The organism is Mesorhizobium sp. Ca11 (assembly GCF_020165275.1).
GTDB lineage: Bacteria > Pseudomonadota > Alphaproteobacteria > Rhizobiales > Rhizobiaceae > Mesorhizobium.
Genome location: NZ_JAIUHU010000017.1, coordinates 57,672 through 115,342 on the forward strand (window position 1 = coordinate 57,672; position 57,671 = coordinate 115,342).

Below are 57,671 nucleotides of genomic sequence, written 5' to 3' on the forward strand. Positions count from 1 at the left end.
GCATCGGAATGGTGATGTGGACGATCTGTTGGCGTTTGTTGGCACCGTCGAGGCGTGCGGCCTCGTAGAGCTCGGCTGGGATTTCCTTTAGTCCGGCCAGGATGATGACCATATTGAAGCCCGCCGATACCCAAACATCCACGGCAATCAGGGCGTAAAGCATGGTGCTGGTGTCATTGAGGAAGTTGACTGATTGCCCGCCAAACCAGCCGACGATCATGTTGAGCAGCCCGAAGTTCGGCGCATAGATCCAGCGCCAGATAGTGGCGGCCAAGAACGCTGGCAGCACCACCGGCATGAAAAAGGCGTTGCGGAAGAAATTGGCCCAGCGTCCGACGAAACTGTCCACCAGAAGCGCAAGGCCCAGCGCCACCAAAACGCCCAGCGGGACGGTGATGGCGACATAGGTCAGGAGGTTGCGCATCGCCGTTGCGAAATCGCGTGAGAGTACGATCTTCTGGTAGTTGGCGAAGCCGAGATACTCCGGCTTCGCCACCCCGTTCCAGGCGTGAAAACTGTAGTAGAGGCCGCTGAGGATCGGATAAAGGAAGAACACCGCAAACAGGATCATGAATGGCGCGATCATGAGGTAGTGCGGCAGGAGGCGGCGAAGGGACATGGGCGCTCCGTTTGAGCCTGCAGCCGGACCGATCCAGCCGCAGGCGCTTTACGCGTGAGGCGCTTTTACTGGGCCAGACAGTCGTTCAACTGCGAGACCAGCTCTTTCGCGCCCTCCTCCGGAGTGTACTGGCCGTCCGCCGTGGCGGAGGCCATGTCGATCACCTCCGAGTTGTAGCAGCTCGGGACCGAGCCGACGAAATAGGGCGCCGCCACATCCATCGCGCCGTGGGCGGCATCGACCGAAACTTTGATCAGCGGGAGTGCCGCGACCTCTGGATCGGCCATTGCGGCCGCGTTGGCGTTATAGCGTGACAGAAGCTTCGCCCAGCGGGCCATCTGCGCCTTCTCCGTGAGATAGGCGGCGAATTCAAAAGCTAGGTCCGCGTGAGGGCCTGGTGCGACGCCGACCATCTCGTAGCTGCGGATGCCGCCGGTCTTGCCAGGTTCGTCACCAGGAATCAGCGTGAAGTCGTATTTAAGCCCGCTGGCCTTGGCTGCCTGCTCATAAGTCGGGTTTACCCACGGCCCGACGGTATGAAACGCGATTTGGTTCGAGATGAACAGGTCCTTCGTAGCCTGGTCGTTGCGGCTGGTTCCGCTGCTGAGCGGCTTCATGTCGACAAATTTCTTCAAGACCTTGGCCATGATCGCCGGATCTATCTTGGTCTTCTTGTTCGCCCAGTCAAATCCCCAGCTCTCTGTTGAACCTGAAGTCGCATAGATTTCGGCGATCGAATTGAAGACCAGCGTTTCGTCCGGAATGGCATACATTCCAGCATCCTTGACCTTTTTCATCTGGGCGAACCATTCGTCCCAGGTAGCCGGAGGCTTGCTCGTGTCGACGCCAGCTTTTTCCAAGACCGTCAGGTTGCGAAACAACAGAGAACCGAAGCCCGTATAAGGAAGGCAGTAAAGCTCGTCCGGCTTTGGCATGCAGCCCTTCAACGCATCCCGATCGAATTGAGCCCGGAAGCTCTCGGGCATAGCCATCCATTTCGAATAGATGTTCTCCAGGGCATGCACTTCTACCAGCTGCGCGCCCACCGACTGAGCGTTCATGAACACATCCGGCAAGTTTCCGCTCGCGGCACCGGCGACCTGGCCCGCCGTCAGATCGTCGTCGCCCTTGGCGACAATATTGATTGTCACACCGGGATGCCTGGCAGTGAATTCCTTGATGAACTCCTGCTGGAGCGCCAGTGCCTCGCCTTCCCCAAAGTCGGAATAGACCCAGTACTGAAGCGTAACGTCCTCCGCCGCCGCTCCACCGGCGGTTCCGATCGCGGCCAGCGCCGCCAGTCCGGCAAGGCCGAACCGAAATTTGCTCAGCGTGCTCAATGTTTCCTCCCGTTGATGCCTCACAACTGCAAAACGGACAGTGCTTTGTTAGGCACCTTAACTAACAAAAAAGGAAGAGCCGCCGTCAAGCCTTTTATTGCGACAGCGCGAATGAAATAAGCGGCCGTGTTGGCTATTCGCCCAGGACCAGAGGCAGGGCGGTCTCGATGGCTAGGCGTTCGATGCCCAGAACCGTCGCGTCTGCGGCCAGATGCGTGCTGCGGATTTCGACCGGGTAGGAAAGGCGGTTCGCCGTTTCGCGCACCTCCGGCAAGAGAAGGGGCGACGCTCCAAGGCCGCCACCCAGGACCACCAGACCGGGATCGACCACGCTGACGCAGGCGGCGACCACCGCCCCTATATCCGAGGCGTGGCGGGCAACGTGACGCTGTGCGTCCGGGTGGCCCGCTTCGGCAAGCTTGAGCAATTCCTCGGTGTCTCGCGGAGACGGTCCAGCCGCTGTGGTCCAGTCCGACTGTACGCGCGAGATGAAGGCCTGGGTACCGAGATAGTGCTCGACCTCGCCCGGCAGCGGCTCCGCGCCCGGTGCAAAAGGGAAACTCAGATGGCCGATCTCCCCTGCGGCGCCATTGCGCCCCCGTATCAGTTGATCGTTCAGGATGAGGCCCATGCCGATCTTCAACCCGATCTGCACATAGGCAAAGTTGGTAATGCCGCGCGCAGCCCCATAATGCTGCTCGGCCACTGCGGCACAGTTGACGTTGTTTTCTAAGACGAGCGCTACACCGGCGGGAGGGTTGAATGCACGAAACACGACGTCTTGCCGGCTGGCCTCGACGTCGCCGTCCGGGCCCACGACACGCGTAGGCACCGCGAGCCCGAGCGCGCGCAGCGGTCCCCAATTTCGTTTGGTCGAAGCCCGAATGGCAGTGAATTCGGATGCGACGGCGCGGCTGACCTCTTCGTTGATCGTCAGCTGGCTCTCAGGATAGCGCAGAATGCGGTTCGCCAGTTGCCTGCGGTCGAGCGTGGAGACACGAAGCCGCACATGTGTCGCACCTGCATCAACCGCGATGACATGCCCGGCACCAGGCCCGACTTTGTATTGGGCCGCGCTGCGCCCCAGTGGCCCCTTGATCGCGCCGACCATTTCGACGTAGCCGAGTCGCTCGAGTTCAGCAATCGCAGCCGACATTGTCGGCCGCGAGAGGCCAAGCGCCATTCCGATCTGCGGCCTGGTCGAAGGGCCGTCCTCCACCAGGCGTCGGAACACCGCTCGAGCGCTTCCTGTCAAGAACGGTTCGTTTTTGTCGGACACTGTTTGCTCCGAGGGATGGATCCTCGTCGTTTGATACGAGTTTGCACGATTCAAATCGAGTGGGGTGCTCATTTGGCACATTCGTACTTGATGCAATCGATCATCTCGGAGCCATCTTCTGAGATTAATTTTCTTAGAACCTCACAGACAGGCTCGGCAATCCTCTCTGCCAACGCGGGTACAGGGGCTAGATGCCGAACTGCGGAATGGTATTGGACTGACGCCCTGTGCCTGCTTGGCCCTTCAGTTTCAATACAGAACTTCAAATGCGAGAACGGTTGGATCGGGACGAGAGTGGCCTGACCGCTATCGGCCCCATTGTGGAGATTTGGAGAGCAAGCGGCGGCGGTGCCATTTGGGTCGTGCTGACATCCACAACCCTTGAGCGATCGCAGTCCGCGAGTTAAATCGACATGCCTCGCAACGTGCAAATTCCCAAGCAAGCCAAATTACTTGGTGTAAAACCACACATTGCATAAAGCACTCACAATGTGCGGAAACCGAGTAAAATCGTAGGAAAAACAACCAACCGACCGCAGCACAATGTGCACCCTTTTATCTTGCCGTCTTAATCGGCCGTATTTTGCGATACTTCCATTCTACCGCCGTTTCCTCTCAGATATACGATAATACACTATTCTATGCTCTATGCCAAGATCCCGTACTCTTGCGTTGAGTTCCGATGCGCCGTGCAGTTTTGCGCGCTCTGCGACGGCGTAGCAGCACTGCTTATTTGCAGCACGGGAACCGTCGTGGCGCACTTTTCCATCGGAGTGACGGAGCATCGTCACAGGCAATCCGGCGCCGTCCGGCCGTCTCGCGATCGGCGCGGCCGCAGGCAAGATAACGTGCCTTCCGTCGTTCCTGGTCTGCATCAGTCCTCATCCGCCGGAACGGATTCCTTGCGTCAGATGGCGCCCGTCAGCGTGCCGACGCCATGCGTTTCAACTGTCGATTTTCTGCTCATCGATGCGCTCCCAGCAGCTTGCGGGCCCTGTCATTGGCACGCCGGCCGGTATCCGCTTGGCTTGCCGCGGAATCGCCGACATAGAGCGTGCCGTCGCTCCACATGGCGTGCATGATCACCGCCAGCTTGCGCGCCACCGCGACACAGGCCTTGCGGTGGCAGGAGCGTTTGGCGACCGCCTGGCCCCAGCTCTTGACCTTGTCGGTGCCCTTGAAGCGCGTCATCAGCCCCGACGCCGCCTCCTAGAGCGAGCGTCGAACATCGGCGTCGCCGGCTTTCGATATGCGACCCTGAACGTCGATCGAGGTGCCAACGCCACAAAGTCAGCCCGAAGTAGGCAGCGACGTCGCGTGAGCGGCGGAAGCGCGACGGGTCGTCGATCGCCGTCATGAACGAAAGCGCCATCACCGGGCAGACGCCGGGGATTGCCATGAAGCGTCGGCACAGTTCGCTGCGGGCCACCATTTTGACGATGAGATCGTGCAGCCGGCAGTACCGCCTCCACAGCGCTACACGTGCCGACAGCATGGCGTCCATCAGCTCGCTCGATAGCGGATCCTCCGCCACCGCCGTGCGCACCGCCTGCTCGAAAGCCCCTCGCCCGACCTTACAAAACCGGATGCCGAACGACTTCAGCGAGTGCGGGAGGTGTTCTCCAAATCGAGGAAGCAGGCTTTCAGGTCGGATCGATGAGTCAAGAGATACTCCGTCCGATAGCAGCTCTGCGATTTTCATGTAGGCTTTGCGAAACCCATCGCGCGCACCAAATGGGTGGTGCGGAGAGCATCGGCTTTGTCAGTCCTGTAGCGCTGCGCCGACGTCAGGGCGCGCACATGCACCCTCGCCTAGCAGTTCGCCGGCAGGTCGAAACGCTTCAGTTCCAGATGCGGCCAAGGCGACAACGACTTCGCCAAGAGGCCAACAAGGCGGAGCGGCCCCAGGATCGCCAGCGGACCCTTCTACCGCGGTCTGGCCTGGGTGTTACGCGGCCACGTTAGCTTATTCCAACCTATGCTGAGGGGTTGTCCGAGAGCTCGGTAATCGAATCCGTGATCGCGTTCGCATCGAGAGCATAGCTGCGAAACGAGAGTACCGAATCTCCAACTGAAAAGGTCTCCTCATGTTCGACCATCGCGTCGAAGAGCATCGCAGAGAGGCTATCTTCCTTGAGGTATTGATAGAGGAATTTGTGATCGAGCTGAGCAGCATTCCAAAGGTTACGCTCAACGATATTCTCCGTGCGGACATCTAGTCCAGAGCCGTCATCGAACACCGACACCTCTACGGTTCTGACAACCCCCTTTTCAATCATGTTCAGCAACTCAGCCCATCGTCTCACAGGGTGTCCGTCGACCCGAAGGCCCGAGAACATGCCATTGCAGGAGACGATACAAGTCACAATCTCGTCCGCAGGAGCGACGCTCCATCCCAACCGACGATAGAATTCGGCCTCGACTTTCGGGTCGGAGAGCAACCGGATTAAGCGACCGAGTTGGCCAGCGCCTGTACGAACGTGTTTGAACGAAGTCCTCAATTCGTGGACGTTGCAGGGCAGCAGCGAATGTTTGCATTCGAACAGAAATAGGTATTCCCCAAACCGACAGACTGCATCGATCTCGATGCGCTGACCTTTGAGTACGGTCTCATATTCCGCTCGCACGTATTCGCAATGGCGCTGCAGGGCATGCGTCAACGCACGAGAAGCGGCTTCCTGTTCAACCGAGTCAGTCAGGCGATTTTTTCCGGTATGGACGAGATTTCGGTACCAGTTGGCCATCCCAGCGATATGCAGGGGCACGAGGAGATGGCCATCCTCTCCGCGGATGATCGGCCGGTACTGGAGGTCAAACACTCCTACACTACCTGGCTTCCAGGATAAAAGGCCAAGCACATCGTCAATTTGTTCGGGTTTTAGGCACCAACCCAAAAGCCCTCTCAACACCCCTTCTTTAAACACCGGGATAAGTGAGCGATACGCAATGGCGGGGTCATGGCTCAATAGAGGCTCTAGTTGCCTCGTAGCAAGGCGGGCGATAAACAGGAAAAGTCGGTAGACTTTTGCAACGTCAAGAAGCGACAAGCCAGGGCGAAGTTCGAAGCGCTCCAGCTCTTCCCACGTCGCCAGTTCGGTGTTTACGACATCACGCAGATAGACTATTTCCTCCGCCGTAAAAGCATCACTCGAAAATAGAGAGCGCAAAGGCGGAACGTCCGGCAAATTAAACGTATAACGGATAAAAGGACGCTCGACAAGTTTGACGACGGTTTCATGCATTCTATCATAGAATGCATCAGAGATACCAAATACAGAAATCACACCTCCTTTTATGGTCTTTATTCTTTCAAATTGCATCCGGCTACGCGCCTGATTTTCTTGTATATATCCTAATCGTATACTCTTTTCCAATTCAGGCGTTGGCGCTGAAACGATAGATTTACCCTTACTCGTGTGAACCTGATAATTGAACGCATCGACAAGGATTTCTGCCTCGCAATACCGACGGATCTTGCAAGCCTTTACGATTAGCTTGTCGAAAATTCCGCGCGAAATCTTCGATTCGGCCATCTTGTTAAAGTGCTTAGTTTCGATGCCGATCTCGGTGTCAATGCAATGAACGATGTAGGATGCGCCTTCAGCCAAATCTTCCTTCGAATAGAAGCCGACATCCTCCGTGTTTGCTCCATGGTCGGCCTGGTGGCCAGTCATGAATATGGCATCGACCCTGGCTATGACTGATTTTAACGCGGTGTCGGCATTGCGCCTTAGAAACTGCCGAAGAGTCTGGTCCAAATGGTGAACCTGAATGGCGAGATTGGCTAGCGCCTTCACCGATGAGAGATATGTGCGAACCTCCTCCGATAAAGGCAACTCCGCGCCCGTCTGCTCAAGAGCGGTCAAAACGTCCAAGAGGCTCTTGGCCTTGTAGCCATACTTCGAACTGCGAAAGGCCCCCGAGGTTCCCAAAGCCTCTCTCGCAATCGACGGATCGCAATAGAATCCGAGCGCAAGCCAGTTCACGGCTTGTTGAGTCTTGCCGACCGCAATGGCCCTCAAAGCGAGGTCGCCGACCTGGGAAAGTTCCCGCCGCAGCGCCTGACACAATTCGACCTTGTCTAGGCATGCCAAGGTCGGTAGCCAGACCTCGGCCGCCAGTAACTTGGGGGAAACCAAAGCAAGGCGGTCTTCAAGGCTTTGTTCTTGTGCCATCGAGAAGGGTATCCCAAACCACAGGCTTCAAGTCCCGCCGATGTCTCTTAGATGGCGACACGCCGTCAGGCAAATTCCGGTTTCTTAGCAGAAAAGGGCGGGTGCTCAACTTACGCGAGGCTGGCGTCAGCATTAGCAAAGTCTAAAAAGACCATTCCAGTCCAGATGCTTTAATTTCACTGATCTGGTTAATCCTGGCGCCACCAGACCGTATCGCCTCCTACTTCGCTGAAACGGCCAACTCTTCAACCTCATAATCGCTAGACGGCCTCGGCCTCGACCTTGACTTCGACCCCATTTAAGGACGAATTCTAGCGGGGGGATTTGGCATGAAGCGACCTTTTATTTCGTTGAGGATCGACCAGCTTGAGACGATGCTGGAGAAGGCCACGGCGAACGGAGACAGTAAGGCTATTAAGGCCATCGTGGGTGAGGCAGCAGTCAGGAGTACCGCTCGGGCAGGAAAGCTATTGGCCCGTGCCAAATCTGCACTCAATGTCAAGCAAGCGGATCTTTTCGAACAAGCCCCCAAAGCCTCCAAGAAACAGGCCGGCGTTGTGCACACGAAGGCACCGGCTAAGCGAGGGGATCGCAAGCCCACCGCGGAGCAAGAACAGGCAATCGACGCCTTCCTCTCTGGCGGATCGCTCCGCATCAATGCCTATGCCGGTACGGGGAAGACCTCAACGCTGCAGTTCCTTGCTTACGGAACCCGCAGTCGTGGGCAATACATTGCTTTCAACAAGGCGATTGTGGGAGATGCCCGCGAGAAATTTCCTTCCACGGTGGATTGCTCGACAACTCATAGCCTGGCGCTGAAGTCGCTTCACTCTGACTACAAGAAAACCAAGGACAAGTTTGCCGGAAAGGTCAGCGCAAAGCAGCTCGCAGAGATACTTGAACTCAAGAAGGCATGGCGTGTCGACCGTGACCACTCTCTGCAGCCGGTGTCGCAAGCCTATTTGATCCAGCAGACTGTAAGACGTTTTGCGCAAAGCGGCGACGAGGAAATCTCTGACGCGCATGTACCGCGTCACGGATCGCTGCTTGCGGCGAGCGATGAAACGTTAAATGCAGTGAAGGAGTTTGCGCGCAACAACGCCAAGCATCTGTGGGGGCGCATGTGCGATGCGAAGGACCCGATCCCGCTGGGTTTTGACGGATTTCTAAAGCTTTGGGGGCTAGCCAAGCCGCAGATTGCGGCTGACTACATTCTTCTCGATGAGGCACAGGACACCAATCCCGTGGTCCTGGACGTTCTGAAGAGGCAAAACGCTCAACTTGTCTACGTTGGGGATCGCTATCAGCAGATCTACGAATGGCGTGGCGCGATTAATGCGATGGAAGCGATCGAGACCGATGCCGTCGTGAGCTTGACGCAGTCGTTTCGGTTTGGTCATGAGATTGCCCACGAGGCATCCCGCATCCTGCAGCGACTCGGCGAAAGCGTAGCACTGACCGGCAACCCGGCTTTGTCGAGCAGGGTCGGGACTTGCAAGCCTAACGCCATTCTGGCGAGAACCAATGCGAACGTCATGACTGCGCTGATCGAGTGCATTGACGAAGGTCGCAAACCCCATCTCGTTGGCGACAACAACGACCTCAAGGAGTTGTTATGGGGGGTGCGAGACTTGAAGGAAGGGCGCCCAACAGACGTCGCCGACTTTTTCGGGTTCAATAGTTGGGAGTCGGTGGTCGACTTCGCCAAAACCGCGGAGGGCGAGCACCTGACCATGTTCGTCAACCTGGTGCAAAGCAAGGGCGAAAAGCGCCTTTTGTGGGCTATCAATCAATCCGTGGGTGAGGATCAGGCGGATATCGTAATCTCGACGGCCCATAAAGCTAAGGGACGAGAATGGAAGAACGTTCGACTTATGGACGACTTCCTGAAGACCCGCGCAGCAAAGGGGCATAGAGAGGGGGCCGATCGAGAGCGGGAGGACGCGGCGGAACTCAGACTTTTCTACGTCGCGGTCACGCGCGCGAAGGAGGCTATTGAAATCCCTGTAATGGGAGACAATGCCGAGCCGCGGTGGGCCTCGGCTATATCATCGCAGCTGGCTGCTCGTGTGCTGACCAACTCCGTTTTCGCACGGCCCGTCGACTGGAAGGAACCGGTTGAGCCAAACAGCCAGCAAGCGCAATTGCAGCGTAGCACTCAAAGGCAAGCCAAGCGTGGCTTCTTCTCGCGTCTCTTTGGCCGCTAGCGAGGGCCAGATTTCGAGGCAAGGCGACTTCAGGAACCAGCCCCTTAAGAAATTTCTTCCTAGGACAGATCCAGCGGAACTCTACTGCTTCGACGCCCTTGGCGGTTCATATCTTTACCAGCGTCGGCTCACATCCCATGGCTTCGACGAACGCAGCATCGGCCAAACAGTCGTGCGCCTCTTTTGCGTTCGATCAACTAAACTAAGGTTCGTCGCTTTAGCGCGAATTGGAAGTCGGCCAACATGTCTTCAATTTGGGATGAAGACTCAATTTCCACCCTATGGAATCTATTGAAATCAGATCTCGTCCCAGCTGCGACAAAAATATGACCTACCAGATCAAAGGCATCGATGGTGTTACGGTCTTTGAGCCAAGCGAGCGCGACGTCTAGAAGATCGGAAGGACGATCGCCGCGAGCCTCGAATTGTTCCACGAGAAGTCCCGCGTAAAAAGAACGATGGTCCACTTCTTTGTCGAATTGCGTAAACAATTTCTTCTGATTGAGGCCTTCGATTCGACGATCGTCTGACGCGACCAATTCGTCTAGATATCGTCGACGCCATTCAAACAAGCGGTGTCGATTGCAAAGATCCCATAGCCGTCCAATTGTATCCTCGTCTAGTGAATTCAGATAGGGAATGAGGCTTTCCAAGGCCTTCAGACACTTTTCGCTTCGTTCGAATCCCCCAGATTCAAACTGAAAGTCCACGTGCCTTAGAAAGCTCGAAGGATCTTCGGTGGAGGTCACGGTACTTTCGGCAAGCGCACGCGACCGGTCCGTAGCCACGAACAGAGCCACGCACACGAAATTGTCGGTATGGCCAAGATGAACCCAATGCTTCGATAAAAGTCCTTCAGCCTGATCTGTCGGCAACTTTTGTATCAGTTCAGACACTATCCAATCCGTTTCGAAGTCCCGCTTATCCGGGTTCGCGGTCATGAAATCCCTTCTTCGCTCTAGTTCAGCTTCCAAGAGCTTAAGAAATGAGGGCAGCCAAAAATTCCGGGTGAATTGCCACCAGTAACTGCGATATTCCTCACCCTCCAACGCGTGCTTGAACGCATCGTAAGACTCCATGTCCCGCATCAGGAGTCGCACCCGTAATGCATCCGCGAAAAAAGGGGAGTTTGTGTCGATCGTTCGAAGCAAGGGCAAGAGGTCAACTTCGACGCTACCACTCCACATACGAAAGGCACGGCGCCTTAGCTCATCGTCATTTTCGCCATCCGACCAAATCTGGTGCAATCGTTCCAAAGAGAGCTTTCGAAGCGCCTTCCCATGGCGGCCAGGCCAACGAACGTCCCACTGCTCGCAGAAGTGTGAGAAATTGAAGCCCGAGTTATGGCCTGCAGTCCTAACGAGGAACTCGACCACGTCCGGGTGGTCGTACCCGTGGAGCATGAACGTAATGGGCCAAGACAGGTCGGTCGATTGCGCACGCCATAAAAAGAATGAAAGTGCCGCTTCAGGAAGGCCATTTCTGGCGATCCCCCACCTGACGCTGTGAGCTGCGATCCCTGAACGCCTCTCCATGTGCCGTATCTGTTCATCGTCAGGGAGCTGAGCCCAAACTGCACAGATTGGCCTCAAAAGAACTTCGGCTTTACCGGCACACGCGCATTGGCTCGCTGCCCACAAGAAGGCACTCAATTCCTCCGCGCTGTAGCTCCCCCATGCTTCGGAAATTGGTCCCGCTAGATCGGAAGACCCAACGAATCCTGATAGGTTCAGGACACCAATCCGTTCTGCTCCAGGAGCACAAGTTCGCAGCTGGCGACTTATGTCGTCGATCAGTGCCTGGCCAAACTTGATTTTGACGTGGTCGATTAGACGGTCTCGCCATGATGAATTGACACCGGGGTCGACTTGATAGCAAAGGCGCGCTCCGGCCGCGAAGTCTCCGTTACGGAACTTTGCCATGGTCGCATTCAATGAGGAGCGCTCGATTTTGTCGACTAAGGACAGTACGATCGAAGAATCCGTGCCAGCGAGGGCTGCAACAGCGGCCGCCTTCAAATGTCGATAGCGATTTGCCTTTGCTCCCACCCGAACGAGGCAACGTTCAATCGCAACGACGATTTCACCACCCGCCGCAACTTGCCGTTGGCCGACTAGCTTGAGGGCGTAGAACAAGGCAAGCGGACTTTTGTCCTCGACCTTTTCTACCCAGGAACGTTCAACACCGCGATCCGACACCAAAGCTGAAGCGATCAACTCAGAAAAGTATGGTTCCGACAGTATTTCTTCCGGAAGCGAGCTGTACTGCATCATGCGAGCAATGGAATCTGCTAGCAGGTAATCTCTGACGCGATCATGACGAAACGTGACCAAATCATCGTCGCCGCGGGGAATCAGCCAAATGAGTTCCCGCCGGTGTGATAGGCTACTTAACGCTTGGACCACCCTATCGTCGTTCGTGAACCAGTCCCGAACCTCTCGCCAACGGGGTTCGAAGATCCGTTTGGCCAACATATTTGTGGCTAAGCCGAATAGTGCGTCGAAGTAGTCCGAGGAGGCAAACTGACCATCGAACGACGAGGCTCTTCTGATACAACCTATGACAAAGTCGCGCATCACCGTTTCAACGCTGGTGGTGACCTTAGCGTCGTAGAGAGCTATTAGAAGCGGATCATGACCAAGCGCCCTAGCTGTCTCGCTGCATTGCGCCAATGTCAGAACCTGATTGAGTTGTTTCGTGCGTGAAAGGACCGCAGCGGCACCCTCGCTCGGTTTGAATGGTCCTCCGAAGAGCGAGCGCTGAAGGACGATTTTGCGGGAACGCTCGGACAGTTGGTCAACCACCTTTGGCCAAAGGGGACAGATCAAGTTCCATGCAGTTGTTTGCTGTGGATGATCATGTCGCTCGTCCATGCTTGAATTCCGACTTGTAAGGCACCACCCTGCCAGGCGCTCAACAAGAGCAGCCGGATTGCTCGCTTGATTGACGTCCTCCACCGTCGTCAAAAGCGTGCGCTCGGGTGATGCCAATTGAAGCGCCTCTGCACCGCAACCGGTTGCAAGGCTTGGGATATGCCTTTTTAGAACAATCTCCAGGGCGTCTTCCAGCGTCTGCGAGCGCTCAAGATCCTCATGCCGGATTACTAGTGCAAATCCGTCACCTTCCATATGTCGGCGCATGAGAGCTTGGACGCTGGAGCTTTTACCCTGCCCGGATTCTGCGATGAAAAAGAGAACTCCCGAACGGCCGGCAACAGCATCGGCGAGTTCGGCGTCCACCTGCCGGCCGACATAGTTTTGCTGGCCATCGCGTAGATCCGAAGACGCCAGGCTTTTATGCGACGCCGAACGGAGCGCTGAAGCAGATAGGTGATTTGGAGCAAAACCGAGTTCACGTCTAAGCCATTGTCCTTCGGGGTGCCGATCCAGGTGATCAGCGAGTCGGCTTTGATCCCAGATATCTATATGGATTCCAGCCACCACGCCGGCAGCTTGAACATCGCTGAAAAGATCGACTGGCACTCGGCGATTGGTGGTGAGCACAAGAGTGAATATTCCAGAGGGAACGGTCGCCCAAATCAATTTTGTAACTCTGACTGTCTTCGCAACATCCCCTTCTCCCGCGTCTGATAGCCACTTTGTACGAAGCCGAGACTGGCCGGTCGTCGTATGGTGAAAGCATACAAAGTGCGGCGGATCCGATCGAGGAACTAGCAACATGCCATCGACGGGCGATGCTATTGGCCTCCGAGCTGCATTTGTGCCCATTTCAATCAGATTGCGATACCGATGATCGGCCTGACGCAACACTGCAGCCGCAAAGGCCTCAAATTGGCCCTCGTCGGTGATTGCCTCTAAACGCGCTCTAGTTGTTGAGTCGGAATCTATGTCCATAGGCAATAGTTTAGATCAAAAGGATTCGAGACCTCTAGAGACATTTCTAGACAGGTTCGCCCGGCTGTTGCCTATCAGGTAAGCTAAACCGATCCGTAACAAGGATTCCCTTACGCTTCAGCCAGCCGCATGGATTTGGTGTTCTGGCGATCCTGCGATACCTGCCGAGCATGTCCGAGAGCTGCAGTGCAGAACGACCAGGACTCGAGACCGTCGCCAAGAAGGTCACCAGGTTGAGCACCACGCCAAGCCTCGCCAAATCCACAACGCTGACGCCAGGTATGATGGCTGGGCCTGAGGCCAACCAGCCGAGCTAGAGGTTGCGCGGGTTGAAGGAACGTCCAGACGATGATCGTCGGCGATTCTTGGCGGCGCAGCCAGGCAATACTGCCACTTGGCAAGGTCTATTGCGATAGGTCATGATAGAACACAAGCGCATGTACTAACCGGGTCGCTGATCTGCAAAGGGAGTTGGGAATGCCCTTGGTGTTCGTCCATGGTGTCGCCACGCGCCCGACCGCCGAATATCGAGCCGCCATTGTCCAACGCGATGCCCTTTTTCGATCGCTCGTGTTTGGGTCGCAAGACATCGCCATCTTCAATCCCGACTGGGGAAGCGCCGGCGTCAGTTTCGACGCTGCGATGCCGTGGCTGCCCAGCGCCGACGGCAACCAAGCCTTTGGCGGCGACGGTGTCGTTGCCGGCGCAACCGGCGATGCCGTTATCCGCCTCGGCGCCTTGGCCGGCCGAGACGCCGGGCAGGCCATCGACCTGATCGCCATGGCGGCGCTCGACAACGCTGTTCGCGAGGCTGCCGGTTTGCACTTGCCGGAGGCCGCGGCCAAGGGCGAGGCGATGGCGCTGGCGCTGGCTGCAGGCACTTATCTCGAACAAAAAGGTCTGGTCGCGACGTCGACGCCACTGCCGATCGATGCCCTCACCGCCCCGGATAATCTGGCCTTCGCGGACGCTCTTGAAGCTGAGTTGGCTGCATCCAAGGGTGACAGGCAAGCGTTTGCAGTCGGCAATGCCGTCCGCAACGCGCTGGGACACCTTGCCGGGCTTGTCGGCAACAGCGTGAGCGACCTCGCGCTCAAGGCCAAACGTCGCGATCTCAGCCGCAGTGTCGCGCTGTTCCTCGGCGACATCTTTGTCTATCTGCGCGGCCGCGACGACGTCGGCCCGAACGGAACACGCCAGCGTATTTTCAAGCCGATCGTCGATGCCTTGATCGCGGCATGCAAGGCAAAATCGGCTTCGCATGAACCTTTGGTGGTGGTCGGGCACAGTCTGGGCGGCGTGCTGCTCTACGATATTTTGACGGATCAAGAGGCCCGTGCATCGATCGAGTCGCAGGCGGGTCCGATCGCTATCGATGCCCTCTTCACCGTCGGCTCCCAGGCGGGCTTCTTCGCCGATCTCGGCCTCTATCCGCACCGCCCGCAGGGCGGCGTCAAATTGCCGATGCCTGACGGCCTCGCGAGCTGGATGAATGTCTATGATTTTACCGACGTGTTTTCGTTCCGCTGCGGCCCGATGTTCGAGGGCGTGCGCGATTTTGGCTACGATACGGTAACCGACCTGATGCACGCGCATTCGGCGTATTTCCAGCGGCCGAGCTTCTACAAACGCATGCGCAGCCGGTTGCAGGAAGGTGGCCTTCTCTGATGCGGATTTTCACCAATCCGCAGGCCGGCGGAAGCGTCAGGGTCCTGGTGCTGGGCGCCGGCCATTATCCTCTGGCTCAGCTTTCCAAACCCAAGGTCCCGAAGCTCGCCGATATTGCCAGCGCTGCCCGCAGCGCGGTCGAGTTCGCCGCCCATATCCTGACCGATTGGCGGCCGATGTTGGGCAAGCCTCTTGCCTCGGTCGATCTGCTGGTCAACACCGCGCAAGATCCAGACGGGGTGACTTTTGGCGTCGAAGGGGTCGGTCCGGTCAAGGTCGAAGCGCCAACGCTCGACAACATCATTGCGGCGCGCACAAGCTGGCTGGATGGCGCCATGGCGAGCGACACGCTGATCTTTTACTGTTGCGGCCACGGTATCTGGCTGCCGTCGGTCGCCAAAACCTTCTTGGCCAGCGATTTCGGTTCCGACGAAGATGCGCCTTGGCCGAAGGCCATTTCGCTCGATGCCTTCGCTCAAGGATTGGGTGACAAGGCCCCGCGTGAGCAATGGCTGATCTTTGATTGCTGCGCAAACATTCCGCCCGAGGCGTTGCGGGACGCCAACCCAACCCCCAACCCGTTGGTCTCGACGACGTCCGGGCTCAGAACGGCCATGATTGATGTTCATGGCCCCTTGATCCAGGCAACGATCGCGTCCGCCTCGCTGGGTTTGGAGGCTTACGGCCGGCAGGACGGTCGCTCTCGTCTCATGGATGTGTTTGTCGAGGCCTGCCAGGACGCAGGCTTCCGCGACCAGGCCAATGACGGTCGCTGGTGGATCACCCTGCAGAGCCTCGAAAACGCGATGTCGACCTACCGCTACCGCGTCGCGCCGCCGCAGGATCGCGATTACTATACATTCTCACGGCTGACCTCGAGTGACGCGCCTGACATTCCACGCCTGATGGTGCGCGATAAGCCCGCGGCCTGCACGCTGCTTGTAACCAGCGACCCTGCGCTGCGGCTCAAGCAGTGCAATCTCGACATCTATCAGCATGAAACACGGGTGGCCGGCCAGGCCGCGGGCGCGACTGCGCAGGAGCGTTTTCGCCACATCGTCGAACCATTCGAAAAATATCGTGTGGATGCGCAGTGGCCCCAGCAAGCCGTTGAATCACGCGAACGCATGGCCCTACCCCCTCTCACGGAAGTCAACTTTTGAGGATCCTGTGGCGCACTTAACCCTTCGCCTGGCAGCTCCAATCGGACCGCTCTCGGTCGAGATCATCGGCGAGAGGGGCCGCAGGGTTGGTCAGAGGCTGAGCATGTCGTCGTCGCGGCTCTGGGCAAGCGTCGATGACATTGCGCCCGGCGAGTATACAGTCGTTGCCACCCGCCCATCGGGTGACCAGCTGGTGGTCGCCGCCGACGTCGGTCCTCTCGGCGGCGAAGCCCTCATTGCGCTGCCAGCTACCAGGCCGGGTTCGCGGCGACGTCCGGCCAGCCGCGGCCTCGACGACAGCACAGCCGGCTCGGAGGCAGGCTTCGGCCTGGAGTCGACCGCATCATGGTCACAGGGCCTGACGGCAAGATCGATGCGCTCGCTCGAGGCCCACCGGCGCCAGCCTGAAGGTCCCGATTCGATTTTCGGTGATTTCTCATCGATCGCGTTCAGCAGACGCTGCCTGAAACTGGTCGGCTGGGCCTTTCGCGCAGGCTATTGGCACGGCTATGACCATTTTGGTGATCCTCAAATCGTCGGCGACGGCGACGTGCTGAAGATCGCATTGACTGCCGAATTTCCCGTAGCGATTGGTTTGCTAAACGAAGGCGGCTTCGGCTCAATCGTGGTCGTCCCGCCATTGGCCGGCGGCGTCGATATCACTTTTGTCGCGGCCGGCGTCGACCTGGCCGGCGGCGCCGACCGAATCAACAACCCCTCATCCATTCGGGTGCCGGTGGCCATCCCGATGCCACGCGATCCCGCGCTGGCAGACCTGCTGGCCGGCCTGTCGGCACCCGCGCTGCCTGATGCCTTGTCGCTCTTGCCGGAGAGTGGAGCCGCCAACATATCTGCGGCGATCCGCGCGTTCCGTCAGAAATACGACAATTCGACCTCGGCAGTCCTTGGTGCTCTTTTTCTTGACCGTTTTGCGCCGACCAAGCTGTCGATAAAATGGCTGCGCAACCTTTACCGACTGCTTCCCGATATTGGCGACACGGCGCTGCTTTTGGCGACCGCTCACGCTGCGCAGGAACAACCCAGCGAAAAAGTGGACACGCTCATCAGAGAGCTTCTGCATAGGGCCGTCTCGAGCCATTGCTTTCTGTTCGCACGCAGCCGTTCGCAACTGTCACAGATGTTGCACCGCTACGGTTTCAGTTCGCGGGCGCCCAAAAGGAAGAAGGAGGAGATCCAACGACGATATATTGGGCAATTTCTCGACTTCGGCGCTGATGCCGGCGGGCTGGAAGCCTTTTGGGGCATTTCGCCCTACTTTCCCGGTTACAAGTTTCCGACTGATGCTTGGAACCCGTATCGCATTCAGATTGTCATGATAAACGGCAAGTTCACGGTAGTTCAGCAACCCGGTGCACCGGCGCTCGGGCAACCAACTCCGCCAATCCTGACTGATGATTCGTTACGCGCATTTGAAAGACTGGAGCGTAGACTGGGGCTTCGAGAGCAAATCACGCATTCGTATGAACATTCCTACACATACCGAAACCACAGCGGCACAGAGCATGAGTATGCCCGTGTCACCATCCTCTTCGAGCCTCAGCGAGACAGCGATCAGCTTATCTTTCGCTCAGAGATTACCGGTGGTGCGGTGCCGCGGGCATTCATCCCAGCGGTCGAGAGAGGCCTCAAAAGCGCTATACAAGCTGGGCCGATCCGCGGCTTACCCGTGGTCGGCCTCAAAGCGACCTTGATCGACGGGGCCTACCACGACGTCGATTCCTCCGACCAGGCGTTTGAACAGGCGGCTCGAAATTGCTACTTCGAAGCGCTCGGCTACATGGGGGCGAGGCTGACCCAGCCCCTCATGGAAATTGAGGTCCTTGCACCGGACGTGCATCTCTCAAAAATACTGAAAATAAAACTCAGCCTCAAATCAGACGTACGAGAGCAGATTAAGCGTGTAAACGTAATTATGGCGACTGTTCCTTTGTCGGACGTGCAGGAGTATCTGCTCCAAATTTCAACTATATTGAGAGATCAGACGAATTATTCGGTGCGATTCTTGCGATATGGCGGGGAGATTCCCATAAAACCTCGGGACGACCGCAGCGATTCCATCAGCGCATAGCCATGACGACGAGTTGGTAGCAATGCCCGTTCACCGGATAGAAAAAATCGTCGGTGGCGTCGTAGTCGCCGCAGCCGAGGTGGCAAAACGCGGACCTTTTGCAGGACAGTTCGTCTGCCTGTCGATTGGATCGAACATGGCGAAGGTTCCCTTTGCCACACTGACCGATGCTGCGGATTTCCTGCGAACTCATCCGGGATCGGGCATTCGCATGAACCCGAACTGGTCGAAGATCGTCGACGGGATCCATATCGACGGCCTGCCTCGTTGAGCCGGCGCCCGGAGGCGATCTGGGCGTGCGCTCGACCAAAGGGGGTTGCGGCATTGTAGCCGTTGCCGCGGCCGGTCTGCGAATTCTTGAGGACGATTTTCGGCCTTAGGCGGCATAGGGCTCCAGCGACACGGCTGGGCGCGCCGCGGACTCCCGCCGCTCAAGAGCGATCTCGGCGGCCGTGCGTGTCACCGCCAGGCGGCCCCGATCGCCATCAAGGCATGCCAGCAACTCCTCGTCGGAGGCCGCAGCGATGGCTTCGGGATCGCAAAGCTTGCCTCTCAGCAGCCGGCGATAATCGCCACGGCTCAACGTTGCGCCGGCCTGGCGGGCGAGATCCACTGCGGCGCCGGGAATGCCGAGCGTCAAGCGGATGTTGAGGCGTTCCACCCGGTCGGCAAGATCGAGGTCCGGATGCAGCAGTTCGGCAACCCTTGCCGCCGTGCCGACCAAATCGCTGATACGGGCGGCAGCGTTGCGCACCGGCCCCGCGGCCCCATCGAACGGACCGCCATGTCTGGCCATCAGCTGTTCGATTTCGCTGATTTCCTGACCGGACACATAGGCCAGCGCCGCAACCGCACGTTTGGCGCGTGTTGCCGCGTCGTGGGCTTCGTTCAGGTCCATCTCAAGGCAATGCAGGATATGAGGATGCACGCCCTGGGCACGCAGCTCTCCCATCCAGGAATGCGCCTCTCTCGGCGTTTTCTTGTTGACGTAGACATAGACCTGCTCGAGCTCGCGCGTGGCCTGCGTCGCGGCGATGAGGGCCGGGTCGCTGATGTCCTGCGGGCGCAGCGGCCGCAGGCATTCGACCAGTCGAATGATCGACAACACCTCAACAGCGCTTTCTCCGGCCAGCCGGCCCAGCGGGGTGAGCTCGAGGCGGCCATCCTCGCGTGCTTCGACCAGCTGGTGCCTCTCCAGATTGGCGACCGCACGCAGCAGCGCGTCGTGGTCCCAGTTCCAGGGCCCGCCGGCCGACATCTGTTGGAAAGCGCCAAAACTCGATTCAAGGAAGGTCGCTATCTGCTCGGCCGTCATCCCAGCCCGCTCGCCTGCGGCGGCGCGGCCGCCGGCGACCATCACCCGCACGATCAGGGATCTCGGGTCAGTGCTCGCATCGAGGAAGCGCGACACCAGATCTTCCGGCTTTTTGAGGACGTAGTTGCGCCAGTAATCCTCGGCGTCGCGGTAGTTCATGGCGACCAGATAGGATTTGCCGCGTTCGGTATATCCCAGACGACCGGCACGGCCGACCAGGTTCTTATACTCGGCGACCGAATAGGGGACATCGCCCGGATGCTGTAGACCGGCGATGATCACGGAGGACGCCGGCGTATTGACGCCCATGGCAAGCGTTGTCGTGGCCACGATGACACGCAATGCGGAATCCGGACGGCGGAACTCCTCCTCGATGATCCGTCGTTCTTCTGCACTCAGATGCGAGTTGTGAAAGGCCACGCCGCCGGCCAGCACGGTGCGGAGCGCCTCGCTGGCTTGCGAGGTGTCCCCGCCAGGCAGGCGCGCGATCGCATCGCGGGCCGGCGGCAGACCAAGACTGTTCGCCAGGTAATTAGCGCATCCGCGGGTCGCGCCCCGGTTTTCACGGAAGACGATCAGCTGCTCGCCCTCGCCGATCAGCTTGCGCGCTAGCGGAATGATCAGGTCCTGGCTAGAATTCTTGCCGGACAAGATCGGCCGCACAATCGAAGCTTCTTCGACCATTTCGCCGGTCTCGGCATGGAGATACTTGCGATCCCCACCACCCATGATGAGGCCCTCTTCGAGCGGAACCGGACGCTCATCCCGCCGCAACAGTCGCGCCCCGAGCCACCTGTCAAAGCCATTGACGTCGCCAATGACGCCTGAGAGCGCGATGACCTGCGGCTCGATGCCGTCTTTCCGGCGCATCTTGATCAACGTCAACAGGAACTCGAGATTGGCGCCCCGGGACAGGTCGGCAATCATCTGCGTCTCGTCGACGACGATCAGGCCTGCCTGCTCGAGCACATGCGGCGTCGTCAACGCGATCGCGGCAAACTTCTCATAGGTGATCAGGGCAATGTCATACTGGCCACGCAACACCGGCGAAATGTCATCCGTTTCTCCTGTGGCGTCGACGATATGCAGGCCGAAATCGCCGTAGACCGTCTTGAAATGCCTTTTCTTGTCGGCGACCAGCGCTTTCAGCGGCAGCAGGAAAATCGCCCGCTTGCGCTGGGTGACGCCCTTCAATGCGGCGAGCTCACCGACCATGGTCTTGCCGGAAGATGTCGGCGCGACCACAACCAGATGCTCGCCGTCCAGGACCTGGTAGTCGTTGATCGCATCAAGCTGCAGCTGGTTGAGCGACGGGATCGATTGCGACCATGCGCTGAGAACCGGCGCCGGAAAGCCCCAGGCCGCCAGGCTGGCGATGTCGGCGGTGGCCTTGGCGGCGACCCGCTCCGGAAAGGCCTTGGCATAACGCGGCCCGGCCACAAAGACCGGCCAGACCAGTTCGCTGTCGATGGTGCCGCGCAGCGCGGGCTGTTGCGAATGACCGTATTGACGAGCGGCGTCGACCACCCGCCGCGTGACGAATTCGAGCAGCCGCAGCACCGGAATCCGCCCGGCGTCGACGACTTCCTCGACGCCCTGCAACGCCTGCAGCAGAAAATGCGTGAAATTGCCATGGCCGATCCTCGGATTTTCCCAGGCGGGCTCGTTGGCGCCGGAGGCGGTGAGGATCAACCGCCCTTCGCCAGACATATGCTGCAATTTTGCATCGACCGACTCAAGCTGCCGCGCCACTGCTTCGACTTGCAGCACCTTGGCGCCGATGCCGCCCGAGAAGCAGCAGTCCAAGAGGAGAACGACCCGTTTGGCGGGGATCTTGGCAAAGCAGGCCGCAAGATCGTCCAGGGGCAGCGCCGTGGCGGCGAGGGCCCGGATGTCTGCATCGTAAGTGACCAGTTCATGAGTTGGCGAGCCGTGACCTGAAAAGGTGATGACAACGGTGTCGTCCGGCGCGCAGGCGGCAAGCTCATCCAAAGCAGCTTCAATTCCTGCCCGGGTTGCATCCTGGTCGATAAGCAGGCGGCTCGCGCCACCAAGCGTATCGCTGAAAAGGGCTTCCAGCGCCATGGCGTCGCGGCGGGCGCAGCTCAGCCAGCCGATACCGTCAGACGCGTAACGGTCGATCCCAATGAAGACGCCACGAAAGCTCATAATGCGGGAATCCTACTAACTGTAGGATCCAATGCCTATCATCAGACTAGATATTGTGCAATGCCGTCGTGGAATGTGCTATTCGGCACCGGGCTCAAGCAATCCGATGGTTTCAAAGCGCACTTCGGAATTGACTGGAGCAAATAGTATCGAGGCCAAACGCAGCGAACTCTCGGGTGGCGCCCACATGGGATAGTGTGCTTTCCGGGCCGGCACGTCGGTGAACCCGAGGGATCGGAGCGGTGAAATACTGGCTGGCGCACCGCGACGATTGCGTACCCGTACAACGCAAAACCGCCCCGGTTAGACCGGGACGGTTATTGATTTATGATAAAATTGGTTGCGGGGACACGCAACCACCGATACCGACAATCACTGATCGTTTCGATTTGACGATGCCAAGCCACACCAAGTTGGTGTTTTGGTGGGCCCGGAGGGACTCGAACCCCCAACCAAGCGGTTATGAGCCGCCGGCTCTAACCATTGAGCTACAGGCCCCACGCGGGCTGGCTTAGTGTTTTTCTTGTCGTCGCACAAGGCTTTCGAAAGCTCTGGCGCAAAACGCCAAAATCAGCCCATATTCGCGCCGTAGAGCGGCCTGCGCCCATATGGCGCGAGAAAGGTCCAGCCCTTGCACCGCACTGCAGGAATCGGCGCCCTTTGCGGGTCGAGGCAGATGCAGCACGGGGGGCGGACCGCAGACTTCGAGGAGTTTCATGACCAGACAACTTTTGCCCATCGCGCTCGCTGCCGCGGTCGCGTTCCCGGCGCTGGCGAGCGCCGCCGACATCCAGCCTCCGCCACGCATCATCGTGTCCGGCGAAGGCGAAGCGACCGTGGCGCCGGACATGGCGATCCTTTCGCTCAGCGTGATGCGCGAGGCCAAAAGCGCGCGCGAAGCGCTCGACGCCAACAACGACGCCATGGCGGCGGTGATCGCGGCGATGAAATCCGCCGGCATTGCAGAACGCGACCTGCAGACCGCCGGCATCCAGATCAACCCGCGCTACAACTACACCAGCAAGGCCGACGGCAGCCAGGAAGCCGAGCTCGTCGCCTATCAGGTGACCAACACGCTGTCGGTGCGCGTGCGCGACGTCGACAAGACCGGCGAGATTCTGGACAAGGCGGTGTCGCTCGGCGTCAACCAGGGCGGCGGCATTGCTTTTACCAACGATAATCCGAAGGCCACGATCACCGAGGCGCGCAAGAAGGCCGTCGCCGACGCGATGGCCAAGGCAAAGACCCTCGCCGAAGCGGCGGGCGTCAGTCTGGGCAAGGTGCTCGAGATCGCCGACCAGAATGTCGCGCCGGTGCCGATGCCGATGGCGGCCAAGTCGTTGGATGCGGCCCGTTCGGCCGTCCCCGTGCAGGCCGGCGAGAATTCCTACAACGTCCAGGTCACGGTCACCTTCGAGCTGAGGTGACATCCGGCCCAGCCGCGGACATGCCGTTAGCAAAACGCCCCGCAGGATCATCCTGCGGGGCGTTTTCGAGCCGCGCCTCATCTTGAGGGGCTCAGCTACTCATAGGCGATCCTCGCAGAGGATCGTCCGCATAAGCGATCCTCGAACGGGATCGCCCTTTCAGCCTCAGCGATAGATGATCGGGCAGCCGCGCTCGTTGGCGAACACCACCACGACACGGTCGCCATACTGGCGACCTGCCACCTTCACGGTACGGCGGCTGATGTCGACGATGCGGGCGCGGTGCAGACCCATGCGCTCGGCCTTGTCGAGGGCGCGGTCCGGCGAACAGCCGCGCCAGTCGCGGTCGCGGCGCCAGTCGCGGCGATAACCGTCATCGTCGCCGGTGTAGATGCCGAAACGCGGGTCGTGCCTGTCCCCGAAACCGAGATAGAGGCTGTCCGCATGTGCCGGAATGGCCGTCAAAGTGCCAAGCCCGACAAGGGCCGAAAGGGCTGCCGTCCTGATCGTGTTGAACATCGTCTTCTCTCCTTATTGTGGGCTGTCGCCCGTAGAACCGATGATTGGAAAATGCCTTTTTGCATCTGAACCTTCCGCGAACCGGCCATTCATGTCCGGTTCATATAAGCGCGAACCCGCCAGGGTTCGTCGCTCGTGCCAAAACCGCGAACCCCTTAGGCGCGAACCCGCCAGGGTTCGTCGCTCGTAAGTGCGTAAAAGCGAGGCCCCTCAGGTTTCTAAACGCGAACCCGCAGGTTTCGTCGTTCCTCGTCAAAAGCGCCTCGTCAGCGTTCGTCATCTAGAGGCGAACCCGTCAGGGTTCGTCGTCCAGACGCGAACTGCTAAGGTTCGTCGTCCAATATATAATCAAAATAATCGTCCGGGTCGGCCAGATCGGTTTCCTTGGCCTTCACCCGACCCCGGATCGAGATGCCGGCCTCGTGCACGGTCTCAGCGCTTCCCGAAACAAGTCTGTGCCACCAGTAGAGATCATGGCCCTCGGCAATAAGCCGGTAGGCACAGGTTTTTGGCAGCCAGGTGATGGTGCGCACATTCTGTGGCGTCAGGCCGACGCAATCGGGCACCCGCGCCAGGCGGTTTGCATAGTCGGAGCAGCGGCAGTTCTCGGCGTCGAACAGCCTGCAGCCCACGCTTGTCCAGAAGATCTCGCCCGTATCCTCATCCTCGAGCTTGGACAGGCAGCATTTGCCGCAGCCGTCGCAAAGCGATTCCCATTCGGCCGGGGTCATCGCCTCAAGCGTCTTGGTTTTCCAGAATGGCGCGGTCATTTGGCTGGATTTGGCCCTCCGCGGTCTTCCGGTCAAGCGCTGTGTGGCGGCGACCCAGTATCAACATTAGAAAAACACGAAATTGCCTTCAAAAGGCCGGCCAGGCATCCTTGGTTGGCGCCAATGCCTGACGGAACCAATTATGGTTGATGAAAGTTTGGGCAGGGATGGGACCCCATTAGGAGAAATCGATATGAAACGCCAACCACGGATTCTGGCGGGCACGGCAATCGGCCTGCTTATGGCATCCGCGCCGTTGGGCGCGTACCCGCTTCAGGGGGGTGTCGCTTCCGGCGGCCTGCACGGAGCGCCGCTCGTGCTGGCTCAGGCCGCCTGCGCCGAAGGCCAGTCGGCCGAAGAATGCGCGCGAGGCGGAGCCGAACAGCCGCGTAGAAAGAAGCGCGAGCAGCAGCAGCAAAGCGAATCGGCGCCGGCCGAACAGGCCGCGCCCGCCGAATCCGAGCAACAGCCGCGCAAGAAGCGGCACGAGCAGCAGCAGACGGAGGGCGCCCAGTCCGGGGAAGCTGCACCGGCCGAGCAGCAGTTCAAGCCACGCAAGAAGCGCGACCAACAGCAGCAGATCGAGGCGGCACCCGCCGACCAGGGCGGCCAGCCTGCGGCCGACGAGCAGCAATTCAAGCCGCGCAAGAAGCGTGACCAGCAGCAGCAGATCGAGGCTGCACCCGCCGACCAGGGCGGCCAGCCCGCGGCCGAGGAGCAGCAGCCGCGCAAGAAGAAGCGCAACCAGCAGCAGATCGAAGCGGCGCCAGCCGACCAGCAGCCCGCGGAACAGGTCGCGCCTGCCGCCGGCGACCAGCAGCAAGGCAACCAGGGCCGCAAGAAGCGCAAGCACGATCAGCAGCAGACTGAGGGTGCGCCCGCCGGCCAAGCCGGCGAGCAGGTTGCCCCGACCGAACAGACTGCTCCCGCCAACGACAACCAGCAAGGCGGCAATCAGCTCAGGAAGAAGCTTAAGCAGAACCAGCAGGGTGAGACCGCCCCGACCGAGCAGACGCAGACCAACGAGCCGGCCAAGAAGCGGGCGCCGGCCGGTGAGCCCGTGCCGCAGGCCAAGCCGCTGCAGAATGGCGAGCAGCCAGCCCAGGGCGAACAGGCCCAGGACAACAAGAAGCGTGGCAAGAAGCCGAACGCGGAACAGCCCGCGACAGGTGAACAACCCGCGACCGGCGAACAGCCACAGACCGGAGAGCAGACAAAGACCGGCCGCAAGCCCCTCACCGGCGAGCAGCAACCCGCAACCGGCGAGCAGCCGGCCAATGGCAATCAGCCGGCGAACAACAACCAGCCTGCCAATGGCAACGCCGCGCAGGGCGAAACCGCCAATCCGAACGAGGCGCCCGTCCTGGACAGCCAGAAAGATGCCATACGCAAGCACCGGGGCCGCAACGACAACGGCCAGAACGGCGGGGCCCAGACCGGTGGCGCTCAAATCGAAAATGGCCAGGCCGGCAACGGCCAGAACGCCAATCAGGCCGGACAGCAGCAAGGTGGCGAGCAGGCGCAGAGGCCGGCTCCGGTCGATCAGGGGCCGCCGCCCACCGACGACAAGTCGGCGCAGCAGGCGATCAAGCCCGAAAAGATCGTCCCAGTGGACCAGGAGAAAGGCAAGCGGATCGAGCTTACGCCCGAGCAGGTTGTCCGAGAGCGCCGCCGGCCGCAGGGTGCCGACGTGGTGAAGCAGTTCGGCGACCGGGTGATCCTTCAGTTCAACAACCAAACATTCGTGGAAAGCAACGAAGCTCCTCGCATCACCCGCGGCGCCAGGGATGTTTACTACGAGGATCTTTCGGGCGGCCGCACCCGCGAAATCGTGGAGCGCGACAACGGCGTCAGGATCATCACCATCCGCAACCGTAATGGCGACGTCATCCGGCGATCGCGCGTTACATCGGATGGCCGCGAATACGTGCTGAGCTATGTCGACGAGCGCTACTATAACGATGTCGACGAGTGGCGCGATCCCGGCGACGACCTGCCACCGATGCGGCTCGACATCCCGCGCCGGGACTACATCCTGGATTCGGAGGAAGTCGAGGATCCGGACGAATATTATACCTTCCTCGAGCAGCCACCTGTGGAAAGGGTGCAGCGTCTCTACTCGATTGACGAGGTCAAGCGCTCGGCCCGCGTGCGCGACATCGCCCGGCGTATCGACCTCGACACGCTGAACTTCGATTTCGGCTCGGCGACGCTCTCCGACACCGAAGTGCAAAAGCTCGAAGGCGTCGCCACCGCCATGGAAAAGCTTCTGAAGAAGAACCCGGCCGAGACCTTCCTGATCGAAGGCCACACCGACGCCGTCGGCACGCCGGACGCGAACCTCGCTCTGTCGGACCGCCGCGCCGAGGCGGTGGCCGAGGCGCTCACCAACGCCTTTGGCATCCCGGCCGAGAACCTCACCACGCAGGGCTATGGCGAGGAGTATCTCAAGGTGAACACGCCCGGTCCGAACCGCGAGAACCGGCGTGTCGCCATCCGCCGCATCACCTCGCTGGTGGCGCCGGTGGCGAGCAACAGCGAGCAACAATGAGCGTTTGATTTCAAGATCCTGCCCGGATCTGCAGAATCAGCGCGCAAGACGGGCCCGTCCGCTTCGGACGGGCCTTTTTTCCTTACCGGCTCAAAAAGAATTGTCCTGCCTGGCCCGGCCTGCTCATTGAATCGCCGCATTGCGGCACCCAGATTCCAGATAGGGCGTTCCCTGCCCTGTCCCGACTCCAGCGGGACACGTTGAGCCCCGCCGGGCCCCCTCCCCGGCGGGGTTTTTTGCCTTGAAAACCTGTGTCACCTGGCCGAAATACGTCCAGAGCAATTCCAGGAACAGTGTGAGCGGTTAGGCTCGGCGCCTTCGCCGTAGCCTTCCGTCCGGACTTGCGTCAAAACAAAAGATAGAGCGGTTCGCCGTTTCCGTGAACGGTGAAACGCTCTATCGCAATTGACCGGAGCCTTCATGAAGCGTCTCGAACTCGCCATCGAATCCGTTATCCTGGCCTCGCGCTGGCTGCTGGTCGCCTTCTATCTCGGGCTCGGCGTGGCGCTGGCGATCTACGCGCTGTCCTTCGGCAAGAAGCTCTATGAGTTCGTCATGAGCGCCTTCACGCTCGGCGACACCGACACGATCCTGAAGATGCTCGGTCTGATCGACGCGGCGCTTGTCGCCTCGCTGGTGGTGATGGTGATCATCTCGGGCTACGAGAATTTCGTCAGCCGCTTCGACGAGCAGGACGGCGAGGTCCATTGGCTGGGCACAATCGATGTCGGCTCGCTGAAGGTCAAGGTCGCCTCGACCATCGTTGCCATCTCCTCCATCCACCTTTTGCAGGTGTTCCTGAATTCGGTGTCCTACACGACCGACCAGCTGATGTGGCTGACCATCATCCACCTCGCCTTCGTCGTCTCGGCGCTGATGCTGGCCTATATCGACCGCGTCATGGCGCTCGCCAAGGGCAAGAAGGCCGAGATGGATTGAGGCGGACCCGGTCCGTCAGTAGATCCTTTTTACCTCCGTCTGCGAGTTCGCGAACACCTCGTCGGGAACGAAGAAGTCGCCCGCCAGCTGATCGGCCGCGCCCGGCGCATAGATCGAGAAGTCCGTCACGCCTTCGGCGCGCAGCACCTCTTCGTCGATGTAGAAATTGCCAGTCGCCTCGCGCGACGGGCGCATGAAGATCGCATGCGCGGCGTCGGCCATGATGTCGGGTGAGCGGCTCATCGCGGCCACTGTTGCACCGCCCAGAAGATTGCGCACGGCCGCGGTATCGATGGTGGAGATCGGCCATAGCGAATTGACCGCGATACCGTCCTTGGCGAATTCGGCGCTCATGCCCAGCGTGCACATCGACATGCCGAACTTGGCCATTGTGTAGGCGACATGGTTCTTGAACCACTTGGCCTTCATGTCGAGCGGGGGCGCCAGATTCAGGATGTGAGGATTGTTTGCCAACTTAAGGTGGGGAATGCACATTTTGGAGACGAGGAAGGTGCCGCGCGTGTTGATCTGGTGCATCAGATCGTAGCGCTTCATGTCCGTCTCCAGCGTGCCGGTGAGCTGGATGGCGCTGGCATTGTTGACGCAGATGTCGATGCCGCCGAACCGCTCGACGGTTCTTGCCACCGCATCGGCGACCTGGACCTCGTCGCGAATGTCGCAAAGCACCGGCAGCGCCTTGCCGCCGGCCTGCTCGATCTCTTCCGCCGCGCTGTAGATGGTGCCCGGCAACTTCGGATGCGGCTCGGCGGTCTTGGCCGCGATCGTCACATTGGCGCCGTCGCGCGCCGCGCGCAACGCGATCGCCAACCCGATGCCGCGCGATCCGCCCGAGATGAACAGCGTCTTTCCGTGGAGCGACATTTTTTGCATCCCTCTTCAATTGGGAAGGCAACTTGCGCGGGCGACACACTTGGCGCAAGAGCCGAAGGGGACGGGCCGAGATTACGCAACGTCGTGCGGACAGGGTCAGACCAATACCAGCCCCTGCCGCATCGCGATCGCAATCGCGTCGGTGCGGTTGGCGGCGCCGAGCTTGATCAGGATGGCGGCCACATGGAACTTCGCCGTGTGCACGGAAATGTTGAGCCGCCGGGCGATGACCTTGTTCGGCGCGCCTTCGGCCAGCAGAGCCAGCACCTCAGCCTCGCGGGGCGACAAAGCCGGGCGAGGCTGGTTGTCGTCAGGCGTCTCTTCCTCGGCAGGCTCGTCATCGTGGAAATCGCCATGCGCCTCCGACGGCGCCGCCCTGCCGACGCGGTAGCCTGAGGCCGCCAACCGCGCTGCGGCGGCGATCAGCAGGCCATCTGCGGAGGCAGGCAGCACGGCCAGCACATTGTCTGCCACCTGCTCGCTGCCCGCACGCCGCGAAAGCAGGACGATTGGGGTGGCCGAACTGACGACCCAGCCTTCCAGGCCGGCCTCATCGGCGATGGCGACATCCGCCATTTGGCCGACGCCGCTTCCAGCCAAGGCCGGCGCCAGATCGTCGCTCGCGGCCAGCGCATCGGCAAGTTGCTCGGCGCGCTGGGCATCGGCGAGCGCGACCAGCACCGTCAGCCGGTGAATTGCCGGCTCCGGTCTCGCGACTGCTTGTGCTGCGCTGTTTGCCATAGACCCTCTCAGCTCAGCGGCTTCTCGCCGATGGTGATCGAGACATCGCGCTCAGCGCCGCCGCTTGAAACACCGAGCGTAACGGTGGTGCCGGCGCTGTCCGGCCCGAGCTTGCGGATAAGCTCGCGCGGACCATGCACCGCCTCGCCGTTCCAGGCGACGATGATGTCGCCGACATGCAGGCCGGCGGCCTTGGCCGGGCCGTTATCGTCGAGGCTCATCACCATGGCGCCTTTCGTGTCGCCATTGCGGATCGGATGCAATCCGGCGCCGAGATAGCCGCGCGCGACATGACCCTTCTCGCGCAACGTCGCGACCGCGCGCTCGATCGTCTCGTAGGGCATCACCAGCGCCCGCCGGCGCGGCCCGAACAAGAGCATGCCGATCACGCCGCCCTTGGCGTCGAGCACCGGCCCGCCCTCGAAGCGCCCGCCGGTGTTGATGGCAAGGTTGATACGCCGGTCGATCGTGCCGCCGCGCATCGAGCGCCACGCCGGCCCGACCTCGCCGACTGTGCCGAGCACCGCAAGCGCGGCGCCGTCGCTGTTGCCGACCGCAATCGCGATATGGCCGGGCCGCACGGCGCCGGCCTGAGCCAGTTGCGGCAACCCGGCAGCGCCGGAAGCAGGCTTCAACAGGGCAACGCCCGTCGAAGGATCGCGTCCGACGAGCTCGGCCTTGACGGTTTCGCCGGAAGCCAGCGTCAATTCGATCTCCTCGCCGGCTTCGACCGCTTCCTCGGCGGTGACAAAATAGCCGTCGCGCCAATGGAAGGCGCTCGCGGTGCGGTGATGGTGCGTGACGAAACTCGCCAGCGCGGGGGCGGCGGTGGCCGCGACATCGGCGATCGCGTCGGAAAAGGCACTGAGGTTGAAGTCGCTCATAAGACTGTCTCCTGGGTTCGGTGACCCAGATATCGCTCGGTAACACCGCCGCGGGTACTCGCCTGACGGCTAGTCGCCGGCCGGACTGGCCATCTGGTCAGGTCGCGGCAATTGCGGCTGCTCCGCACATATAGTCATCATTCTACGAGGGAACACGCCGATGGCTTTCGCAGCCGAAATACTTCCATCCGACGACAGTCTGCTCGATGCTTATTCGGCATCCGTTGCCGACGCCGTCGACCGGATCGGCCCAGCCGTCTGCCGCATCGAACGCATCGGCGCCGGCGGCCACGGCTCCGGCTTCGTCATCGCGCAGGACGGGCTGGTCGTCACCAATTTCCATGTCGTCGGCGACGCGCGCGCCGTGCGCGTCACCATGCCGGACGGTGCCTCGCGCGAAGGCCATGTGCTTGGCCGCGACCCCGACACCGACATAGCGCTCGTGCGCGCCGACGGCAGTTTCGCCGACGTCGCGCCGCTCGGCGATTCCAAGCGCCTGCGCCGCGGCCAGATCGCGATCGCGATCGGCAATCCGCTCGGTTTCGAATGGACCGTCACCGCCGGCGTCGTCTCGGCGCTCGGCCGCTCGATGCGCGCCTCGACCGGCCGGCTGATCGACGACGTCATCCAGACCGATGCCGCGCTCAATCCCGGCAATTCGGGCGGACCGCTGGTATCGTCGGCGGGCGAGGTGATCGGCGTCAACACCGCCATGATCCACGGCGCGCAGGGCATCGCCTTCGCGGTCGCCTCCAATACCGCCAATTTCGTCATCTCGGAAATCATCCGCTTCGGCCGCGTGCGTCGCGCCTTCATCGGCATTTCCGCCGACACGACCAACCTGCCGCGCCGTGCGGCACTTCTGTCGCAGGTGACCACGAACACGGCGGTGCGCCTGCGCAGCGTCGAGAAGAACGGTCCCGCCGCCAAGGCCGGCCTGAAGGAAGGCGACATCATCGCCGCTATCGACGGACGGCCGGTCACCGGCGTCGACGACCTCGTGCGCATGCTCGACGCCGAGCGCATCGGCCGCGAGACGCTCTGCACGGTCGTGCGTCGCACCGGCGTCAGCCAGGTGACGGTGACGCCGGTGGCGCGGACGAGCTGAGATTGCCGCGCCGGTCTAACTCCCGGCTGCGCCCTCCGCATATTGCGCCAGGAACTCCTCGCTTGGCGGGATCGGCTTGATGACGTCGATCAGCACGCCGTTGGGATCCCTGGTGATGAAATGGCGCTGGCCGAAGGGCTCGTCGCGCAAGCTGCGCAGGATCGGCAGGCCAGCGGCGACAATCCGCGCATAGACCGCGTCGGGATCGCGGACCTCGAAATTGATCAGCAGGCCCGACGTTCGCCCCCGCCCCTCTTGCGGGATCGTCTCATGGTCGCCCTGGACGATGCCAAGGTTGACGCGCCTGTCCTCACTGGAGCGCAGATGCACATACCAGTCGCTCGCAAACAGCGGCTCGAAGCGGAAATGCTCGACATAAAAATCCGCAGTGCCTGCGACATCATCCGTCATCAGCACCGGATAATAGCTTGTCGTCCTCATCTTTCCTTCTCCTCTCATCCAACATACAGTCTGTATGTAAATGCAAATAACATACAGGCTGCATGTATGCAACAAGAGTCCGGACGCCGCTCCAATCGCAACCGCACCGAGGCGACGCGCGCCGATCTGATCCGCGCGGCGCGAAAGCTGTTTACGGAAAAGTCCTATGCCGAGACCGGCACGCCGGAGATCGTCGCCGAGGCCGGCGTGACGCGCGGCGCGCTCTACCATCACTTCGCCGACAAGCAGGCGCTGTTCGCGGCGGTGGTCGAGCAGGAAGCAGCAGCCGTTGCGGCCGAGATCGACCAAGCCTCCCCGCCGTCGCTATCCGCGCGCGACGCGCTGATCGCAGGCTCGGACGCCTATCTCGAGGCAATGCAGGCGCCCGGCCGCACGCGGCTTCTGCTGCTCGACGGGCCGGCCGTGCTCGGGCGCGCGGCCATGGACGAGATCGACAACCGCCACGGCAACCGCTCGCTGCGCGAAGGCCTGGTCGCGGCGATGCGCGCGCAAGCAATGACCAGATTGCCGGTCGAGGCGGTGACCGTCCTGCTGGCGGCCGCCTTCGATCGAGCCGCATTAGCCATCGAGGCCGGCGCGTCCAGCGAGGATTACCGCGCGGTGCTGATCGCGCTCATGGACGGCTTGTCTCCGGCTCCTCCTCCGTCCAAACGCCCGGCTCCGTCTCGGTGAAGCAGCCGAGTTGCCGCTTGAACTCGTCGATCAGCCAGGATGCCGCCGGCTTGGGGCTGCGGTCGTTGCGGTGCATGGCGTACATCGGCGAACGGACTTCGCGGTAAGGCTCGAGATCGAGTTCGACCAGCCGTCCGCTGGCTAGGTCGTCGGCGATCAGCCAGCGCGGCAGGCCGCCCCAGCCAAGTCCCTCGCGCATCAGCGCGTGCTTGGTGCGCAGGTCCGTAAGCCGCCAAGTGCGATAGGCAAACACGCCATAGTCGCGGCCGCGCGTCCGCTCCGACTGGTCGGTGACGACAAGCTGGATGTGCTCGCGCAGATCCTCGATCCCGACCGGCTTCGGCAGTTTCGCCAGCGGATGATCGGGTGCGGCAGCCGGCACCAGCGAGATGAAGCCGACGCGCAGCAGATTGACATCGGCATCGCCTTGCAGGCCGCCGAAGCCGAGATCCGCCTGGCCGTTGACGACCTGGTCGACAATGAGGCCGAGCGAGCCGATATAAAGCCGCAGCATGACCGCCGGGAATTGCGCCTCGAAGGCTTTGAGCACGCGCACCAGCGCCGGTGAGGGCAGCGCCACGTCGACCGATATCACCACTTCCGCTTCCAGCCCTTGCCGGTAGCCGTCGGCACGCGAACGGATGCGCTGCAGCACGCCGATCATGCGCCGCGCATCTTCCAGCATCGCCTTGCCGACGTCGGTCAGTTGCGGCTCGCGCACGCCTTCGCGTTCGAACAATTTCAGTCCGAGCTGCGCTTCGAGATTGGCGATGCCGTAGCTTACCACCGACTGCGCCCGGTTGAGCTTGCGGCCCGCGGCAGAGAAGCTGCCGGTGTCGGCCACCGCCACTAGAATTTGGAGCTGATCCAATGTCGGGTTCGGCTGCATGCTTCCCATCCATTTTGTTGATGGATTGTATGCATATTATACCCATTATCCTGATGGGACAGCAATCCCATATTTGGGCGGAAAGTTCAATCCAACCCCAAGGGGACACCGCCATGTCTATTCTTCTCGTCACCTCCAGCCCGCGCGGCGACGCTTCGCACTCGACCCGCGTCGCCACCGATCTTGCCCGGAAGCTTGCTGCCGCCGATCCGGCCAACACGCTTGTCGTGCGCGATCTGGTCGCCAATCCGCTGCCGCATATCGATCCCGACTACGCCACCGGCATCTACACGCCGGCCGAAGCACGCACGCCGCGCCAGGCCGAGGTCGTCGGCGTCTCCGACGCCGTGCTCGACGAGCTTTTCGCTGCCGACACCGTGATCCTCGCGACAGGCTTCATCAACTTCAACATCTCCTCGACGTTGAAGTCCTGGGTCGACCACGTCGCCCGCTCCGGCAAGACCTTTGCCTATGTCGAAGGCAGCCCGAAGGGCCTCGTCAACGGCAAGAAGGTCTATATCGTGCTCGCTTCCGGCGGCATCTACTCCGAAGGCGCCGCAGTGCAGATGGACCATGCGGTTCCCTATCTGCGCAGCGTGCTCGGCTTCCTCGGCATGACTGATGTCGAAATCATCCGCGTCGAGGGTGTCGGTATGGGCGCCGACGCAGTCACCGCCGCGCTCGCCAAGGCCACCGCCAAGGTCGACGCGATCGCCGCCGCCACGGCTGACCAGGTCGCCGCCGCGGCCTGACCGCCGATGCCGGAAATGAAAAGAGGCAGGCGCCCGCCAGCGCCCGCCTCTTTTTTGCATTTTCGCCCCCTACGGCGGCGGCAGCACCACGGCTGGATGGCGGTCCTCGCGCAGGACCAGCCTCACGGCGCCGAGCGCGATCCGATATCCTGCTCTGCCGACAGCGATCCGCCCGCCGCCAGCGCAAACAACTGGAACGACTTTTTCTTCCCCCTGGTCCTGACCACCTCCGACAATTTGAAGACACTGCCGCAGGGGTTGACCGTGTTCGTCGGCGAATTCACCACCGACTGGGGGTGCTGTTCACCGGGCTGACACTGGCGGCACCGCCGATTAGCTTGCTCGACATCGTGCTGTCGAAGCAGTTCATTTCCGGCATCAAAGCAAGGCGCGGTTAAATAGGCGCAGTCCAACAACGAAGTCAGGGCACCAAAAGTGGCGAACCAGAACAAGATCATCATCACCTGCGCGGTCACAGGCTCGATCCATACGCCGTCAATGTCGCCGCATCTGCCGGTGACGGCGCAAGAGATCGCGACCGCGGCCATCGAGGCGGCCGAGGCAGGCGCGGCGATCGTCCACCTCCACGCCCGTAACCCGGTCGACGGCCGCCCAGACCAGTCGACCGAGGCCTTCGCCCCGTTCCTGCAGGTCATCAAGCAGCGCTCCAACTGCGTGGTCAACATCACCACCGGGGGTGCGGCGACGATGAGCGTGGAGGAGCGCGTCAGGCCGGCCAAGATGTTCGCACCCGAAGTCGCGTCGCTCAACATGGGCTCGATGAATTTCGCGCTGTTCCCGATGCTGGAGCGCTTCAAGACCTTCGAGCATGACTGGGAGCGGCCCTATCTGGAATCCTCGCGCGACCGCATCTTCCGCAACACCTTTGGCGACATCGAGCACATCTTGCGCACCTGCGCCGACAACGGCACGCGCTTCGAGATCGAATGCTACGACATCGGCCATCTCTACACGCTGGCGCATTTCGTCGAGCGCGGCCTGGTCAAGGCGCCGTTCTTCGTCCAGAGCGTGTTCGGCATCCTGGGCGGCATCGGCACCCACCCGGAAGACGTCGCCCATATGAAGCGCACCGCCGACCGCCTGTTCGGCAACGACTATCACTGGTCGGTGCTGGGCGCCGGCCGCCACCAACTGCCGATCGCCACGCAGGCGATTGCGCTCGGCGGCAATGTACGTGTCGGTCTGGAAGACTCGCTATGGATCGGCAAGGGCAAGCTCGCCCGCTCCAGCGCCGAGCAGGTCACCAAGGTGCGCCAGATCATCGAAGGCCTCGGCGCCTCGATCGCCACACCCGACGAAGCGCGGCAGATCCTCCAGCTCAAGGGCGGCGACAAGGTCGCGTTCTGAGCGCTAATCCAAATTCCATAGTTTCGCCGCCTAGCTTTGTTTGGAAATACTGCCGCTCACAGGTACCAACCGGTTTCTTTGCACTTCCCGGAAGAAAGTGGAAATAACTTGGTGGCACCATTGGTTATTCCATAGGGCTGCGTTATCGCTCGCCAATGTTCCTTTCAATCGCCACCACCCATCATCCGGCTACCGATCTCGGCTTCCTGCTGCACAAGCACCCCGAGCGTCTGCATGAGACCGACCTCTCTTTCGGCAAGGCATGGCTGTTTTATTCCGAGGCCAGCGAGGCGCGCTGCGAGGCCGCACTTCTGCTCGACGTCGACCCCGTTGGATTGGTGAGGGGCAAGGGTCGGGCGGGCGGATTGCTGGATCAATATGTGAACGACAGGCCTTACGCGGCGTCTTCCTTTCTGTCCGTGGCGCTCAACAAGATGTTCCGGACGGCAATGAGCGGCATCTCCAAGGAACGCCCGCAACTCGCCGAAAGCGACCTGCCGCTGGAAGCTGTCGTAGCGCCCTTGCCGATGCGCGGCGGCGAGGCGATAGTGCGGCAGCTGTTCGAACCGCTGGGCTGGACCGTCGAGCTGACCCCAATCGAAGCCATCGGTGCCAGTTCGGGAGGGCTCCGTTACGGCAACCTGAAATTGTCCGGCCTCGGCCGGCTGAGCAATCTGCTCAACCACCTCTACGTCCTAATCCCAGTGATGGACGACGCCAAACATTACTGGGTTGGCGACGACGAGGTCGACAAGCTGCTGTCCAAGGGCGCGGGATGGCTGGAGCACCACCCCGCCAAGGAGCTGATTGCGCGCCGCTATTTGCGCAACCGATCGGTTTTGGCCCGCGCGGCCCTGGCGCGACTGGTGCCTGAAACCGCGGCTCCGGAGACGCCAGTCGAAACCTGCAGCTCGCCCGAGGAAACGCTCGAGGCGCCCGTCCGGCTGCACGACCGGCGCCTGGATGCGGTCGTCGAAGCCATCCGCGCGAGTGGCGGGAAAGTTGTCGCGGATCTGGGCTGCGGTGAAGGTAAGCTGCTCGACCGACTGATGCGCGAGCGATGGGTCCAAAAACTGTTCGGCTTGGACCCCGCGGTCCGCGAGCTCGAATGGGCGGCAAGGCGGCTGAGACTGAATGAAGCGGGCGGCCCGCCGGAAGGGCGCGTCACGCTGCTGCATGGTTCGTTGACTTACCGGGACAGTCGTTGGGCCGAAGCAGACGTCGCTGTCTTGGTCGAGGTCGTCGAACATCTCGACCAAGACAGGCTGCCTTTAGTCGAGCGGATTGTCTTTGGCGAAACCGCTCCAAAGACCGTTATCGTGACCACGCCCAATGCGGATTACAACGCGCTTTTCAGCAGTCTGCCCTCGGGCACTTTCCGTCATCCGGATCATCGCTTCGAGTGGAGCCGCACCGAGTTCAAAACCTGGACAGCTAGAATAGGCGAAACATACGGCTACGCCGCTGAAATCAGTGGCATAGGGGTTGAGGATGCCAAGCTGGGCGCGCCTACACAGATGGCGGTGTTCACGCGATGAGAGAAGTCGACAACACCAATCTGGAAATTCCGGATTTCGCACTGGTCGTGCTGATCGGCTCGACCGGGTCCGGTAAGTCGACTTTCGCCGCCAGGCATTTCCTGCCGACCGAGATCATCTCGTCTGACCGATGCCGTGGACTCGTCTCCGATGACGAAACCAATCAGGATGTTTCGGCCGACGCCTTCGAGCTGATGCGCGACATCATCGGCAAACGACTAAAGCATCGCAAGCTGGCTGTGGTGGACGCTACCAATGTGAGGCCCGCGGATCGCAAGGCATGGATCGAACTGGCCCGCAAATGGCACGCCTTGCCGGTCGCCATCGTCCTCGACCCCGGTGTCGACATCTGCGTTGCGCGCAACGCGGCGCGCCCGGATCGCCCTTTCGGTGCGGGCGTCCCCCAACGCATGACCAGCGAAATCCGCAAGGGCCTTGGCGGCCTGCAGCGGGAGGGCTTTCGCCAGGTCTGGAAGCTCACCAGCGAAGCCAGCATCGAGGCCGCCAAAATCTCGCGCCAGCCGCTTTGGACTGACAAGCGTCACGATACCGGCCCCTTCGACATCATCGGCGACGTTCATGGTTGTGCCGATGAGTTGCAAGCCTTGCTTGGTCAACTCGGGTATGAGGTCGTCTGGTCGCAGGATCGCGGCGAGCGAACCGTGGCCGTCACTCCCCCAAATGGCCGCAAGCTTGTCTTTGTTGGCGATCTCGTCGACCGCGGTCCCAACACGCCCGATGTGCTGCGCATCGCCATGAGCATGGTGGCGGCCGGAACCGCTTACTGCGTTCAAGGCAATCACGAACGCAAGCTCAGCCGCTGGCTGGAGGGCCGCAAGGTCACGATCGCCCACGGCCTTCAACAGACCATCGACCAATTGGACACGCAGGATCGCGGGCTGCGCGAAGCGCTGCCGGCCTTTCTCGACGACCTGCGCAGCCATGTCTGGCTGGACGGCGGACGCCTGGCCGTTGCCCATGCCGGGCTCAAGGAAGAGATGATCGGGCGGGGCTCGGGCGCCGTGCGCGAATTCGCACTCTATGGGGAGACGACCGGCGAGATCGACGAATCCGGCCTGCCGGTGCGCGCCGACTGGGCCACGGCTTATCGGGGCAAGACTGCCGTTGTCTACGGTCACACGCCGATGCGGTCGGCTCAATGGGTGAACAACACCCTGTGCATCGATACAGGCTGTGTGTTCGGCGGCAAGTTGACGGCCCTGCGCTGGCCGGAACGCGAGCTGGTTGAGGTGCCGGCAATCCGAACATGGTCGGAGCCCATACGCCCGCTTGGCGCATCAAACATGGAAAAATCGGCACAGGCCGATGCCGATGGCGTGCTCGATATCGAAGATGTTTCCGGCCGCCGCTGGATCGAGACCGAGCTGAAAGGCCGGATCGTCGTGGCCGAGGAAAATGCGGCAGCCGCCCTGGAGGCCATGAGCCGTTTCGCCATAGCGCCCCAGTGGCTTGTGTACCTACCGCCGACGATGTCTCCGTCCGAGACAAGCGATCACGCCGGCTGGCTTGAACGCCCGGAAGAAGCTTTTGCCTATTTTCGCGAGCGCGGCGTAGCCGAGGTGGTGTGCGAGGAAAAGCACATGGGTTCGCGGGCTATTGTCGCGCTGTGCCGAACCGTGCAGGCGGCGCACAGCCGCTTTGGCATTCCGGGCGGCGAGACCGGCGCGATATGGACCCGGACAGGGCGTTCCTTCTTCGGCGACGACACCATGACGGAGGGGCTGCTCGCCCGGCTTCGCGCAAGCGTCGATGCCGCTGACCTCTGGGAGGAATTGAAAACCGACTGGCTGCTGCTCGACGCCGAAATCATGCCTTGGTCGGCCAAGGCAAGCAGCCTCATCGAAAGTCAGTACGAACCGGTGGCGGCGTCGTCCGCAGCCGGCCTGCGGCTCGGTCGCGATGCCTTGGAGAGAGCGAAGGCGCGAGGCGTCGACGTAGTGGATCTGAACGCACGGTTCGCCGATCGGGCCGTGCGCGCCGGTAAATACGCCAGCGCCTGGTCGCCCTACGTCTGGCCGGTTTCGAGTGTCAATGATCTCAGGGTGGCGCCTTTCCATCTGCTGGCCAGCGAGGGCCGCATCTGGTTCGACCATGATCACATCTGGCATATGTCGCGGGCCGATCGCCTCGCCACGGAAGGCGTCGTCGTGCACACCAGATGGCGCAGCGTCGACCTGGCCGATGCCGCCGCCTGCACGGAGGCTGTCGCCTGGTGGGAGATGCTGATCGCTTCAGGCGGCGAAGGCATGGTGGTCAAGCCGCGTGACTTCGTCAGCCGCAGCAAGAAGGGCCTAATCCAGCCAGCGCTCAAGGTGCGCGGCCGAGAATATCTGCGCATGATCTACGGCCCCGAATATGACGCCCCGGATAACCTTGTCCGGCTGCGGGAACGGCATCTGGGCGGCAAACGGAACCTGGCGCTCAGCGAGTTCGCGCTCGGTCACGAGGCGTTGAAGCGGTTTGTCGCGAGACAGCCGCTACGGCGAGTCCACGAATGTGTCTTCGCTATACTGGCTCTGGAGAGCGAGCCGATCGATCCGCGGCTCTAATTACCCGAACATCCGCTCGCCCTGCTCGTCGACGAGCTGGATGCCTTTCTTGATCGAGATGTCGACGGCGTCGTCCAGCCCGGCGAAACGGTCGGCGCGGATGAAGCGGTGCTCCTTCATCACACCATCCACTTCCTTCGAGACGACGCCGCAGGTCTGGTACTGGCCCTCGGCCTTGTAGGGCGTCGCGCTGATCAGGAATCCCTTGTGCTCGACCTGCTTGGCCGGCTTGGCGCTGCCGGTCTCCGCTGCTTCACTACCGCCGCCGCCAAAAAGCTTCTTCAGAAAAGACATTTTCAAAACTCCCATTCACGCGGGCACCAAGGATTCGCGGGCCCCTTGTTACGCAGGCTTTGTCTCAGCATGCGCGAATGCGCCGCCGTGTTCCAGCCCCTTGACGAAAACGCCGACCAGAAGCTCGATCTGATGCCAGATCTCCTCGGCCTGCCTGCTGTCCGAATTCGCCACATAGCCGCTGGTCACGATGCCATGCACGCTTGACCACAAGGTCCGCGCCGCAAGCGCGCGGCGGTCGTCGTCGAGGCCGAAATCGCCTGCCTTGAGCACGCCGGCGACTATGTCGAAGAGTGCGTCGAGCAGCGCGTCATAGGCGTCGGGGCCGGGCCGCGTCGCGCGGCGGCGGTTGAAGGCAAGCACCGCCGGCCAACTGCCGGGATGGGCCTCGACGAAGCGCACATAGGCCGCCGCCATCGCCAGGATGCGGTGCCGGACATCGGTTACCCCTTGCCTTTCGAGATCGGCCATCGCCGCGATGCCTGCCGCGCCGAGCCGGTCGAGCAGCCGCATGTTCACGGCACGGTGCACCTCGTCGAGATCGGCAAAGAGGTTATAGACGGATCCGACCGAGATGCCGGCCTTCTCGGCAATGGTGCGCGCTTTCAGGTTGTCGGCGCCGCCCTCGTTGAGCAGCGCCTCGGCAATGGCGAGCACCTTCTCACTCATCTCTTCTTTGTCCAGCGCCATGCTTCTTTCCTGTCCTTATGTCCGAAGTCGGCAAGCCCAAGCCCGGGATTTCATTCCGTTGCTTGCGTTTACCATGTCCAGCTCTTCGTGAACAGCGTTCAAAATAGCTCTTGAACAATGTTCAATTCCTGCTATGTTGAGCTTGTGAACAATGTTCACGAAAACAGGGAGAAGAAGACCATGCTTAGCCTGATCAAGACATTGCTGGACGGCGCCAGCGCACGGGCCGAGGACAATTTGAAGGATCGTTTTGCGATCGACCTTTTGGCCCAGCGCATCCGCGACGCGGAGGCGGGCCTTGCCGCCGCCAAGCAGACGCTCGCCTCGCTGATCGTGCGCCAGCGCGCCGAGCAGACCAGCCTCGACCAGCTCGACCGCCGCATCGCCGATCTGGAAACCCGCACGCTCAGCGCGCTTTCCGCCAACAACCAGGCGCTAGCCGAAGGCGGCGCCTCCGCAATCGCCGAACTCGAGAACGAGCGCGAGGTCCGTCGCGCCACGGTCAAGAGCCTGGGCGACAAGACCTTGCGGATGCGTCTGTCCGTGGAACAGGCGCATCGCCGCATCATCGATCTCAACCAAGGTATGATCTCAGCCCGGGCGATCGATGCCGAACGCAAGGCGCAGTCGCGCCTCAACCGCTCGATCGGCCGCACCGCAAGCATTAACGAAGCGGAGGAATTGCTGGCCCGCATCAAGGACAGCTCCGACCCGTTCGAGGAGGCCGGCATCCTCGACGAGATCGACGGCGAGCTGCGTCACGAGGCGATCCGCGAACGCCTCGCCGAAGCAGGCCATGGACCGGCCACCAAGGTGCGTGCTCAGGATGTTCTGGCGCGCCTCAAATCCCTGAACTGAACCCGCAATTTCCCGTGACGGATCAAATCCAAGGAATACGACGATGAACGGCAATCAGACATATATCCTGTTCAACACCATATCGGTGGGCGCTGCCTATTTCATGCTCGGCCTGTCGCTGTGGCTTGCTCCCGTCGACCTCTCGACCAAAGGTTACTGGGCGATGGGTGTGCTGCTGCTCACCGGCAGCCTGGTGAACCTGGTCAAGTACCGCACCGACGAGCGGATTGCGGCCGAGACCACTGCCAAGATCGAGAAGGCGCGCAACGAGAAGCTGATCAGCGAATATGTCGGCAAGGAATAATCCCTTGCCGATCGCTGACTGAATACAAAAGCCCGGAGCGATCCGGGCTTTTGGTTTTCCCTATGAGAATGTCTTAGCGACGAGCCAAGGCCTCGATCGCCTCTGCGGCGTCTTCCAGGATGCTGATCGCCTCGGCCTGCTTGTCTTCCGGCGCATCGGCGATGTCGCCGAGCGCGGCGCGCAGCCGGTGTCGCAACGAGCGGAACCGGTCACGCGTTTCGGAGCGGCCGCGGCGCCCCTCGTCCTTGTCGTCACCCCAGCCGAACCATTCGCGCGCCGCGGCCATCTTGCGGCCGAAACGCTCGAGATGGTCTAGCACGCTGTCGATCATCTCGCGGTTCTCGTCCAGATGCGCCTTGCCGGCCTCGGTGATCGAAAACACCTTCTTGTTGCCTTCGCTCGAGGATACCGCGTAGCCCGCCTCCTCCAGGAAGGTCAGCGTCGGATAAACCACGCCCGGGCTCGGGCTGTAGATGCCGCTGGTGCGCTCTTCCAGAGCTTTGATGATGTCGTAGCCGTGGCGCGGCGCGTCGGCCAGCAGCGACAGCGTGATCAGCTTGAGATCGCCGTCGGCCAGCATGCGCCCGGCGCGGAACATGTCGCCCGGGCCGCCGCGTCCACCGCCCCTGCCGCCATGGCCGAACGGGCCGAAACCGCCGCCCCCTCTGCCACCAAATTTGCCGGCCATATGCATGAACATGCGCTCGCCAAAGTGGTTGTGTCTGTGCATGGATTGCTCCTTGAGCTATATCTTACGATACATCGTAAGTAAGGCGCGGCGCTTGTTGAGTCAAGATATATCTTAAGATGTATCTTACGCCGTTCCAAGATCGCATATGCGTCCTCATACGGCTCGGCCAGACCGCTACCAACGGCCCTTTCGTCGGTTCCAGCCGTAGAGCACGTCCGCAAAACGGTCATAGGCAAAGCGCGTCAACGGCAGCGCGATGGGGTTGCCGAACAAGCTCGCCAGCCATCCCTCGCCCGGCGTGATCCGCCAGACCGCGATCGCGACGTCGGCGCCGACCAGCAGCCGCCCGCTTGCGTCGGTCGCATGCAGGCGCCGGCGGATATCCTCCAGCGAGGCGCCGAAGGCGGAGAGCGCCTCAGGTTCGAAATTGATGTCGCGGAATTCGACCAGGCCCGCCTTGACGGCCTCGACCAGCCGCCGCTTCTGCCGGTTGATGCCGGCGTCGCACACCGGACAACGTGTGTTGTACCAGACTGTCAGCAACCGCTCGGGCATGGCGCGACTATCGGGAATGCGGCGCGGCTTCGCAACAGCCGCGCTGCGCCCGTTAGCCACTTTACCCGAGCGAGCTGATGATCTCGCGATAGGCGAATTCCGGAAACGCCTTCATCGTCCGCGTTTTGACATTGCCGCCCGACGACAACATCAGCGCGAAGCGGGCGAGCACCGCATCATCCGGCGCTTCGACGATGGCGACCATGTCGCATTCGCCCATGGTCAGGTAGAACGCCTTGAACGAACCGCCCATTTCCCCCAGCAGCTTCTTGGCCGCATCGAGCCGCTTCGGCGATTCCCGCACATTCTTGGCGCCGAGCTCAGTCCAGTTGATAAGCACGATATAGGTTGTCATGGCACACCTCCCACCGGGAGCCACGGAGCGCGACACCTGGCCGCTGCGACCGGCGCCGGGGCGGGCATCCGGCTTGTCGCCCATAAATGCATCCGACGCCCGATTATCCTCCTGTCGGGCAAAGCGGACAAGGCGGCATGAGAGGTAGCCGGAAAAGCAAAAAGGGCGCCCGAGGCGCCCTTTCGATTTCGTGTGATTGTATTCCCGCTCAGCTGTCGAGGAAGCTTCTCAGCTTGCGCGACCTGCTCGGATGCTTGAGCTTGCGCAGCGCCTTGGCCTCGATCTGGCGGATACGCTCGCGCGTCACCGAGAACTGCTGGCCGACTTCTTCCAGCGTATGATCAGTGTTCATGCCGATGCCGAAGCGCATTCTGAGCACGCGCTCCTCGCGCGGCGTCAGCGAGGCAAGCACGCGCGTCGTCGTCTCGCGCAGGTTGGCCTGGATCGCCGCGTCGATCGGCAGGATCGCCATCTTGTCCTCGATGAAGTCGCCGAGATGCGAATCCTCCTCGTCGCCGACAGGCGTTTCGAGCGAGATCGGCTCTTTGGCGATCTTCAGCACCTTGCGCACTTTTTCCAGCGGCATGGCGAGCTTTTCCGCCAGTTCCTCCGGCGTCGGCTCGCGGCCGATCTCGTGCAGCATCTGGCGCGAGGTGCGCACGATCTTGTTGATCGTCTCGATCATGTGCACCGGAATGCGGATGGTGCGCGCCTGGTCGGCGATCGAGCGGGTGATGGCCTGCCGGATCCACCAGGTGGCGTAGGTCGAGAACTTGTAGCCGCGACGGTACTCGAACTTGTCGACCGCCTTCATCAGGCCGATATTGCCTTCCTGGATGAGATCCAGGAACTGCAGGCCGCGGTTGGTGTATTTCTTGGCGATGGAGATGACCAGGCGAAGATTCGCCTCGACCATTTCCTTCTTGGCGATCGCGGCCTCGCGCTCGCCCTTCTGCACCTGGTTGACGATCTTGCGGAATTCCAGGATCGAGATCGCCGTTTCGGTGGCGAGGTTCTGGATTTCGGCGCGCAGCTCCTTGATCGCATCCTTCTCGTTCTTGGTGAACTCCTTCCAGCCGCGCGACGTCAGGTTGGCGATCGAGCGCGTCCAGTTCGGATCGAGCTCCGAGCCCTGATACTCCCGCAGGAACTCCTCGCGGCGCACGCCATAGCTTTCGGCGAGGCGCAAAAGCTTGCCCTCGTTCTGCACCAGGCGCTTGTTGATGTCGTAGAGCTGCTCGACCAGCGCCTCGATGCGCGCGGCGTTGAGCGACAGCGACTTCACCGCCTTGATCAATTGGTCCTTCAGCTCCTTCAGGCGGCGGTCCTGGCTGGGCGACAGCGTGCCGGCCGCGGCCAGGCGGTTCTCGACCTGCTGGTCCTGCAGCTTGCGCAGCTTCTTGTAGGTATCGGCGATGACGTCGAGCGTCTCCATCACCTGCGGGCGCAGTTCCGCTTCCATCGCGGCCAGCGACAGGCTCGCCTCGTCCTCGTCGTCTTCCTCTTCCTCCAGCCCGCGCGTGTCGCCGCCGACATTGGTGATGTCGTCTTCTTCCTCGCGTGCCGCCGAACGGCCGCGCGGCTTCTCCTCGGGCTTGGGCGCTTCCTCGATGCGTTCGACGACGGGCGCCTGCTTGGCTTCGGGGCCGGCATAGGTCGCCTCGAGGTCGATGATCTCGCGCAGCAGGATCTTCGATTCGTTGAGCTCGTCGCGCCAGATGATGATGGCCTGGAACGTCAGCGGGCTTTCGCACAGCCCCGCGATCATCGTTTCGCGGCCGGCCTCGATGCGCTTGGCGATCGCAATTTCGCCCTCGCGCGACAGAAGCTCGACCGAGCCCATCTCGCGCAGATACATGCGCACCGGGTCGTCGGTGCGATCGGTAGGCTCTTTCTTGGTGGTCGTGGCGGCGACAGCGGTGCCGGTCTGCTCGGCGAGCTCGTTGGCGTCTTCCTCGGCGTCGGCGGCCGGCTCGGCTTCCGCCTCTTCGCCCACCTCGTCGTCCTCGACGACGTTGATGCCCATGTCACTGAGCATCGCATTGATATCTTCGATGCGGTCCGGATCCGTCTCTTCCGAGGGCAGCACCGCGTTGAGCTCGTCGAGCGTGACATAGCCGCGTTTCTTCGCGGCCTTGATCATCTTCTTGACAGCATCGTCGGAAAGGTCGAGCAGGGGGCCATCAGTGGCGCCTTCGCGTTCGGTCTCGACCTCTTCCTTTTCCTTTGTCGCCATTCTTTGTCGTCTCCAAGCGGCCGAATATCGAGGCCGCGTAAACTGCCGTACCGGTTATGCTGGAAGCGCTCGCGCCGGAACGCTTTTCACCGGCCCAGCAACCGTGTCATCTCTTTTGTTTTGTGCATGTCTCTGTCCCAAACCGGTTTCCACTTTTGGGCGACATGCATTAAGTCCAGATTAACCCTGATATCTGGAGCGGGCACTTTGCCTGTCCAGTCGCCACCGGTGCCTCACATCGCTCGAATTCCCGCCGATGCCGTGGCACGGTTAACGTTTCGAATCGTCCTGATTCCGCCAATCTGCCAGAAGGTCAAGCGCCTCTGGCATGATTCGCATGAAAAAAGCGAATCAATTACCCGACTTAGAGGCGTCGATTCGACGCGCCGCGCATTTCCACTTCACTTCCAATGGGTGGTGTTCGGCCTAAACGCGGCCTACCCTGCCCGACGAGACGCCAAATCCTTCGATCAGCGCTTCCGTTGCCTGCACATCGTTGAATTGCGCTTGAATCTCGACGAGATGCCGGAAGTTTTCGTCCGAAGGGTCTGCATCGAGCGCCGCCTGCGCCTGTTTCAGCTCTCTATGTAATGTGCGGGCGCTGCGCTGCAAGTGCAGCGCCTGGTTGAAGGCGTCGCGGGCATCGTCAAGCGCCGCCGTTTCCAGCGCCGGCCATTGCCGCGCGCGCTTGATCAACTCGACAGCCCGCTCCCAGATGCCGCCGCAGCCGGCGCGCTCGATGGTGGCGATGACCGCGCCGCGCTCGTCGGCCGCTTCATGCGCCATGGCGTCGAGAATGGCCGCGTGCAGCTTGCGCAAATCCGAATTGGCGAGGTCGAGGAATTCGACATGCGCGAAATTCTCGTCGATCAGCGCCGGATGATTGACCAGCGCCACGATAATCGTCGCCTCGCGCACCGACATCCCCTCGCCGGCCCGCTTGACCAGCGCCGAGCGACCCAGGCTCTCGGTGATCGCGGCGCGCCCGCCGGCCGCCCCACCTTTCGCGAACTGCCCGCCGGGCACGGGCGACTTGCCCTGCCCTGGCTTCCAATCCTGACGGCCTTGCCGAACGCTCCGCTGGGAGCCGAAGAAGTTCCGCTCCCGCTCGTCCATTGTCTGCTGATAGTAATAACGCACGCTCTCGTCACGGATGCGGCTGGTCAACTCCCGCAGCCTTTTCCGCAACTCAGCTCGCCGCTCCGGCGTATCGAAGACACCGCCTGCCGTCTCGCGCATCCATAACAGTTCGTCCAGCGGCCGCGCATCGGCAAGCACGGCGCGGAACGCGTCCGGCCCCTCGGCCTTGACCAGATCGTCGGGATCCTTGCCTTCCGGCAACAAGGCAAAGCGCGCCCGGCGGTCGGTCTGCGCCGACGGGAGCGCGAGATCGGCCGCCCGCCATGCCGCCTTCAGCCCGGCCTGGTCGCCGTCGAAGCAAAGCACCGGCTCGGGCGCCATGCGCCACAGAAGTTCGAGCTGGTTTTCGGTGAGCGCGGTGCCGAGCGGCGCCACGGCATTCTCGAAGCCGGCCTGCGCCAGCGCGATCACGTCCATATAGCCTTCGACCGCGATCACCGTGCCGCCTTTCGCGATCGCCCTGCGGGCGCGAGCGAAATTGTAGAGCACGTTGCCCTTGTGGAAGAGCTCGGTCTCCGGCGAGTTCATGTATTTGGCCAAGGCATCGGGCGCCAGCGCCCGTCCGCCGAAGGCGATGATCTTCCCGCGCGAATCCGGGATTGGAAACATGATGCGGTCGCGGAACCAGTCATAGGAGACCGGGATGTCGTCGCCGTGCCGCACCAGGCCGCAGGCCTCGATATCGGCCTTCGGCACGCCCTTGGCGGCAAGATGTTCCTTGAGCGCGTTGCGGCTGTCGGGCGCATAGCCCAGACGGAAGGATTGTTGCGTCGCCGGCGTCAGCCCGCGGTCGCGCAGATACGCGCGGGCTTTGGCGCCGTCGGCGCTCTGCAGCCGCTCCTGGAAGAAGGCGGTCGCCATTTCCATGACGTCGGTCAGGCTGGCGCGTTCCTTCTCGCGCCGCTCTTCCTGTTCGTCGCGCACCGGCATCGGCACGCCGGCCATCTCGGCGATCTTCTCGACGGCTTCGGGGAAGCTTAATCCGTCTAGCTCGGTGAGGAACTTGAAATGGTCGCCCGAAACCGAGCAGCCGAAGCAGTGATAGCGGCCCTTCTTGTCCTCGCAATGGAAGGACGGGCTCTTCTCGCCGTGGAAGGGACAGCAGGCCCAGTAGTCGCCGCGCGACGCGTTGGTCTTCTTCCTGTCCCATGCGACGCGCGTGCCGATGACCTGCGAAATCGGCACGCGGTCGCGTATCTCGTCGAGGAAGGCGGGCGGAAAGCGCATCGGGGAACTCGTTTGCCCTCCATATAATCAACCCGCCCGGGCACGGCGACCCCATCCGGCCCATCGTACCCGCTTTTCACAGACGAAAAGAAGGCGGCCGGGGGTGGCCGCCTTCCGAATTTCGCGATTGTCGGGGATTACCGCGCGGCGATCGCGCCGATGACGATGCCGGAGAGGATGCTGACCAGCAAATAGTCGTTGCCGACGCGGATCCATTCTTGGCCGGGACCAGGGCGGCGCAGGCCGTAGCGGTTCCAGTCGCGGACTGGCTGGTGACGCTTCCAGTTGGAATATCTCTGGCCGTTGCGCCAATGGCTGCGCCTTACCACCTTGTTCTTGACGATGACCCGCTTGTCGACATGCCTGCCGGGCTTCTGCCAGTCGACCTGGGTGTAGCTCGACTGCGGCGTGCTCGGCTGGGCGAGCGGCGCGGCCTGGCCGGAGACGGCCGAGGCGGCCAGCAACGAGGCGGTGACGGCGCAAAGTATGAGACGCTTCATGGTCGGTATTCCTTGTTGTCGATAGGCAGAGGAATAGCCGCCAATGGATGAACCGAAACTGAATGCCAGAATTACAATTCTTCAATGTTTTCCAAGACTTGCACCGGCCGCTTGAACAACGCTTCGGATCATGCGGCCGAGCGTCGGGCGGTATGAGGCGAAGCGCTGCGGCCAGGCGTATGCAACCAATGCTTCCTGCAGTCATTTCCGACATGCGCCGTCGAGCCGAGACGATCATCGCATCAGAAAAATCTATTATTCGGCTAATTTTAACTGGTATATTTCGACTCGTTGAAATGACTAAGATTCGTACCCCTCTCCGCACCCCTGATGCCAGCTCGCGAGTTTGGCTGTGAGCGGCTCTGTCGTCCTCCTGCACCTTGCCGGCGCGGTGGCGCTGATGCTGTTCGCCACCCGCATGGTGAAGACGGGCGTCGAGCGCGCCTATGGCGACGTGCTGCGCCACCGGCTGCGCGCCACCATGCGCAATCCGGTCATGGCGGTGCTGGCCGGCTGCGGGCTGGCGATCGCATTGCAGAGCTCGACCGCGGTGACGCTGCTGGTCGGCTCCTTCGCCGGCGCCGGCATCGTTTCGGGCGCCGCCGGGCAATTGGCAGTGCGCGGCGCCGAGATCGGTTCGGCGCTGGTGGCCAAGCTGCTCACCTTCGATCTGACGCTTCTGGTGCCGCTCTGCCTGATCGCCGGCACGGTCATGTTCATGGCCACCGAGCGGCGCGATTGGCGGCAGATAGGCCGCATCCTGATTGGCGTCGGCCTGCTGATCCTGTCGCTGGAGATGATCGGTCAGGCGTCGGAACCGCTGCGCAACAGCCAGTTGATGCCGCTGATCGTCAACTATTTCTCCGGCGACTATGTCACCGCTTACCTGCTCGCCGCGCTGATTACCTGGCTGTTCCACTCCTCGATCGCCGCCGTGCTGCTCCTGGTGACGCTGGCCGGGCGCGGCTTTATCCCTCCCGAGCTCGGCATCGTGCTGGTGCTCGGCGTCAATCTCGGCTCCTCGATCATCGCGCCCCTGCTTACCCGCAATGCCGATCCGGGCGTCCGCGTCGTGCCGATCGGGAACCTTTTGATGCGCGGCATGGGCTCGCTGGTGATGCTGATCCTGTTCATGACGCTGAAGCCGCCCATCGGCTTCCTCGGCGCCACCGTTCCGGACCAGATCGTCAACGCCCACATCTTGTTCAATGTGATCATCCTGCTCGCCGGACTGCCACTCGCGGGCCTCGTCTACCGCGTCTCGGAGAAGATCGTTGCGCTCGGAGCCGTGCCGGAGCCGACCGCCACGCTGGATGTCGTCGAACTGTCGGCGCTCAATGACAGCGCGTTGGACACGCCGAGCCAGGCGCTGGCCAATGCGACGCGCGAGGTGGTGCGGGTCTGCGAGACGGTCGAGATCATGTTGAAGCGCATCATCGAGCTTTATGAGGACGCCGACAGCGACAAGATCAAGGCGCTGGCTGCGCTCGACGACCGCGTCGACAGGAAGCACGCGGCGATAAAACTTTATCTCGCCAAGATCACCAGGAACCCGCTGACCGAGGATGAGGCATTGCGGTGCCAGGAGCTGATCGGCGCCTGCGTCAAGCTGGAGCAGGTCGGCGACATCATCGTGCGAAACATGCTGGTGCATGTCAGGAAGAAGCTGGAGCGCGGCCTGGAATTCACGCCGGAAGGCTGGCAGGAGCTCTGCGCCTTCCATTCCTCGGTGCTCGCCAATGCGCGGCTCGCCTTCAACGTGCTGGTCTCGCGCGATCCGGAAACCGCGCGCCAGCTGGTGCTGGAAAAGGATCTCTTGCGCGAACGCGAGAAGGAAACCAGCGCCAGCCATTTTCAGCGCCTGCGCGAAGGCACCGCCAAGAGCGTCGAGACGAGCTCGATCCACCTCGACACCATCCGCGACTTGAAGCAGATCAACTCGCTGCTCGCCTCGATCGCCTATCCGGTGCTCGAGGAGCGCGGCCTGCTCGGCGGTTCACGGCTGAAGGCCAGCTGAGGCGATCGGGACCTGCCAAAAAAATTAGTCTTTGCTCATCCTCGCTTCCGTCGGCTAAGGAACGCCAGTGGACCTGTTGGGAGGACGATCCGTCGATGGACACGCATTCGCGCAGCTTCGCCAAGGCGCTTTCATGGCGCGCCACCGGCACGATCGACACGATGATCATCTCCCTGGTGGTCACCGGCAGCATCAAGCTCGCCGCCACGATCGGGCTCACCGAGGTCGTCACCAAGTCGCTGCTTTACTACCTGCACGAACGGGCCTGGCTGAAGATCCCTTACGGGCGCAAAACGGCAGCGTAGCAGCAAGCGACAGGCCGGCTTTGATGCGTCCCGTCAAGAAAAGCTAAAGCGCCATCGCCAATTTCTGCATTGCCGCGCCCGCGCAGGCATGGTTTGAGACGTGCATTCCTCGCCTATGTTTTGAACCATGCTGCCGCTGATCGCCCTTTTCCTTGCCGCCTTCGCCTTCGGCACCACCGAATTCGTCATCGCCGGCGTGCTGCCGGAGGTGGCGCAGGGCCTCGGGGTTTCGGTCCCGACCGCCGGCTATCTCGTCTCCGGCTATGCCTGCGGCATTGCGATCGGCGGCCCGCTGCTGGCTTTGGCCACCGGCAAGGTCTCGCGCAAGACGCTGCTGATTGGGCTCACGATCGCTTTCACCCTTGGCCAGGCGGCTTGCGCGCTGGCGCCCGATTTCACCTCGATGCTTCTGCTGCGTGTCGCGACTGCCGTGGCGCATGGCTGCTATTTCGGTGTCGCCATGGTGGTTGCAGTCAGCCTGGTGCGCGAGGACCAGCGCGGCCGGGCGGTCGCGGTCATTCTCTCGGGGCTGACGGTTTCCAATGTCATCGGCGTGCCCGCCGGCACCGCGATCGGCAGCCTATGGGGTTGGCGCGCGACCTTCTGGGTGATGGGCGCGCTGGGCCTCGTCGCGATCCTCGCCATGCTGGCGCTGCTGCCGCGCACGGCGGGCGCCGCCAACCGGCCAGCCGGGCTGGCGCGCGAAGTTCGCGTGCTCGGCCGCCAGCAGGTCTGGACCTCGCTGATCCTGATGCTGATGCTGATGATCGGCCAGTTTGCGCTGTTTACCTACATCACGCCGATGCTGCTCGAGGTCACGGGCCTCGACGAGGGCCTGATCCCCTTTGTGCTTTTGCTCAACGGCGTCGGCGCCACGGTCGGCGTCCTGGTCGGCGGCAAGCTCGCCGACTGGAAGCTGATGCCGTCGCTGATCGTCATGCTTGCCCTGCAGGCGATGACGCTTGGCGTTATCTATCTCGTCAGCCCCTATCCGTTGCCGATGGTCGCGGCAATCGTCATCTGGGGCGGTCTCAACTTCGCCATCGGCGCGCCGATCCAGACGCGCATCCTCGCCTGGACGGCCGATGCCTCCAACCTCGCCTCCTCGCTGATCCCGTCCGGCTTCAATGTCGGCATCGCGCTGGCTGCCTCGCTGGGCGCGGCGATGCTCAATGCAGGCCTGGGCTATCGCAGCCTGCCGCTGGCCGGCGTGCTCGCCATGCTGGTGGCGGTCGTGGTGGCTTTTGCCTCGCAGACCTGGGAATGGCGCAGCCGCGCGACACCGCCGCTGCCGGCGGCCGCGGAATAATTTAATGCATGTCGCCCAGAAGTGTGCAGCGGTTCTGGGACAACGACATGCATCAGAACAAAGATTTAAAGCGCGTCGCCTGAATCCGTTTCAGCGCGACGCGCTTTAAAGATCGATCCGGAACCTCAGGCTCTCTGCGCCGCCATAGGCTGCAAGTTTGGCAAACCGCCCGACCAGCCTGCCGCCATTGGCAAGCACCACTTTGTGCGAGGCAGGATTGTCGAGATCACTGGTGATCTCGACATGGTCGAGCCCGACCGCTCTCGCCTCGTCCAGTATCAGCCGCAGCGCTTCGGTGGCGTAGCCGCGGTTGCGCTTCCACGGCACCACCGCATAGCCGATATGGCCAAGCACATGCGAGGGCAGCTCCGACGTGCCCTTCTGCCAGCGAAAGCCGATCGAGCCGGCGGCCTCGCCATCCCAGATCCAGCGCCGGAATCCAGGCAGCCGCGGGACCTCGGTGCCGTCGGGCAAAGCGATGGGCGGCCCTTTCCCTTCGGGGTCATCAAGGCTGGCGAGAAATTCAACGGGATCTTTCTCGATCGCCTCGAGTTGCTCGCGCGTCGCCTCGAGGAGCCGCACATTGTCGGGCGACCAGCCGCGCTCGAGCGCCGCCTTGTAGGATGGCAAATGTTGGAGCGCGGGTTTGACGATTTCGATCATTCTTCCCCTGTCGAGCCGGCATAGAAGCGACACGGATCGCTCTCAAGTCGCCTGAAACCGGATTTCGCCCTTGTTCAGGAAACAGGCTTTGTCGAACAGCGACAGGTCGAGCGGGTTCGGCAGCCGGATATCGCCGATATCTGGGAACGCTTTCCGGGCGCAATCATATGACCTCTCGACCTGCGAGATAAAGATGAGCACCAGTCCCCGTTCCCGGGCAAACGATTTCAAGGCGCGGATCTGGACCATGAGTTCCGGATTCTCCCGCTTCTGGTCGAGCAGTTGCAGATAGTCGATGACCGCCAGCGTGCCGCGCGGCGCCGCCCGCAACGTCTCGATGATGTAGGCGGCGCTGATGGCGTCGGAATTGTCGAAGGTGAACAAGTGGTCGAAATCGGCAGGATCGACGCCGATGTCACGGAACCGGTCGAGGATGTCGGCATGCATGTATTCCAGGGTGAAGAATACGGCGCGACTGCCTTGCTTCATGGCTGCCACGGCAAGTTCGAGGCTCATCAGCGTCTTGCCCTGCCCCGGCCGCGCCGCCACGAGGACCATGTCGCCGGGGATCAGCCGCGCCAACAGGGCGCCGGCTGGCGCAGCCTCGGCAGCCTTGGCCGCAAGCAGGCTCCAACTGCCGAAGCCTTGCTTGGCGGCAACGCGGTCGAGCGCCTGGTGGAGGGGCACATTTTCGCTGCGGGACAGAAGCCTCGCCTGGCGCTTCAGATGATAGACGGGTGCGGAAAACCGCATCGAAAAACCTCCTGCCGCGAGCAGTCTTGACAACCCCTCCTTATGCCTGGCGCTCGAACAGTTGGTTCGGTGATAAACTGCCCTGCATGAACGATGCTTCCCGACGGAGGGAGGAGGCGTGGGCGCGCCGGAATCAGATCATAGCTCAATCGAAGGGGGCCGAAAATCCGACCTCCCAAAAGGCGTCGCTAAACTAGAAGTGTTTCGCCGATGCGGGCGAGACCTTCTATAATCGTCCATGCTGATTCACAGGTACGAGACATTTCGACGGGAGGGGCAAGAGGGTGCGGTTGAGATCTGTTCCGCGGGGCGCGGTCATCTTCTGCCTTGTCGCGATCCTGGCCGCCCTGACGGCATCGGTCAGCTCATTCGCGGCCTTGCGGCCGTCGACCGTTCCCGACTGGCTGCAGCGCCATGTCGGCGACGGCGAAGGCCAGATCTCGCAGGTCGTGCTGGAGCGGGCGCGCGCGCTCTACCAGAAGAAGGTCAGCGAAGGTTCGGTCAGCAACCCCTGCTACTTCGCCATGGATGCCACGCGTCCCGCGGATTTGGGCAACAGCGTGCCTGGCCAGCGCTACTACATCATTTGTGAAAGCAAGCAGCTCTTCCGCGCGGTTTCCTCGGGCCATGGCGGCGGACGCAACCTGAAAGGCGTTGCCGATTTCTCCAACGGCAGGCGCTGCGCGAAGAATTTCGGCAACGCCATGGACTCGGCGCTGACGGCCGGCGGCGCCTATATGACGGCCGAGACCAAGACGTCCTTCAAGGGCTACTATCGTGTCGGCGCGCAGAACGCGGTGTTCATGCGCAGCTTCATCCAGTTCGACGGCGAAGGCGAGGCGGCGAACGCCAGGCAGCGCGTGATCGGCGGCCATCCGGCCGCGATCTTGAAGGGCCTGTGCATGCGCAAGAGCCCGCAAAGCTCCTACGCCGACCATGACGGCCTGGTTCCGTTCGGCAAGCTGGTGAACTATGCCGGCGGCCGCAGCAATGGCTGCACCAGTTGGTCGCCGGCCGATGCCGAGCAGATCATCCCCCTCGTGAAGAACAACCCGACGACGCTCTACATCTATCCGGAATCGCGCGACATCGCCGCTGTCGCGCGGGCCAAGGCCGCCGGCCAGGCGCTCTCAGGCGCAGGCACCTATTGGAACGCCTCCTGCCTGAAGGAGATCGGCACCCCCAAATTCTGGCCGAAGAAAACACTGGAGCCGATCATCGCCCAGTACAAGAAGGACCATCCGGCGGCGCCGCCGCAGCCGGTGCCGATCTGCAAGGACTAAGGCTGTCGTCTATTGCAGCAGACCTTTGACGATGGCGCTCGCCTTGGCGAAATCCATCTGGCCGGCATATTTCTGCTTCAGCGCGCCGATCACCTTGCCCATGTCCTTCTGGCTGGCCGCGCCCGTCGCCGCGATCGCCTCGCGCGCCGCAGCCTGGATCGCCGCGTCGTCGAGCTGCGTCGGCAGGAACTCGCGGATGATCGCCATCTCGCCGCGCTCCTGCGCCGCCAGCTCCGGCCGCTTGCCATCCTCGAAGGCCTTGGCCGATTCCTCGCGCTGCTTCACCATCTTGGCGAGGATCTGCAGGATCTCCTCCTCGCTCGCCGGCGGCTTTCCGGCGCCGCGATTGGCGATGTCGCGGTCGTGGATGGCGGCCTGGATCAGCCGCAGTGTCGGCAGGCGGTGCTTGTCCTGCGCCTTCATCGCGCTCTTCATGGATTCGGCGATTTTCTCGCGCATCGTGCTTCTCCTTCGAATGCGGCGGACAATAGCTTTGCCGAACGGCCAACGCAAATCCCGCCAAGCCACTGATATTGCTGGACGAAAGCAAATCGGCCGTGGTCCGGGGGCGCCGCATTGACCGCTCCGGCGCGTTCGCCTATGTACTCGGTCCTGCATGAGACAATGAGTTGACGCGTGGGAGCCGGGCAATCCAGCTTCGCGCCTTGCTGCGCAAATGGTCCTCCCGACCGATTGCCGCGCCTGACAGGAGTGCCGCCATGGCCACGACCACCGCCCCGTGGGCAACCGAAAAGCCGACCGCCCTTCTGGTACTCGCCGACGGCACGGTGATCGAAGGTCGCGGCCTTGGGGCCACGGGATCGGCGGTTGCGGAAGTGTGCTTCAACACCGCGCTGACCGGTTATGAAGAAATCCTCACCGATCCGTCCTACGCCGGCCAGATCGTCACCTTCACCTTCCCGCATATCGGCAATGTCGGCACCAATGACGAGGACATCGAGGATTTGCATCCGGCCGCCCGCGCCGGCGCTGTCGGCGCCATCTTCAAGGCCAACGTCACCGACCCGTCCAACTATCGCGCCGCCGGCCATCTCGACCAGTGGCTGAAGCGGCGCGGCATCGTCGCGCTGTCCGGCATCGACACCCGCGCGCTGACTGTGCTGATCCGCGAGAAGGGCATGCCCAATGCCGTCATCGCGCATGCGCCCGACGGCGTCTTCGACATCGAGGACCTGAAGCGGCAGGCCGCGGCCTGGTCGGGTCTGATCGGCCTCGATCTCGCCAAGGAGGTCACGTCGGGCCAGTCTTCGGTCTGGCGCGAGACGCCCTGGATCTGGAACGAAGGCTATGGCGAGCGGAGCGAGCCTTCCATGCACGTCGTCGCCGTCGACTATGGCGTCAAGCGCAACATCCTGCGCCTGCTTGCGGGCCTCGGCGCCAAGGTCACCGTCGTGCCGGCCAAGACCGGTGCCGAGGAGATCATGGCCATGCAGCCGGACGGCATCTTCCTGTCGAACGGCCCCGGCGATCCTGAAGCGACCGGCGAATATGCCGTGCCGGTGATCCAGGATCTCTTGAAGACCGACATTCCGGTGTTCGGCATCTGCCTCGGCCATCAGATGCTGGCTCTGGCGCTCGGCGGCCGGACCGAGAAGATGCACCAGGGCCACCACGGCGCCAACCATCCGGTCAAGGACCACACCACCGGCAAGGTCGAGATCGTCTCGATGAACCACGGTTTCGCCGTCGACGCGGACTCTCTGCCCGAAGGCGTCGAGGAAACCCATGTCTCGCTCTTCGACGGCTCGAATTGCGGCATCGCGCTGACCGGCCGTCCCGTGTTCTCGGTCCAGCATCATCCCGAGGCCTCGCCCGGCCCGCAGGATTCGCATTACCTGTTCCGGCGCTTCGTCAACCTCATCCGCGAACGCCGCGGCGAGGAAGCGCTGTCTGAACGCGCCTAACGGCAACGCGGCAGGCCGCCATTTGCAGGCCGGCCTCACCTGAATATCGGGCGCTCACGCAGCGTCCGTCACCGCCGCTTCCTGCGTGTGCATGCGCTCGACTTCCTTCGGGGTCGGCTTGGCAACTTTCGTCACGAAGACGATCACCGCCAGCGTCAGGAAAATTGCGCCGAGCACATAGGGCGCGCCGCCGAACACGACCGGCGCGGTCGGGCCCGTGAACCAGGAAAATATCGCCGTGTAGAGCAGCGGCGTGACGATCGAGGTGATCGAGAAGATCGAGGTCATCGCGCCCTGCAATTCGCCCTGCGCCGAGGGCGGCACCTTGGCGGCGGCGAGGCTCCTGAGCGGCGGATCTGCGAGCGCTTCCAGGCAACCGGCCACGATCACCGCATAGATCATCCAGCCTTGCGTCGAAAACGCGTAACCGAAGGCGCTGAGCGCGGTGAAGGTCAGGCCGATCGCCGCTGTCCTCCACTCACCAAGTTTCGGAATGATCCGCGGCAGCACCGTCGCCATGATGATCGCCCCGCACAAGCCGAAGGCGCCGAGCGAGAAGCCGATCTGCTGCTGGTTCCAGCCATAGCGGTAGTTGGAGACGAACGCC

48 protein-coding genes, 1 tRNA gene and 1 pseudogene (2 of these 50 cut by a window edge) are annotated in these 57,671 nt (G+C 61.7%); 22 read left to right on the top strand and 28 right to left on the bottom strand.

Translation table 11 applies throughout. The features are described 5' to 3' along the window. From LB538_RS24645 to LB538_RS24665, 5 genes and pseudogenes are all read right to left on the bottom strand, one after another. Positions 1-619: the 5' portion of a carbohydrate ABC transporter permease gene (locus LB538_RS24645; protein ID WP_224530427.1), read on the bottom strand. Its footprint begins 269 nt before the window's first position; the window shows 619 of its 888 coding nt (coding positions 1-619); it begins with the start codon at positions 617-619; the stop codon falls past the left edge of the window. Positions 620-684: 65 nt separating this feature from the next. Then, positions 685-1,959: an ABC transporter substrate-binding protein gene (locus tag LB538_RS24650; RefSeq protein WP_224530424.1), complete on the bottom strand. Its 1,275-nt coding sequence runs from the start codon at positions 1,957-1,959 to the stop codon at positions 685-687. A gap of 133 nt (positions 1,960-2,092) precedes the next feature. Beyond that, a complete protein-coding gene (locus LB538_RS24655) occupies positions 2,093-3,238 on the bottom strand; it encodes an ROK family transcriptional regulator (protein ID WP_224530421.1) in 1,146 nt (381 codons plus the stop codon). A gap of 963 nt (positions 3,239-4,201) precedes the next feature. Beyond that, positions 4,202-5,137, bottom strand: a pseudogene (locus LB538_RS24660) (transposase); the annotation flags it as partial. Positions 5,138-5,214: 77 nt separating this feature from the next. After that, on the bottom strand, positions 5,215-7,413 hold the full coding sequence (locus LB538_RS24665) for a hypothetical protein (protein ID WP_224530418.1): 2,199 nt from the start codon (positions 7,411-7,413) through the stop codon (positions 5,215-5,217). Between the two features lie 329 nt (positions 7,414-7,742). Here LB538_RS24665 and LB538_RS24670 point away from each other — a divergent pair, with 329 nt between their 5' ends. Further along, entirely contained in the window at positions 7,743-9,620 is a 1,878-nt protein-coding gene (locus LB538_RS24670) for a UvrD-helicase domain-containing protein (protein ID WP_224530415.1), read from the top strand. A 197-nt stretch (positions 9,621-9,817) separates the two neighbouring features. Here LB538_RS24670 and LB538_RS24675 read toward each other — a convergent pair whose 3' ends face one another. Further along, a complete protein-coding gene (locus tag LB538_RS24675; RefSeq protein WP_224530410.1) occupies positions 9,818-13,123 on the bottom strand; it encodes a hypothetical protein in 3,306 nt (1,101 codons plus the stop codon). 828 nt (positions 13,124-13,951) lie between these two features. Between LB538_RS24675 and LB538_RS24680 the strand changes: the two genes are divergently transcribed. The 4 genes from LB538_RS24680 to LB538_RS24695 all read left to right on the top strand — a co-directional run bounded on the left by LB538_RS24680 (position 13,952) and on the right by LB538_RS24695 (position 18,665). Then, a complete protein-coding gene (locus tag LB538_RS24680) occupies positions 13,952-15,142 on the top strand; it encodes a hypothetical protein (protein ID WP_224530407.1) in 1,191 nt (396 codons plus the stop codon). Further along, positions 15,142-16,305: a caspase family protein gene (locus tag LB538_RS24685; protein ID WP_224530404.1), complete on the top strand. Its 1,164-nt coding sequence runs from the start codon at positions 15,142-15,144 to the stop codon at positions 16,303-16,305. The genes LB538_RS24680 and LB538_RS24685 overlap by 1 nt, the downstream gene beginning before the upstream one ends. Positions 16,306-16,408: 103 nt before the next feature. Further along, the gene (locus LB538_RS24690) at positions 16,409-18,394 is read left to right on the top strand and encodes a hypothetical protein (protein ID WP_224530402.1); all 1,986 of its coding nucleotides are present in this window, start codon (positions 16,409-16,411) and stop codon (positions 18,392-18,394) included. Positions 18,395-18,416: 22 nt separating this feature from the next. Further along, the gene (locus LB538_RS24695; protein WP_224530399.1) at positions 18,417-18,665 is read left to right on the top strand and encodes a hypothetical protein; all 249 of its coding nucleotides are present in this window, start codon (positions 18,417-18,419) and stop codon (positions 18,663-18,665) included. 105 nt (positions 18,666-18,770) lie between these two features. On the opposite strand, the gene LB538_RS24700 is transcribed toward LB538_RS24695, so the two are convergent. Together LB538_RS24700 and LB538_RS24705 are read right to left on the bottom strand one after the other, a co-directional pair. Next, positions 18,771-21,878 carry a DEAD/DEAH box helicase gene (locus tag LB538_RS24700; protein ID WP_224530397.1) on the bottom strand — a complete coding sequence of 1,036 codons (3,108 nt, stop codon included), beginning with the start codon at positions 21,876-21,878 and terminating at the stop codon, positions 18,771-18,773. Between the two features lie 422 nt (positions 21,879-22,300). Beyond that, positions 22,301-22,376, bottom strand: a tRNA-Ile gene (locus LB538_RS24705). 218 nt (positions 22,377-22,594) lie between these two features. Here LB538_RS24705 and LB538_RS24710 point away from each other — a divergent pair. Continuing rightward, positions 22,595-23,305 carry an SIMPL domain-containing protein gene (locus LB538_RS24710; RefSeq protein WP_224530391.1) on the top strand — a complete coding sequence of 237 codons (711 nt, stop codon included), beginning with the start codon at positions 22,595-22,597 and terminating at the stop codon, positions 23,303-23,305. Between the two features lie 165 nt (positions 23,306-23,470). On the opposite strand, the gene LB538_RS24715 is transcribed toward LB538_RS24710, so the two are convergent. The 3 genes from LB538_RS24715 to LB538_RS24725 form a co-directional block, all read right to left on the bottom strand. After that, the gene (locus tag LB538_RS24715; protein WP_095766645.1) at positions 23,471-23,824 is read right to left on the bottom strand and encodes a hypothetical protein; all 354 of its coding nucleotides are present in this window, start codon (positions 23,822-23,824) and stop codon (positions 23,471-23,473) included. Positions 23,825-24,147: 323 nt separating this feature from the next. Beyond that, complete coding sequence (locus LB538_RS24720; RefSeq protein WP_095766643.1) at positions 24,148-24,594, bottom strand: YcgN family cysteine cluster protein; 447 nt, start codon at positions 24,592-24,594, stop codon at positions 24,148-24,150. Between the two features lie 178 nt (positions 24,595-24,772). Continuing rightward, the gene (locus tag LB538_RS24725; RefSeq protein WP_224530389.1) at positions 24,773-26,332 is read right to left on the bottom strand and encodes a hypothetical protein; all 1,560 of its coding nucleotides are present in this window, start codon (positions 26,330-26,332) and stop codon (positions 24,773-24,775) included. A gap of 6 nt (positions 26,333-26,338) precedes the next feature. Here LB538_RS24725 and LB538_RS24730 point away from each other — a divergent pair, with 6 nt between their 5' ends. Both LB538_RS24730 and LB538_RS24735 read left to right on the top strand, forming a co-directional pair. Further along, positions 26,339-27,145: an OmpA family protein gene (locus tag LB538_RS24730; RefSeq protein WP_224530386.1), complete on the top strand. Its 807-nt coding sequence runs from the start codon at positions 26,339-26,341 to the stop codon at positions 27,143-27,145. A gap of 420 nt (positions 27,146-27,565) precedes the next feature. Further along, complete coding sequence (locus LB538_RS24735) at positions 27,566-28,084, top strand: TIGR00645 family protein (protein WP_224530384.1); 519 nt, start codon at positions 27,566-27,568, stop codon at positions 28,082-28,084. Positions 28,085-28,099: 15 nt separating this feature from the next. On the opposite strand, the gene LB538_RS24740 is transcribed toward LB538_RS24735, so the two are convergent. The 3 genes from LB538_RS24740 to LB538_RS24750 form a co-directional block, all read right to left on the bottom strand. Then, positions 28,100-28,966, bottom strand: coding sequence for an SDR family oxidoreductase (locus LB538_RS24740; RefSeq protein WP_224530381.1), 867 nt, complete (start codon positions 28,964-28,966; stop codon positions 28,100-28,102). A gap of 105 nt (positions 28,967-29,071) precedes the next feature. Next, positions 29,072-29,716 carry a helix-turn-helix transcriptional regulator gene (locus LB538_RS24745; protein ID WP_095766639.1) on the bottom strand — a complete coding sequence of 215 codons (645 nt, stop codon included), beginning with the start codon at positions 29,714-29,716 and terminating at the stop codon, positions 29,072-29,074. Between the two features lie 8 nt (positions 29,717-29,724). Beyond that, positions 29,725-30,600: a S1C family serine protease gene (locus LB538_RS24750; protein WP_224530377.1), complete on the bottom strand. Its 876-nt coding sequence runs from the start codon at positions 30,598-30,600 to the stop codon at positions 29,725-29,727. A gap of 160 nt (positions 30,601-30,760) precedes the next feature. Between LB538_RS24750 and LB538_RS24755 the strand changes: the two genes are divergently transcribed. Beyond that, positions 30,761-31,708: a S1C family serine protease gene (locus tag LB538_RS24755; protein WP_224530374.1), complete on the top strand. Its 948-nt coding sequence runs from the start codon at positions 30,761-30,763 to the stop codon at positions 31,706-31,708. A 15-nt stretch (positions 31,709-31,723) separates the two neighbouring features. Here the strand turns inward: LB538_RS24755 and LB538_RS24760 are convergent, their stop codons facing one another. Next, positions 31,724-32,149, bottom strand: coding sequence for a VOC family protein (locus LB538_RS24760; protein ID WP_224530368.1), 426 nt, complete (start codon positions 32,147-32,149; stop codon positions 31,724-31,726). 66 nt (positions 32,150-32,215) lie between these two features. Here LB538_RS24760 and LB538_RS24765 point away from each other — a divergent pair, with 66 nt between their 5' ends. Continuing rightward, a complete protein-coding gene (locus tag LB538_RS24765; protein WP_224530366.1) occupies positions 32,216-32,842 on the top strand; it encodes a TetR/AcrR family transcriptional regulator in 627 nt (208 codons plus the stop codon). Here LB538_RS24765 and LB538_RS24770 read toward each other — a convergent pair. Next, positions 32,784-33,731 (bottom strand): LysR family transcriptional regulator, encoded by a 948-nt coding sequence (locus LB538_RS24770; protein WP_224530359.1) that lies wholly within the window; start codon positions 33,729-33,731, stop codon positions 32,784-32,786. The genes LB538_RS24765 and LB538_RS24770 overlap by 59 nt on opposite strands. A 113-nt stretch (positions 33,732-33,844) precedes the next feature. Between LB538_RS24770 and LB538_RS24775 the strand changes: the two genes are divergently transcribed. The 5 genes from LB538_RS24775 (at position 33,845) to LB538_RS24795 (ending at position 39,959) form a co-directional block, all read left to right on the top strand. Continuing rightward, positions 33,845-34,483, top strand: a complete 639-nt coding sequence (locus LB538_RS24775; RefSeq protein ID WP_224530357.1) for an FMN-dependent NADH-azoreductase — start codon at positions 33,845-33,847, stop codon at positions 34,481-34,483. Between the two features lie 96 nt (positions 34,484-34,579). Next, on the top strand, positions 34,580-34,798 hold the full coding sequence (locus LB538_RS24780; RefSeq protein ID WP_224530355.1) for a hypothetical protein: 219 nt from the start codon (positions 34,580-34,582) through the stop codon (positions 34,796-34,798). Positions 34,799-34,918: 120 nt separating this feature from the next. Next, a complete protein-coding gene (locus LB538_RS24785; RefSeq protein ID WP_224530354.1) occupies positions 34,919-35,851 on the top strand; it encodes a 3-keto-5-aminohexanoate cleavage protein in 933 nt (310 codons plus the stop codon). A gap of 155 nt (positions 35,852-36,006) precedes the next feature. Next, positions 36,007-37,389: a 3' terminal RNA ribose 2'-O-methyltransferase Hen1 gene (locus LB538_RS24790; RefSeq protein WP_224530350.1), complete on the top strand. Its 1,383-nt coding sequence runs from the start codon at positions 36,007-36,009 to the stop codon at positions 37,387-37,389. Then, a complete protein-coding gene (locus tag LB538_RS24795) occupies positions 37,386-39,959 on the top strand; it encodes a polynucleotide kinase-phosphatase (protein WP_224530348.1) in 2,574 nt (857 codons plus the stop codon). Before LB538_RS24790 ends, LB538_RS24795 begins: the two co-directional genes overlap by 4 nt. Here LB538_RS24795 and LB538_RS24800 read toward each other — a convergent pair whose 3' ends face one another. Together LB538_RS24800 and LB538_RS24805 are read right to left on the bottom strand one after the other, a co-directional pair. Further along, the gene (locus tag LB538_RS24800) at positions 39,960-40,253 is read right to left on the bottom strand and encodes an HlyU family transcriptional regulator (protein ID WP_224530341.1); all 294 of its coding nucleotides are present in this window, start codon (positions 40,251-40,253) and stop codon (positions 39,960-39,962) included. Positions 40,254-40,301: 48 nt separating this feature from the next. Further along, a complete protein-coding gene (locus tag LB538_RS24805; protein WP_224530338.1) occupies positions 40,302-40,943 on the bottom strand; it encodes a TetR/AcrR family transcriptional regulator in 642 nt (213 codons plus the stop codon). Between the two features lie 180 nt (positions 40,944-41,123). On the opposite strand from LB538_RS24805, the gene LB538_RS24810 reads away from it, so the two are divergent. Both LB538_RS24810 and LB538_RS24815 read left to right on the top strand, forming a co-directional pair. Then, on the top strand, positions 41,124-41,801 hold the full coding sequence (locus LB538_RS24810) for a PspA/IM30 family protein (protein ID WP_224530335.1): 678 nt from the start codon (positions 41,124-41,126) through the stop codon (positions 41,799-41,801). A 43-nt stretch (positions 41,802-41,844) separates the two neighbouring features. Beyond that, on the top strand, positions 41,845-42,105 hold the full coding sequence (locus tag LB538_RS24815) for a YiaA/YiaB family inner membrane protein (RefSeq protein WP_095766630.1): 261 nt from the start codon (positions 41,845-41,847) through the stop codon (positions 42,103-42,105). 73 nt (positions 42,106-42,178) lie between these two features. Here the strand turns inward: LB538_RS24815 and LB538_RS24820 are convergent, their stop codons facing one another. From LB538_RS24820 to LB538_RS24845, 6 genes are all read right to left on the bottom strand, one after another. Further along, on the bottom strand, positions 42,179-42,835 hold the full coding sequence (locus LB538_RS24820) for a PadR family transcriptional regulator (RefSeq protein ID WP_140838492.1): 657 nt from the start codon (positions 42,833-42,835) through the stop codon (positions 42,179-42,181). Between the two features lie 135 nt (positions 42,836-42,970). After that, positions 42,971-43,351, bottom strand: coding sequence for a thiol-disulfide oxidoreductase DCC family protein (locus LB538_RS24825; protein WP_224530333.1), 381 nt, complete (start codon positions 43,349-43,351; stop codon positions 42,971-42,973). A 61-nt stretch (positions 43,352-43,412) separates the two neighbouring features. Further along, positions 43,413-43,706, bottom strand: coding sequence for a GYD domain-containing protein (locus LB538_RS24830; protein WP_095766734.1), 294 nt, complete (start codon positions 43,704-43,706; stop codon positions 43,413-43,415). A gap of 208 nt (positions 43,707-43,914) precedes the next feature. After that, positions 43,915-45,942, bottom strand: coding sequence for an RNA polymerase sigma factor RpoD (gene rpoD / locus LB538_RS24835; RefSeq protein ID WP_095766628.1), 2,028 nt, complete (start codon positions 45,940-45,942; stop codon positions 43,915-43,917). 426 nt (positions 45,943-46,368) lie between these two features. Further along, positions 46,369-48,309: a DNA primase gene (gene dnaG, locus LB538_RS24840; RefSeq protein ID WP_224530328.1), complete on the bottom strand. Its 1,941-nt coding sequence runs from the start codon at positions 48,307-48,309 to the stop codon at positions 46,369-46,371. Positions 48,310-48,446: 137 nt separating this feature from the next. After that, the gene (locus LB538_RS24845) at positions 48,447-48,809 is read right to left on the bottom strand and encodes an RcnB family protein (RefSeq protein ID WP_224530327.1); all 363 of its coding nucleotides are present in this window, start codon (positions 48,807-48,809) and stop codon (positions 48,447-48,449) included. Positions 48,810-49,161: 352 nt separating this feature from the next. On the opposite strand from LB538_RS24845, the gene LB538_RS24850 reads away from it, so the two are divergent. From LB538_RS24850 to LB538_RS24860, 3 genes are all read left to right on the top strand, one after another. Next, positions 49,162-50,826: a Na/Pi cotransporter family protein gene (locus LB538_RS24850; RefSeq protein WP_224530326.1), complete on the top strand. Its 1,665-nt coding sequence runs from the start codon at positions 49,162-49,164 to the stop codon at positions 50,824-50,826. Positions 50,827-50,921: 95 nt separating this feature from the next. Beyond that, entirely contained in the window at positions 50,922-51,131 is a 210-nt protein-coding gene (locus LB538_RS24855) for a DUF2061 domain-containing protein (protein WP_095766624.1), read from the top strand. A 127-nt stretch (positions 51,132-51,258) separates the two neighbouring features. Continuing rightward, positions 51,259-52,440, top strand: coding sequence for an MFS transporter (locus tag LB538_RS24860; RefSeq protein ID WP_224530324.1), 1,182 nt, complete (start codon positions 51,259-51,261; stop codon positions 52,438-52,440). A 105-nt stretch (positions 52,441-52,545) separates the two neighbouring features. Here the strand turns inward: LB538_RS24860 and LB538_RS24865 are convergent, their stop codons facing one another. Then, the gene (locus tag LB538_RS24865) at positions 52,546-53,103 is read right to left on the bottom strand and encodes a GNAT family N-acetyltransferase (protein ID WP_224530322.1); all 558 of its coding nucleotides are present in this window, start codon (positions 53,101-53,103) and stop codon (positions 52,546-52,548) included. A 42-nt stretch (positions 53,104-53,145) separates the two neighbouring features. Then, complete coding sequence (locus LB538_RS24870) at positions 53,146-53,856, bottom strand: DNA helicase (protein ID WP_224530320.1); 711 nt, start codon at positions 53,854-53,856, stop codon at positions 53,146-53,148. Between the two features lie 284 nt (positions 53,857-54,140). Here LB538_RS24870 and LB538_RS24875 point away from each other — a divergent pair, with 284 nt between their 5' ends. Next, a complete protein-coding gene (locus LB538_RS24875; RefSeq protein ID WP_224530318.1) occupies positions 54,141-55,139 on the top strand; it encodes a murein L,D-transpeptidase catalytic domain family protein in 999 nt (332 codons plus the stop codon). A 9-nt stretch (positions 55,140-55,148) separates the two neighbouring features. Here the strand turns inward: LB538_RS24875 and LB538_RS24880 are convergent, their stop codons facing one another. Then, on the bottom strand, positions 55,149-55,598 hold the full coding sequence (locus LB538_RS24880; protein WP_224530312.1) for a GatB/YqeY domain-containing protein: 450 nt from the start codon (positions 55,596-55,598) through the stop codon (positions 55,149-55,151). A 260-nt stretch (positions 55,599-55,858) separates the two neighbouring features. Here LB538_RS24880 and carA point away from each other — a divergent pair, with 260 nt between their 5' ends. Continuing rightward, positions 55,859-57,064 (top strand): glutamine-hydrolyzing carbamoyl-phosphate synthase small subunit, encoded by a 1,206-nt coding sequence (carA, locus tag LB538_RS24885; protein ID WP_224530311.1) that lies wholly within the window; start codon positions 55,859-55,861, stop codon positions 57,062-57,064. Between the two features lie 54 nt (positions 57,065-57,118). On the opposite strand, the gene LB538_RS24890 is transcribed toward carA, so the two are convergent. Then, positions 57,119-57,671 carry the final stretch of a TCR/Tet family MFS transporter gene (locus LB538_RS24890; RefSeq protein WP_224530310.1) on the bottom strand. 719 nt of this gene lie beyond the right edge of the window, so only the last 553 of its 1,272 coding nucleotides appear in the window; the start codon falls outside the window, past its right edge; its stop codon occupies positions 57,119-57,121.

What these genes read in the sequence shown, in the direction of transcription:
- LB538_RS24825 (WP_224530333.1), bottom strand. Translation starts at nt 43,351, where the DNA reads ATGCCCGAGCGGTTGCTGACAGTCTGGTACAACACACGTTGTCCGGTG.
- LB538_RS24815 (WP_095766630.1), top strand. Translation starts at nt 41,845, where the DNA reads ATGAACGGCAATCAGACATATATCCTGTTCAACACCATATCGGTGGGC.
- LB538_RS24760 (WP_224530368.1), bottom strand. Translation starts at nt 32,149, where the DNA reads ATGAGGACGACAAGCTATTATCCGGTGCTGATGACGGATGATGTCGCA.
- LB538_RS24845 (WP_224530327.1), bottom strand. Translation starts at nt 48,809, where the DNA reads ATGAAGCGTCTCATACTTTGCGCCGTCACCGCCTCGTTGCTGGCCGCC.
- LB538_RS24745 (WP_095766639.1), bottom strand. Translation starts at nt 29,716, where the DNA reads ATGGCAAACAGCGCAGCACAAGCAGTCGCGAGACCGGAGCCGGCAATT.
- LB538_RS24830 (WP_095766734.1), bottom strand. Translation starts at nt 43,706, where the DNA reads ATGACAACCTATATCGTGCTTATCAACTGGACTGAGCTCGGCGCCAAG.
- LB538_RS24735 (WP_224530384.1), top strand. Translation starts at nt 27,566, where the DNA reads ATGAAGCGTCTCGAACTCGCCATCGAATCCGTTATCCTGGCCTCGCGC.
- LB538_RS24775 (WP_224530357.1), top strand. Translation starts at nt 33,845, where the DNA reads ATGTCTATTCTTCTCGTCACCTCCAGCCCGCGCGGCGACGCTTCGCAC.
- LB538_RS24795 (WP_224530348.1), top strand. Translation starts at nt 37,386, where the DNA reads ATGAGAGAAGTCGACAACACCAATCTGGAAATTCCGGATTTCGCACTG.
- LB538_RS24770 (WP_224530359.1), bottom strand. Translation starts at nt 33,731, where the DNA reads ATGCAGCCGAACCCGACATTGGATCAGCTCCAAATTCTAGTGGCGGTG.
- LB538_RS24820 (WP_140838492.1), bottom strand. Translation starts at nt 42,835, where the DNA reads ATGCACAGACACAACCACTTTGGCGAGCGCATGTTCATGCATATGGCC.
- LB538_RS24665 (WP_224530418.1), bottom strand. Translation starts at nt 7,413, where the DNA reads ATGGCACAAGAACAAAGCCTTGAAGACCGCCTTGCTTTGGTTTCCCCC.
- dnaG (WP_224530328.1), bottom strand. Translation starts at nt 48,309, where the DNA reads ATGCGCTTTCCGCCCGCCTTCCTCGACGAGATACGCGACCGCGTGCCG.
- LB538_RS24855 (WP_095766624.1), top strand. Translation starts at nt 50,922, where the DNA reads ATGGACACGCATTCGCGCAGCTTCGCCAAGGCGCTTTCATGGCGCGCC.
- rpoD (WP_095766628.1), bottom strand. Translation starts at nt 45,942, where the DNA reads ATGGCGACAAAGGAAAAGGAAGAGGTCGAGACCGAACGCGAAGGCGCC.
- LB538_RS24780 (WP_224530355.1), top strand. Translation starts at nt 34,580, where the DNA reads ATGGCGGTCCTCGCGCAGGACCAGCCTCACGGCGCCGAGCGCGATCCG.
- LB538_RS24860 (WP_224530324.1), top strand. Translation starts at nt 51,259, where the DNA reads ATGCTGCCGCTGATCGCCCTTTTCCTTGCCGCCTTCGCCTTCGGCACC.
- LB538_RS24750 (WP_224530377.1), bottom strand. Translation starts at nt 30,600, where the DNA reads ATGAGCGACTTCAACCTCAGTGCCTTTTCCGACGCGATCGCCGATGTC.
- LB538_RS24740 (WP_224530381.1), bottom strand. Translation starts at nt 28,966, where the DNA reads ATGTCGCTCCACGGAAAGACGCTGTTCATCTCGGGCGGATCGCGCGGC.
- LB538_RS24880 (WP_224530312.1), bottom strand. Translation starts at nt 55,598, where the DNA reads ATGCGCGAGAAAATCGCCGAATCCATGAAGAGCGCGATGAAGGCGCAG.
- LB538_RS24810 (WP_224530335.1), top strand. Translation starts at nt 41,124, where the DNA reads ATGCTTAGCCTGATCAAGACATTGCTGGACGGCGCCAGCGCACGGGCC.
- LB538_RS24680 (WP_224530407.1), top strand. Translation starts at nt 13,952, where the DNA reads ATGCCCTTGGTGTTCGTCCATGGTGTCGCCACGCGCCCGACCGCCGAA.
- LB538_RS24790 (WP_224530350.1), top strand. Translation starts at nt 36,007, where the DNA reads ATGTTCCTTTCAATCGCCACCACCCATCATCCGGCTACCGATCTCGGC.
- LB538_RS24715 (WP_095766645.1), bottom strand. Translation starts at nt 23,824, where the DNA reads ATGTTCAACACGATCAGGACGGCAGCCCTTTCGGCCCTTGTCGGGCTT.
- LB538_RS24755 (WP_224530374.1), top strand. Translation starts at nt 30,761, where the DNA reads ATGGCTTTCGCAGCCGAAATACTTCCATCCGACGACAGTCTGCTCGAT.
- carA (WP_224530311.1), top strand. Translation starts at nt 55,859, where the DNA reads ATGGCCACGACCACCGCCCCGTGGGCAACCGAAAAGCCGACCGCCCTT.
- LB538_RS24710 (WP_224530391.1), top strand. Translation starts at nt 22,595, where the DNA reads ATGACCAGACAACTTTTGCCCATCGCGCTCGCTGCCGCGGTCGCGTTC.
- LB538_RS24800 (WP_224530341.1), bottom strand. Translation starts at nt 40,253, where the DNA reads ATGTCTTTTCTGAAGAAGCTTTTTGGCGGCGGCGGTAGTGAAGCAGCG.
- LB538_RS24700 (WP_224530397.1), bottom strand. Translation starts at nt 21,878, where the DNA reads ATGAGCTTTCGTGGCGTCTTCATTGGGATCGACCGTTACGCGTCTGAC.
- LB538_RS24695 (WP_224530399.1), top strand. Translation starts at nt 18,417, where the DNA reads ATGCCCGTTCACCGGATAGAAAAAATCGTCGGTGGCGTCGTAGTCGCC.
- LB538_RS24865 (WP_224530322.1), bottom strand. Translation starts at nt 53,103, where the DNA reads ATGATCGAAATCGTCAAACCCGCGCTCCAACATTTGCCATCCTACAAG.
- LB538_RS24765 (WP_224530366.1), top strand. Translation starts at nt 32,216, where the DNA reads ATGCAACAAGAGTCCGGACGCCGCTCCAATCGCAACCGCACCGAGGCG.
- LB538_RS24720 (WP_095766643.1), bottom strand. Translation starts at nt 24,594, where the DNA reads ATGACCGCGCCATTCTGGAAAACCAAGACGCTTGAGGCGATGACCCCG.
- LB538_RS24805 (WP_224530338.1), bottom strand. Translation starts at nt 40,943, where the DNA reads ATGGCGCTGGACAAAGAAGAGATGAGTGAGAAGGTGCTCGCCATTGCC.
- LB538_RS24670 (WP_224530415.1), top strand. Translation starts at nt 7,743, where the DNA reads ATGAAGCGACCTTTTATTTCGTTGAGGATCGACCAGCTTGAGACGATG.
- LB538_RS24690 (WP_224530402.1), top strand. Translation starts at nt 16,409, where the DNA reads ATGTCGTCGTCGCGGCTCTGGGCAAGCGTCGATGACATTGCGCCCGGC.
- LB538_RS24870 (WP_224530320.1), bottom strand. Translation starts at nt 53,856, where the DNA reads ATGCGGTTTTCCGCACCCGTCTATCATCTGAAGCGCCAGGCGAGGCTT.
- LB538_RS24685 (WP_224530404.1), top strand. Translation starts at nt 15,142, where the DNA reads ATGCGGATTTTCACCAATCCGCAGGCCGGCGGAAGCGTCAGGGTCCTG.